Genomic DNA, 43,820 nt, shown 5'->3' on the forward strand with positions numbered 1-43,820 from the left:
ATTGTAAAAAAACTCGTTTCATCTGCCAAAAAGGACACTCCCATCAACCCCCTTGAAATATTATCAGAAAGGGAAAAGGAAATATTTGACCTGTTGGTGAAAGGGTATGGGAATATTGAAATATCCAACGAACTCAATCTTCACCTTTCTACCGTGAGTACTTATAAAGCAAGAGTTTATAAAAAACTCAACATTAAAAACACTGTTGATCTGGTACGGTTAGGAGATAAAAACCAGACCCACAAACCTAAATAAGCTCCCGATAGGTAATGATCCCAAAGAAAGATCAGCTGAAGGATATATTGAGCAGATAAAAAAAAACGGAATGTTTATTCCGTTTTTTTAATAATTGTATTTTAATAACTTACCCAATACAGGGCTAGCATTTTTTTTATATTCTTTCAGAATAGTAAAATATTAAGACAATTGCATTACTATTTCTTGGATTTACTTTTCTTTTGTAATTTTTGAGTTAAGGTAAGTAGTTCATTAATTTGTTCTCTTTGGGTGTCAATTTGTTTTTGCTGTTCTATGACATATAAATACAATTCTTCTACTTTTTCCAGCGTTTGGGTCGATAATCGGGTAATATCAAAAGAATATCCATCTTTTGTTTTCTCTAACTCTTTAATGGAAGTTACCCCAGGTAAATGCTTATTAGCCTGAATAAACTTTTCTGTATCATAAATAGTTGAGAATTTATAATTTGAATTCATATTTGAGAACCCGTTAAAATACTTATCAAATACATAATCAGGGTAGTTGGCGGTTGCTGTCGTAATACTTCCGCTTACTTTTAATTTCTCACCCGGGGCAAACGTTGTACTGGCATATCCGATACCAACATTTGCGGCAAAAAAAGAATTTCCATCCGGTGCAATACGGAGTTGTTCACTACCAGGATCTCCGCCGACAGGTGTTGTAATAAATAAAATACCACTGGGCACTGAAGTATAACCTGTTCCTATTGATAAATTGGTACTGTTTCCTGCAGCCTTGATTTGTGCTGCTGAGTTGGTATCTGTAAAAATATGCATACTTGGATCTCCTCCATTCGTTAAGGATATTGTTGCTCTTGTACCAGATCCGGAATCCTGGATAATACCAAGGCCTACACTATTATTAATGGTTGTCGTTTGTTGATTCACAAATTTCAGATCCTTTCCATTTTGGGTAATAGTTCTATTATTGGTAAGAGTACCATCTGCATTATAAATATTGTTATAGATCAGTTTTCGCCATACCGTACCATCAAAATAATAATACCCGATCCCATCAATATTCACTCTTGGCCCGCTATTATCACCCGTTGAGATATCTGTAATAAATATCAATGCTCCTTTTTGGTCTGCTCCATAAAGAGCATCTCCTTTAGCAGAAAGCTGTGCCCGCGTAAGTCGTGGTGCCTGAAGTCCGTCAGGATCAGCAGCGCCCAGTTTTCCATTAACATCCAATGTGGAGTTAGGAGTTGAAGTATTAATACCTACACCTGCCGTCTGTGCAAAAACACCAGCAGAAGTTACCAACAGGACTACTGTTAATAAAGTTGTTACATTTTTTTTCATTGTTTTTATATTAGTGTTTTAAATTTTTTCTGAAGCGCATCATACGAGATATGCCGGCACATGTGATTCTTATATCAACTTGTGCGCTATCAGTATAAAAAAGAAATATCTCTTTGCTTAAAAGATAGAATAGAAAAAGGGCTTTTTTGCTTAAGTACGAACAAAAAGAATGATTTTTTTTGCAGAGGCTTTATAACCTGGAGCTAAATGTATTGTTCTACGGCTTTTTTTTTCTACTTTCTGAAGTTTAAATATATTTTATTATTATTCCATTTGTATTTTTTATCAGCACTTACTGCACAATTCTTTTATCTTAAAATTGAACCAATTTATTTTAATGATGACACAAATTTAATATATGAGATCTAAAAATCTGAATTACTTTATGTAAAAACAAATCGTCACTTGTGTAGTATTATATCTTGTTTGTGTAGTTTAAAAATTACAAACCTCTGTAATGGTTACAATATTTAGAAATTCTCTTTCTGTAAAAAATTCTGTTATCAATAGATCACATTTAGTATTTTATAGAAAATAGAAATGAAAATTTAAAACATCTATTAAAGACTGACAATTAAAATTGCATTATATGTAGTTTTATAACTACAGGTTTAAAAAACTCTTATAGAGAACATTTATGTACTTTTGCAAAAGCTATGTAATTAATATTATATTGACAAAAATAATAGAGAGTTACTATCAAATTTTTAAAGGAATCTTCCCTTTAAATATAAAAATCAGCTAACTATTCTTCTGATATTTATTGATTTTATTTTACCAGAATATCAAAAACTATTCAACAGAATATCAAAACAGATAAGGTGCAGAACATTAAAGAATACAAAGTTTACCAAGTATTTGATAATATCTGCAGCTTACTCTGAAAGCCTTAGAAATTGATGTAATGATCATTTTAAATGTAAAAGCATCTGGTTTTAAAATGACCCTCAACATTTCTACCCGCTTTTAAAATTGCTGATTTTATAATTCTATACCATGAATACTTTATAATGACAAGTATTAAAAATGTTTTATAAACAACTTATAGTCCTGTTTTTCATTAATATACAGCTGTATTACAGCCAGCATCCAGCTTCGGTATGGTACGATACAGATAAAGGACTTCCTCAGAATAGTGTAAAGGATATTACCAGGGATAAGTATGGATTTATCTGGATCAGCACAGAAAATGGATTGGTACGTTATGACGGAAATAATTTTGTTACCTACAATCATCTTAATTTTAAAAATAACAGATTCACTTCTTTTTTTGGAAACGCAAAGAAAGATACAATTTATATTACAACAGCTTTTGATGAGAATATCGCGTTAATATCTAAAAGAAATGTGAGTATCCTGAGCCACCAGCTGGGCTGCCTTCAAAGAGTATTACGTGAAAGCAGATCGAACCTTATTTTTACCAAGAATACAATAGAAGATAAATTTGAAGACGAAGATTTCTTTATTTATTTCGGTAAGAACAACTATTATCATTTGTTGCATGACGGAACAATACAGTATAGAAATAACAAAATTACAACGCTGAAAAATCTGCGTAAAAGCTATATCTCAGATACATTTTGTTTTGACAAGACTATTTTTATCATTTGCAGATCTTTAAAAAAAATAATCAAAGTTTCTGGAACCCGGATTACTTACCTTGATGCACCTGAAGTATTTTTTAAGAATGATACAAAGGTTTACTGGAGCCAGATCAACAATCAATCTTTTATTATCCAGAATCATACATTGTACAGAATACACTATGAGTGCAATAGCTTTAGTTTAAAAAAATTAACTGATTATGACCTTAATAAAAATTCCCTATCTTCCATTTTTCATGACGAAGTAAACAATAAGCTGTACCTTGGTACATTATCTGACGGATTGAATGTCATAAAATTCAACAATTTTCATGTTTCCAACAAATCAGATAAATCTTATGAAAATATTTTTTATTCAATACTTCCTTTTGGAAAGGATAAGGTAATAAATTCTTTAGGTGATGTATACAACGAAACCGGGCTGGTAAAAAGGTATCATTTTAACACAACGAATCATTTTTTTTTACTGTATGATACTGAACAGAATATTCTTGTCCAGCGCAAAACAGGCTTGGTACGCTTTTTTAAACAGTCTGATTATTCTAAAAAAGAAAATCTTGATTTTAAAAACGAGCTCTCCCGGGTCTGGAAACTGAGAAATTATTGTATTGTAACGGTTCACAAGCCTATTTTAAAATCTACTCTTTCCTTTTATAAGGATTCCTGCTTTAAAAATCCTTTTTTGCAGTTTTCAATTCCCAATATCGTTACATCGGTTCAAGAGCTGGGTAATGATCAATGGCTGGTAGGAACCAGAGATGCTTTGTATTCGATTGAAGGTCCCTCTTTTATTCCTAAAAAAATTTCTACCAGGTCATTACATGTAAGGGAAATTACTAAAACAAAGGATGGAAATCTTTGGATCATGACTCAGGGAAATGGCTTCTTTCTATATAAAAAAGGCCAGCTCATCAAAATGCCTGAAGATAAAAACGGATATCTTTTGTTTTCGCACACCATTCTGGAAGACAAAAATGGTTTTCTCTGGATCAGCACCAACAATGGCTTGTTTAAGGTTCTGAAAAGCAGCCTTCTGCAGTATTCTAAAGATAAAAAAACGTTGCCCAGCTATTACCGGTACAGCAAAGAAGACGGCTTTAATACCAATGAATTCAATGGAGGATGCTCTCCAGGCGCTGCAGCTCTTCCCAATGGAAATTTTGTATTTCCTTCCATCAAAGGCCTTGTATTTTTTGATCCTGAAAAAATAAGAAGTTATTACCCTAACAACTTCTTTTTGGAAAGGGTTATATTTTATGATTCCAAAAGCAGCATAAACGGACAGAATATTAATCTGGAAAACAATTTTTATAAAGCGGTTATTTTAGTAGATGTGCCCTATTATGCCAACAGGGCTAATCTCGTTATCGAAGGAAAGCTGAACGGTTGTAAGAACGAAAAATGGGAAAGGGTTGGCAGTGATGGCAAATATTATATCGCAAACCTGGAGCCGGGTCAATATCAGCTTATGGTAAGGGTATTGACTTCTCCAAAAGGGAAATATATCTATAAAACCATTAATATTACTGTAAAACACCTGTTTTATCAGACTCTTATTTTTAAATTCCTTGTTGTTTTGGTAGTAGCCCTTATTGTATTTACTCTTATCAAAATAAGGATAAAAAGGCAGGAACAGAAAAAAAGAGAACTTGAAGAAATTATTACCATCAGAACCCGAAAACTATCACAAACAGTTTCAAAACTTGAATATACCAAGGAGCAGCTCCGAAAAGAGAGTATACAGCAGAAAAAACTATTGGAAACAATAAGTCATGACATCATTACGCCGATAAAGTTTTTATCCATTACAGCCCAAAAGCTGTACGAGACAGATGAGCATGACCATTACATACAAAAGAAACATTTTGAAAGTTTCTACAAATCTTCTGTAGAGTTTTACAATTTCGTGAAAACCCTGAAGGAATATGCGGAGATTTATAACGTCTGTGAAAAAAATGAGCAGTATAACGTCTACGAAGTTGTGGAAGCTAAAAAAGCTCTATTTGAAGGTGCGGCCAAAGAACAAAATACTCTTATTATCAACAATATTAAAAATCCGACTTATTCGAAAAACAATCAGAATGTGATTGCTGTTATTATTCATAACCTCATAGACAATGCCATTAAAAATACCACCAATGGAGTCATACAACTTTCTACCACTGAAGATAGCAGGACCTTTTTCCTGCAGGTGAAAGATACAGGTAAAGGAATGAGCAGCGAACAGATGAACTATTATGAAAAGCTTCAGGATAATATTGAAAATGAAAAGCTGGTTTTACAAAAATACAGTTTAGGATTACATCTTATTCTTCAGCTGCTCATGATGATCAATGGTAAAATTGAGTTCAAAAACAATGTTCCAAAAGGAACTGTTGTTTCCATTAAAATTAAAAAGAAATATGACTAGAAAAATTATTATTGCCGACGATCACTTCGTAGTAAGATTAGGCACTACTCTGATTTTGGAATCCCACTACAAAGACGTAAAAATTTCATATGCTGAATCCTACACGGAGCTCTCGGATAAGTTATACGCTGAACAATTCGACATGTTAATTCTGGATATCAATATGCCGGAAAGCAAGTATTTGAGTATGATTGGTGAAATAAAAGAAATACAGCCCAATCTTAAAATCCTGGTTTTTTCAGTATATGACCATGATATTGCCGTACAATATGTCATTGAAGGTGCTGATGGGTATATTAATAAATTATCGGATGAAAATAATATCCTGGAAGCTGTTCAGCAAATTTTTGAAACCGGAACTTATTATTCCCCGGAAATTGTAAAAAAACTCGTTTCATCTGCCAAAAAGGACACTCCCATCAACCCCCTTGAAATATTATCAGAAAGGGAAAAGGAAATATTTGACCTGTTGGTGAAAGGGTATGGGAATATTGAAATATCCAACGAACTCAATCTTCATCTTTCTACGGTGAGCACGTATAAGGCAAGAATTTACAAGAAACTGAATATAAAAAACACCGTTGATCTTGTCCGGTTGGGAGACAGAAATCAGGCCTATAAAAAATAACCAAATCATTGTATTTGTTTTAAACATGATGTAGGACTTTTAACAACCTTAAATCATTAAAAACCACAATAAAAACCGTCAAACATGTCATTAAATAACTACATCTCTCATCACTTTTTAAGCGAAATTATTGTATAGCTTTGCTTCAGGAAATGAACCTTTATGAGCGTGAGACAAAATGATAAAAATATACTAATCTATAACCTGAATGTAAGGTTTCAAATAGGCATTCATTCTATTTAGCTGCCTGTATTTTTACGATGATACAGGATTAAGATGGGCTCAATAAGCCCATCTTTTTTATTTTACCCAAAATCAAAAACTACTTGTAGGGCTATTTATAACTGCATTGATGTGGTTTAATATCTACAACTTATATTTCTTATTCCTAAGCTATTTCAATAGTTTTGTCAAACATTAAATTGTTTATGTATACTTTACTAGTAATACTCAAAGTAAATAAAAGTTAGAAGGACTTCTTTAAGTATAAAAAATATATCCACATGGTCAATTTCCGATTTTTAATACTATTGCATTATTCATAATACTAAATTTCATCATTTAAGCCTTATGGTATTGAAGTCAGAGTAAGCCAGGAAAGTTTTTAAAGGATATAGTGTATTATTAGTATTTAAGTGTACAATGAAAGATGGGCGTTTTGCCCATCTTTCTTTTTTATCCTTACTCATGAGGTTTGGATTTTTCCAGACGTGACTTTTCCGGTCTCCTTACACGATTTCTTAACCATTATTTTATTTTTGAGTTGATGTAAACAGATACAATTTTGTTGCCTCACCACCCTATTAACTTTGTCATTTTCTTTAATTTATAACTACAAAGACGTAGGTTTAAATGGACAGAAAATATATGGGCCTGTTCCCTCAAAAAAATAAATTTGTGTATACAGAAACACATAGGATAGAAATACCTATCCGGTAATTTAATTTTTTAATTATGATAGATCGAATAGTAATTTTAGGAGACAGTATGTCTGATTTCGGTATTAAAAAGAATACCATTATGGGCATGGTAGCAAGGGCTGCCGGTGCGATGCGTGTGAATGCGGTGGGACGCTTCAGCGACACAAAAAACTGGGCTGACTACATGTGGGAATGGTCTGATGGTGAGAGTTTGATAGATGGTAAGGATAAGAAACAAGCTGATGCCTTAACGGCGAAGCATATGTCTCTGAAAGAGTCAGCTCATGGAAGTCCAGATAACAAATTATCTTTCGTCAACTATGCGGTAGGTGGTGCAGTAGTCAATGAAAGGGATAAGCTGGCACATAAATTAGCACTGACCACTGTACTTGAGCAGAAAGAAAAATATTTCAAAGAATTGGACAATGAAACGTCTAAAGCTAAAAATACGTTACATATTGTCTGGATTGGTCTGAACGATACTGTTACCGACGGTAAAGACGCTTCGAAAATGAAGGCAATCGTTGATCAGATCAAAGGTATGACTGATGAAATTCGTACTCGTGTTGCTAAGGATGGTGGCAAAGCCTATTTTATGGTGGTTAATAATCCTGCTCCTGAAGAAGCTGTGCGTTACACCCATGCAAATAAAGCCCCTAAATTACGTGCAACAGTAGATAAGGCACAAGAAGCTACTTTGGAGTTTAACAAGCATCTCAAAGAAGCATTTCCCAATAAATATGATGATACGATGGTCGTTGATATGTATGAAGCACTTAAAACCAACTTGTATAATTTACGTCTCATAAAAGCAGCACAGCACCGCGGAAGAAAAGTACAATTCAACAAGCCGGAGGACAATATGGATACTTCACTTGCGAATACCCTGAAAGAATTTAAAGAAATATATAAGGATAAAGGAGGTAATGAAATATTTAATGAAATCCAGCCGCTTCTGGATAAAGCACATAAAAGTGATAATGAGATTACACTTCACAGGGAAGTTGGTGATTTAATCATTAAGAAAATGGCTGAAGGTCACAAATCTGCTGAAAAGCTTGAAAGCATAAAGGCTGTTAAAAATGCATTAATGGCGACCGGAACATATCCGAGTCAGCTCGAATTTGTAACAAAATATTACCAACAAATCAGACCCGAAAAGCATAAGGAGGATATTGCAAAACTTCAGGGAGAACTTGATAAAGTATTTTCACAAAATCTTGTGAAACAGCTGGATGATAATTTAAACATCTCCAACACCGGATTATATGATACGGTTGGTTCTATATTGAATGACGGACTCAATAAAGGGGGACAGAATAGAGATAACAGTACTTTTAGAAAATTATTAGATAATGTTACCGCTAATAATCTTGGATTTGTAGCGACATCGGATGGGGCCCACCCTACTCAGGCAGCTTATAAAGCGATTGCTTTAACCATGGCCTCTCATCTTAATCAAGGCTTTTCTGTTTTGCCAAGTCCTGATTTTATAAAGAATGCACAGGATGCACTCGTTGAGGCTGAAATTTTTGAAAAAAAGGTCAATATTCCACTTAGCCGATCAAAAGATATATCAGCTTATACCACTCCTACTGTGAAGGCAGATCCAAAGGCGGTTCTCGCTTCTGAAACGCTAAAACAGCAGCAGCAAAAAGAAATAAAACAAGAAAAGCCTAATACTAAGACGCATCATACCAGCCTTTAAAGTAAAAACGGAAGCGATCTGAGATATTAATTAACTGTTAGGTAAAGTTTACAACGCTATTATAGTACAAGTATACTTAGGATTTAGGTCTTACATGTCATGAATACGTTGTAAACTTTTACAGTTATTCAATAAAAACAACAATCAGTTTTTTACAACTTTAATATATATAACATGCCTCAAACAGAAGCCGAAGAATTACACAAACGTCTGGAAAAAGAAACCCATGCTCATGCCCAACAGAAACATTTGAATGAGAATACTGATTTAAAAAATGAAAACAAAAAAAAGGATATCCCACTAACAGAAGAGTCCCGGAAACGAAGGGGTCTCCTCAATTCTGTCTCCGAAAACGCTTCTTTCATTAAGAAAACCTTAAAAACTACTGCAATTGGACTCGCCGCGGGGTTTGCACTTGGATTACTTTTTCCACCATTAGGAATAGCTGTCATGGCCATTTCTGCAATAGCCGGCGCCATCGCTGTAGGCGCAAAAGTAAGTAACAGCTATGATAAAACAAAAGCGAAAAACACTTATTCTGAAGAAAATACTGATGCAAAGGTTGAAATACTTCGTGAAATTGTCCGCGAGTTAATGGAAGAAAAATTATCAAAAGATAAAGAGGAGATTAAACAACAGGATAAAAAGAATGGTATTGAGGATGATTCAAAACAGAATATTGAAACATTAACAGGAAACTCAAGAAGAAAAGCGGAAAATATTACTGGAAATGTTATAAAAAATGCAACGGATAATGATCCCAAATTACCTTTTGATTCCAGAACAAAGAATGCAGGGACTGATCATAGCAGAAAATCTGCAACCCATACCAATGAATCCAGGTTAGCAATGTTCACTAAGCCATTAAACAGACTTAATCCTGATATCAAACAACATGCTCAAGCTTCAAAACCCAAAGTACAGCAGGAAACGCAAAGTATCAGTAAAAATATGGGAATGAGACGAAATACATTATAATGTCTGTAATAATTTATCTTATCAAACCTCGCAGAAAATGAAAATTTAAAGACAATATCTTACAAACCGTATCATTGAAAAAGTTATTCCGGAAAAATTTGAGCTTTGACCACTCAAATTTTTCCGGAATTTTACTGCTTAAACCTTGTGAAAAACAGATAAGAATTTTATTAATCGGTATCTTTATACTTCTTTATTCCGGAAGTAATATTGTTCTCCGATATAGTTCCATAAAGTGGTATTTATAGGTCTTAATATATTATTGCACGTGTTGGAAGCACTTTCTCTGAGTACAATGATGGCTGCGTGTTTTGACAGTGGATCACCGGATTCAATTACCTTCAGCAGATCTGCGGTAATCTCTCTATTGACAAATCCTTCCATCAACCGCCAGATCTCCGGAGATACTGTTTTTCCTGCAGACCATCTTTCGTGGATATATTCAGTGGCCATGAAAGCCAGCATTTCATTTTTACGCAGATCCAGGTTGGTAATCTGATAAAGCGGGCGTTCCAACAACAATGCTTTAAGAACCAACTGATTCCAGGATTGCTGAGGCAGGTATCTGGCGGCAAAAGGATTGAAAAGAGCTATAGAATCAAAAACAGAAGGAATATTGGTCCTGATGCCCTCTTCAACGAGTGGTACAAACTCATACGCATTTTCAAGAAAGAAAATTCCTTTGTATAAACCAATCAGTTCACTGATATCTGCTGACTGCATAAGCTTTTTTACAATAGCTACATTCTGATCTTCAGGAACACAAACCATCAATAAACATTGGCAGAATTGCTGAAGGTTCCACCGGCCGGAGGTAAGGCCCGAATAAAGCTGCTCAAGGTTAATTTTTTCCGATGAGCTCCATTCTGGTGAAACGGATGGAATTACTTGGGAAATCCGTCTGAAGTTCTGAAAGAAAAGAGTCTCATTTTCAAATAGCATCACCGTTTTCATCCAATCCATCTGTTTTTTTGAAAGCCTTGTTTGGATCAGTGAATATATTATTTCGCTGGAATTATTGTTAAAAGTGTTATCTGTCATCTTAGTGGTGTTTTTTGAATTGTATAGAATGGGAGTACATTGACCTCTTCATTAAAGCTAAATACATATCATTCAGACTTATTTTGATTTTAAAGCATTAAAAGCTTTTCCAGGCAAGCCTCTCAGAACAGAACCTGCCCTATTACTAAATTTATTGCCAGATTCAGGATCTACCAGAAGATTCGCGAATTGCGGAACTTTTAATATCATAAATATCATTACAAGCTGAAGAGCAACAGAAAGGAGAACATTAGTCCATTCTGTACTTCCAATAGGTAAAAGAACAATCATCACTTTCAAAATCGTTAATATGGGCTCCCACAGCAGGATAGAAAGGAAACCAAAGAACCATGTCTTCAGAATTCTTTCATTAGATACAATAAGTGAAAAAGGTAAAACAAAGATTCCCAAAACATAATACACAAATATCATCAGTAATTGTCTCAATAATATATAGGCTCCAACACAAGAAGCAACAAGATAAACAAGGATATGGAAAAATTCTAAAAAAGGATTGACCTGCAGTATATCATATACCCCATTCCCATCTGCTCCTTTTGACTGCACATGTGATATCCCCTTTTGAAAGAGGTTTTCAAACTCAGCAGGACTACGCCCTGTTACTTTATAAGCCCCGTGTTTTACAATATCTGATAAAATATCTACGGTATCAAATAACAATAATTTGACCAGAGGAATGTATAATGTGATCGCCATAAGAGTAAGAATGGGTCTTAAAAGTGCTTCCCGTCCAATCTTTTCATCCGGATCCGACATGGCTTTCATTACTTTATACCCAACATAAACAAAGGTAAATGTAACGGCTATGAGAAGAACATAAGGTCTCGACTCAGTAATAAATTTGTCAAAGTTAGTTTGAAGAATTGTCCTGTATTGATTTAGAACTTCATTTACTGTCATTTACTTTATATTTTTAGTCGTGATTGATTTTTGCATTTCGCTCATCTTGCGATACATTATTTAATTAAGACTTTATTGATTACCGATAGAGATTGCAGATCTTTCTTTATGGACAATACGGTGGCCCTGATTTTCAAAATCCTTGTTAAAAGCTTTCCAAAAACAGTATAAACCTGCCCCAGCCCACCGGAAAGAATTCCTGACGCTAAATATCTGTAATAGTCAGACTGGGCTTCTTCCAAATATCTGTTTTCAATGGCCAGATCCTCGGATTTCTTTCCCAGTGAATGTTTAATAAATAACGGATTGTATTTTATGATATTAATAATATCTCTGATATTTCTGATATCCTTTTTGGTATCTTCAATCATAATAATAGAAGTAGAAGCAAGTAAAAGGCTATTTACACTTTTAATACTCTTTTTATCATCAATCTCCTTTTCCAGCTTTATAAGTTTTTCAAATAACTTATTTTGTTCGTCTTTCAGATAAATTTCACCTCCTAATCCTGCAATAATTAAAGCCTTGCTTCCTGCAACGGTATAATCATTAATATCAAAAGACCAGGTCTGTGCATAAAAAAAGCTAAAGCTAAAAAGCAGCAGCAATACGGATATTGATTTAATAGGTTTCATCTTCCAGTGTTACTCTTATTACTTTATCTAATGCCTGCTGAATAAGGCGCAGCCTTTCTCCTTCAGGAATATAATTCGCAGCATCCAGATAATTGGTGATGTTTTCTTTCTCAGCATCAAATTTTGTTTTGAATCTTCTTCTTACCAAAACATTGGAGAGTTTACCGCTTGAAAGCGGGGAAACAGCCACTATCGGATATTTATCCTTTATATAATCATAGCTCGTTCCGGATACAAAGTTCAGTATATCGCTTTTCTTTGAAGTTAAACCTGATGAGATACGGGTAAGCTCCTGATTAGGTTCTATATAAATATCTTTTGTTCTTTTCATAATACCTGTTTTTGTTAAGGCATATCCATTTAGTTTTCTATGCGCTGAGGCCATATCCTTGTAGTACTCCTTTGACAGAAGATCATTAGCTGACCAACTCCATGTGAAATTAATTACAGCCTGAGCTTTGAAGATTACAGAAAATAATAGCAGTCCGACGAAAAATGTCTTAATACCCAATGATTTGATATATAATTTATTCATGACTTTAAAAATTTTAGATTAACTATTTAGCAGACTGCTGCATTAATTTCCTCTTGAGGGTACTTCCTTTGATATTATCTTCTACCCTATCCAGTTTCCGGTTAATGGCAGAAAGTGAGGTTCTCAGATCTTCATACAGATTAAATTTTTCTCCCAGAATGACCGCTTTTTCACCATTTAAGAAATGGGAAGACATATTTTCAATCTGTCTGTCTGCCGATTGCAGATACACCCTGTTCTCTTTCTTTTTTGAATAATACAGGAAAGAAAGCTGCTCATTATCCTGCCTGAGTTTTCGGGATCTGTCCTGGACATTATTGATAATATTATTTACCGTAGACAGCCAAAGAAGAGATCCAGGGTAATAAATAAGCCTCTTTCTATACTCTTTTAAAAAATCCTGAGTCCTTTTCTCTGTCGTTTCTTCTCTGCTCTTCAATAAATATTTTTCTACAATAATCCCACCTGAGCCAATATTCGACGGGACGTCTGAAATTGGACCAAAAGGGTTATTAGCATAAGGTTGAGAATACGCTTTTATTGAGGTAAATACTAACAGTGCTATCAAAAACCTGTACATATAGGAATACATTTATAGGTAAGTAAAAAACTAAAATATAATTTCAAGATTCTTGATCAGTTTAATAAGCTCCGGATGGCTTTGTACCAGAAGTGCTAAAGCAGGCAAAGTCATTACCCCAATCACTTCCTTGTCATTTTTAGAATATACCCTTACCAGCTGATCCCGGATTCTGTAAATTTCCTGTCTTTCGGCTGCCTTTATTTTTGAGGCATCCACATTCTGGATGGAAAGAAGCGCCGCTTTATTTAACGCTAAAGATTGTAAATAATCCTTCTTAACTCTGGTTATATAAGGAAGTGTTTTAAACTGATTCAATAGTACAGGCCCTATCCCTAAAATCCCTGTCTTTACAGACTTAATCGTACTATTTTGTTTATCAAATTGAGCTGACTTTTTATAATTCCTCTCTAAAAATTCTTCATCATTCTTAATCATTTCTTCCAGGTAATTATTTTGCAGCTTTAGCTGTATAGCTCTTGCAGCGGTATGTCCAGCAATTTCTGTAAGCTTTTTCCTTGTATCTGAATCCGTATTATTCAAATGAATGGCAACATGTACAAACTGAGCTGAAAATAGCTGAAATGTAAAAAAACACAAGATGGTTAATGCTCTCATAATACTGTATTATTAAAACTTATTATAGATGAAAATATCGAAGTTACTTAGGTATAAGGCCTAATTTGTAGAATAGATTACTTTGTTCTGCCTCATATTTCATTTCTTCCAGTTCCTGAATCAGAAAATTTAACGTATTCATAAATCCTGCATCCAGCTTTTCTCTGTTCCCGCGGTTAATGTTTATCCCTACCCCTGCTATAAAAGCCTCTTCCAATATGCTGTTCGCAGCTTTAATATAAGCCAGTTTCTTTCTGCACTTGCTTTTCTTAATGGGATTATAATAAGGGTTGCAGACGTTGGAGTACCTGGCAAAGTTGATAAGGTCTTTTTTAGAAATGGTAGTCCTCGCCGCATTTTCAACTTCATTGATCGCCGCAATCTGACCCAGCTCATCCAGGCTTTTTTTTGTGGCTTTTTCATAGTCATCAGTGGCATTGTTCTCTAAATACCTTTCCACTAAGCCAATGGGATCAATGTAGGGTATCTGTCCCTTATACTGCAGTGAAAAAAACAGCAATAGGAAAATCAGGTATTTCATAACTGAATACGTTAAATATCTTTATATATATTCGGGAAATAAAAGTTTCTTTCTGGGAATACGGATATTGACGCTTCTGCCTCCGGCATGCTCCCCTACCTCAAGACTCAATATCTCATCTTCATTCAATGTGAATTTGTCAAAGATGAAGGTAAGAACTCTTGTTTCGCCCAGTTTAATATTTCGCTGCTCGCCACAGGTTTTTACCGGTGTCAGGATTCTTTCCTGATAGACATAATCTTTTTTGGCAGCATTATTTTTCTTAAGTTTTGATCTGAAAAGGATCTGGTCTATATCCAAGGTGATTTTAGACGTATTATAAATTTCTACGCGTAAGACAATTTTATTCTGAAAGTTCCTGTAATAGATTCCGTTTAAAGTCAGGTTCAATCCATCTTGAGTATCTTTAATCTTTACGGTAGAAGGTGCACTTTCAGATAGCATACACAATTCCTGAAGGTCCTGTGCTGTCCTTTCTTCCTTTTCAATTTTGTAAATGCTTTCTTTTGCAAAATAATCTATCGTAGTAATGGTTTCAATCGCTTTATATGTGGTGATATCCGGATTTCTGTTATACCCCATATCAATAGAATAATAGCTTCCTTTGCCATTAATTACAGTAAGGTTCGCCTGCTGGCTCTTTACATCCTCCAACTCTTCCCCCGTATGCTTTAATTTAAGCATATTCCCAATGGTATCTGCAACGAAATAAGTTGATCCCACATCCACATATTTTATTTTTTCATCAAAAATAATGTGTGTGGTTTTCACATCTGAAACGTCAATGGCCTGACGCTGAGATAAAGGTTCCAGTATTTCCTGGGCAAAAGAGACCTGAGAACATATAAAAAATAGAATAAATAATATAATGTGTTTTTTCATTTCTTTTGAGAATTTAAATCAATAAAATCATTAATTGCCACCGACATGTTTCCTTTGGCTTCGTATATTCCGCGGATTACTTTGTTTTCATCGGCATTGGAAGAATAACAGGCATATCTTTCAGGAGATACTTTTACTTTATATACATTAGACATACTTCCTACTTTAACGTACACCTCTCCTTTGTCTGTAGAATAAAGCTTTTGAAGATCGGATTCGCTGAGTGACAAATATTTGGAAAACTTATCTTTAGATGCCATTTTCTTTTTATGGGAAAGCATAATCAGGGTATCTGTATTATTCACCATCGCTGGTCCGGCAGCGGTATCCAGGATATCTTCCAGATCCTGGGTGGCAATGGCTACTTCTCCATAAAACTTACGAACGGTCTTGTACAAATACTTGATAAACTCTGCCATCTCGCCTTTGGAAATAGGCTTCCAGCACTCGTCTATAAATATTGATTTCTTTACTCCCGGAATCTTCTGGATCTTGGTCATCACCAGATTAATACACAACATGGTAACCAGAGGAAACAATGTCGGGTGATCTTTGATATTGTCCATTTCGAATACAATAAAACGCTCGTTAATCAGATTGGCAGGTTCTGCTGCATTGAGTATATCTTTATAATGTCCGTCGTAAAAATCTCTAAGTGAGAGTTTAAAGCTGACCTTGTCAAAATAACTTGACTCTTCTTCTACAGCCGAGTTTTCTGAGATAAACTCATAGAAAGTAGACATACTAGGAAAAACATCATTTTTAACGACATGCTCGTAATAAAGATCCAGATAGGTGGATAATATCTGTTTTTCTTCTCTTGAAGCTCCCTCTTCTCCTTTCCATAAGAAAAAGATTAATGAAAGCAGAAAGGTTTTCTTATCTATATTAATTTCATCTTCATCATAATAATAGAAAGGATTAAACTGTAAAGGTGAGTCTAAGTCATACGTAAAGTAAACACCTTCCACCAGTTCACATAACTTTTTATAGGAGTTTCCGATATCGATCATGACGATATGGTGACCCTGCTCATAATACTGGCTCGCAATATGATTAATTAAAAAGGATTTCCCGGTTCCGGAAGGTCCGAAAATCAATCTGTTTCGGTTCACGATAATTCCCTTTTTAACAGGTTCGTCCCATAGGTCAAGCCTTAAAGGAGATTCGTTTTTACGGTCACAGAAAAGAATTCCATCTTTATTGCTCTCGTAATAGGATTCAAAATTCAGTAATGAAGAGGTTTGCTCGGATATCCCGATGAATTTATGATTCTCTGAAATATAAGCGGACGCGCCGGGGCAATTGTTCATATATAATTCATTGAGCGCATACTTTACCTGATAAGGAGTAATTCCCAGATCTCTGAAAGCATTTTCCAGTAAGTTGACATCATGTTCCAGTTTCTTTTGCGAAACATTCCAGACGATTACACTGAAATGCTGGTAAACAAACGTCAGCTCTCTTTCCAATACATCTTCTACAAGATCTTCCACCTGAGAATAAGTAACCTGATTTTCTCTTGAAAGAATCGCCATACTTTTAAACTGATTCATTTTGGTTTTCAGGGAAGAAAAAACTTTTTCCGAATCTTCAATAAAAATCACCTGGTTGTAGATATGGTTTACATCCAGCCCTGTAGATACCGGCTGTATAAAAGGAATTCTGAAATCAGTTTTGGGTGTGGAATATTCAATGCTTTTGATGGTACTGTTAATGGTAATAGGAAGCTGATTATTGGAAGATATCGTATACAATTCTGCAAACTTATTTCCTACCTGTAAGTTCTTATCAAAAAACATATCTCTCAGATTGGTTTCCCCTTCTTTTGAAAGAGACAAATATTTTCCTAACAGCGAAATAATCTGATTATTATTCAACCTTTCTACGGCGAAAAAACCTTCCTTTGTTAAAAATGAAAGACTCGATTCCACAGCCTTGATAAAATCATCTATTCCATCTAAATATTTATTATACTGGCTGGAATTATTAAGTATGCTTACTTTACTTTTAGAGTCCTTTATTATAGTGAGATAACACTCGTGGCTCATGGTCGGCTTTTCATGGAAAAACCTGTTATCACTTGATGATAAAAAATTAGGGCTGTCCGATACCTGCTCTCTGATAGAGTCTACAAAAAAGAAATCCTGTTTCTGCAGGATGGTTCCGGCGGGTAAAGATCTGATTACTTTGTCAAAAATAACACTGATCTGCTCAATCTGATCGCTGTCAAGCGAATATATCTGAGGGAGCATCACTTTATACACTAAGCCGACATCTCCTTTTTTGCTAATTAACAAATCATTGTCAACCGCTAATATGTTAAAAACCTTTTTGATATCTATATCTTTCATAATCTTAGGAAATAATTATTAAACCATTGCGCTCTAATTAAAACCAGAGCCATTATTTGAGGATCTTATATTGATCCATAACTGGTATTTTTTAGGTAAGAACACTCTCCTTTTCTCAAATACTTCTTTGCTTATTTCTTTTCCTGCTGATAAAATGGCCAGGTTTCTCGCCTCTTTTAAATCTATCCCGGTATTGGTACTGCCACCTAAAACAGAACCGCCGGCGTTGGTACCTCTTTGAATAGCATAATCGAAAACATCTTTCGATACTGTTGAAGGGATTTTAAGCCACGAATGATTATTCACCTGAATGCCTTGTCTTCCATCATAGTCGTAAACTCTAAAGTTTAACTGGTACAGAACATTATCTTTTTTATAGCTTTCAATATCAATATTGATCCGGTCTTCCCCTAAGGATATTTTCCCATAAACAATCGAATTCTTAGGAATTACCAGTCCGCCCGGGACATCTGTAAGCCTCATATCTTCTTTTATTCTGATAGGAATGATATTTTTATCTAATATCCTTTTCTGTTCTATGGTTTCTGATGGAATCAGCTGTAAAATTTTCTTGTTATTTCCGGCTGTTGTTCCCTGGAAAAAATTCTTTTGATCCCGAACATCGTTTTTAACCAACTCCTTTTTACTTTCCCTGATTTTTGAAGTATCCGCAGAATCCTGGGAATTACGTGAGGCAGAACCCTCCGTTAAGCCTGCACGGATTTTATCCTGAAGCTCAAATATTTTGCTAAGGCTGCTTTCAGTGCCGGAACCATAATCGGAACCATATCCCGAACTATACCCGGAACCGGAAGAGTAGCTTCTTCCCGGTGAAGCGATATTGGATAAAGCTTTCATATAGCGTTCCTGCCTTTTGGCATAATCATTTTCTTCAGTTTTGCCGTCAAAACTCTGAAACTGTCCCTGCAATAATTTTTCATCTTCAGGCAGTTCTGTATCTATACCATACTTTCCATCTTTTGAAAAGTACTTTTTTAAATCCCTTTCATCCTGATTATAAATTTCTAATTTTGATTTTTCTTCAAGCTGTTTCTCATCTACATTAGGAGTTACAATCAACTTATCATCAGACTCCTTCATTTTTGGGAACAGGATCAGGCTCATGATCAAAATGAGAGTACCTAATGCAGCCACAAAAACAACCCCAATGATGATCTTTTTTTTCTTGTCAAGATTTGCAAACATATTTTTAAAAACTATTATTACACATAATATTCAGAAATAATAAAGGGTCAATTTTTTTACCTTCAATTATTATTTCGTAATGGAGATGGGGACCAGTGGAATGTCCTGTATTTCCGCTTAACCCTATCAACTGTCCGGGCTTTACAAAGTCACCTTTTGAGACAAACAGGGACATTAAATGTCCGTATCTGGTTCTAAAGCCTCCCTCATTATCAATTAAGATGGTATTGCCATATCCTCTTTCGTACATTGAACTTAAAACGATCCCGTAATAGGTAGAAAATACAGCAGTTCCGCTGGGTACAGAGAAATCAACACCCTGATGCTTTTTAACTACTCTATCAATGGGATGTTTTCTATACCCGTAATGGGATGAGACAATTTTACTATAAGATTCAACCGGCGGTATCATCTTTTGTGATTGTACGTTTTGATAAGGAAATACAATAAAAAAGATAAAACACACAGGAAGTATCCAATTCTTTTTGCTAGGTAATGTATACATAAGGTGTTATCATCATTGTATGTTTTCTCAGTTACAAAAAATCAATTCTCTTGTGTTTCCACCTGTGACGACAGTTCACTGCCCATTTCAGCATTTTCCTCCTGGGAAATTCTATATAATTCGTTTTCAATAAGAATATCAACCTCTTTTACAATTCTTTCAAAATTCCCATTGAGAACTTCATTGATCATTTCTCCTTCTATAACTGTCGGGATCTCCTTCTTGATCTGATCAGTACGTTTCTCTACTTTTATTTTTCCTCTGAAAATTTTTCTGTTAATTTCTTCTCCGAAATTATCGGCAATAACCCCTACAAATTCTCCCTGAGAAAGCTGAGATATCGCAGATACCGGAATGGCATACTCTAAATTCTCATTGATAGAATATGAGTTATTGGTATCAATGGTTACATTCTTTAATTTTTGTTTTTTCTTTCCGAATATTTCCTGAAGTTTGCTTGCCGTCTCACTTCTTACTGAACCACTGAAAATATTACCTACAATGTTGAATATGGTTTCAGCTACTTTATCGCCATAATCACGCTTCAACTGTTCAAGATCCTGCATTCCTATGGTTGTTGAAACTTTGTTGGATCTCGCAGTGGCAATCAGGTTATCCAATCCCATAAAGTACATGGTGGGAAGCTCATCCAGGATCACGGAACAAGGCTGTCTTCCCTGCTGATTAATTTCTTTCAGAAGCTGGGTAACCACAAGCCCTAAAGCAGGAGAATTTGTGGTTTGGGTACTTGGTGAGTTGGCAATAATCAATATGCACGGACTTTCCGGATTATTGATACTTAATGAAATATTCTCTTCAGGAAAAACATTATTACCCATTACCCAGAATAATTCCTTGGTTGCCAGCTGAGACAGGGGTATTCTCGCAGATGCAGTCTGACCAGAAAGCTGTTCGTAAGCCTGCTTGGCTAAAGCATCTGCAAAGGGAGTCATAAAGAATCTCAGTTCAGCATATTTCCCAAAAACCTTGAATACTTTTTCATCCGGTAAAGAAGCTAAAGAGATGGCATGAGGTAGCGTACAAAACTTCCCGTCTTCATAAATTCTCAAAAAATAGATACAGGCAGCGAAATACGAAATCGCTGATTGTGCAAAGAAGTCTTTTTCCGTAATCCATTCTTTATTCAGATTGAATAAGATGGTCTGTGATGCTTCAATGGCATCTGCAGCTTTTCTTATCAATTGAGGATCCAGAGGATTCACAAAATTGGATTTCTCCAGATCATCTAACGAAACCACACAAAAACGAGGTTCAATTTTGTATTGCTCTTTATAGTATTCATAAAAAGCAAATGTTTCTTTGGCCAGTGCCGGAAATTTGAAATCATACACCATCATCGAAAATTGCTTCTGAATATGCTGCCGTATATATTCTTCAACTACAGAGTAAGACTTTCCTGATCCCGGAGTTCCCAGAACCATAGTAGCCCTGAAAGGATTTACCACATTAATCACCCCGTTTTCTGTTTTAAAATTGACGGAATACGGATTTTTCTTCACGACTTTCTCCTGTTCAAAGATTTGATTTTTATCGTTAAATTCATCCTTCTTATCATAAAAATTGAAGTATTTTCTGAATTTTAAAAACCCAACGATATAAACAATATAAGAAACAAAAGATATGATGGTATAAGAGATTATTTCAATCTTCACAACCGATATACTTAAGAAAATGATAAGAGATGATCCTACTATGATAACATTCCTCATAAAAGAAGAATTCTCTCCTACTTCTCTTTTCACTTCAAACCCAAAGCAACAAAAAGAAACAATGGCAAGGCTTATCGTTCGTAATAACAAAGGATTCTTTATGAGCGGGAAAGTTTTAAATAGCTTTATGATGAATACATTGATATATTCGTTACCCAATCCTTTCTCAGCTACATAGCTATATTTAGAATAATAAATATCTACTAAAATAAATAGTATACTTACTAAAAAGGAAAATATAATTAATATATCTAAAGAATATTTATCGTTTTTCATTACACACAAATTATAACAGAATCCCGTTGTTGAAATTCCAGATTATCATTAATACTTAGCAATCAAAAAGGATTTTAAAATACTATACTGTATCAGCTATCCTCTGTCTTTTGGGAATCTTCTGTATTAAGAGGGTTTTCCTCTTGTAGAATATTATCAAAATCTTTAGCCGAAGCCTCTTCAAAACCATTACTTTTAAATAGATAGTTTTCAATAAGTAAAATGACAAAAGATGACCTTTCTACTATAATATTTTTCATAAAAGAAGAATCTTCCCCTACTTCTCTCTTAACTTCAAAACCAAAGCAACAACAGTAGCAATAGTAAGACTTGAAACCCTTAATAATAAAGGATTCTCAATTAATGGGAAACTTCTAAATAATTTTATTATGAATATATTGATATATTCGTTACCTAAGTTTCTCTCAGCTGCATAACTATATTTAGAATAATAAATATCTACTAAAATAAATAGTACAATTACTAAAAAGGATAGTATAATTAAAATATCTAAAGAATATTTATCGTTTTTCATTATACACAAATTATAACAGAATCCCGTTGTTGAAATTCCAGATTATCATCCAATACTTATCAATCCAAAGATTTTACAATACAATAGTGTATCAATGATCCTCTTCCTATTGGGAATCTTCTTCATTATCAGCAGCCTCTGTCTTTACCCCATTACCGCCATCGTTAACTGAAGCATTTTCAAAGCCTTTACTTTTGAATAAATAGTTTTCAATGAGTAAACCATGAGGATTATTTTCAGTTCTTGCTACATTATATAAATCGAAAGAGGAATAAAACAGATTTTTTGTACTCACATTCTGATCCACTCTGGAGACACTGAGCTTTCCATAAACAGAGGCGTGATAAGGATATTCTTTATCGTTAACTTTTATAGAATCTATCTCCAGTTTTTGAACCAGGTTCTGAGATTGTATTCTCGCAAAATGCCCGTTGGCCTTAAGAGACAAATACAATTCTTTTCCGGAGTTTCCAATGAGATAGAGCGCCTCATTGATATTCTTATCATAGCTGAACTGATCATATCCAAAAAATAATCTGTGAAACACTTTAATCTGGTTCTTGATCTCAGGCAGTCTGTAATTTTCATAATCCTGATCGTTATTCATAGAATTTGCAATCGCGGCCTGCCCCTTTTCAGTAATTATATATATCTTTTTAGTAAAAACTTTACTCACGTAAACAGCCCAGACCGAGCTGGAAATGATCGCTATAATTGTAATAGAGAAGCTAAGAAATAATGCTTTTTTAACTAAAGAGTAAGTAGAAGGAATTTCACGTAATTTTTTTAAATCCATTGGTATTTTAATATTGATAAATGATGATACAGATAACAGAGAAGCATTTTATCTGAATATTTTAACTTTAAAAGAAGCTTTTCTGCAATTTTCACATAAAGGATATTGATTTTCATCTTTGTTTTCTGATAGAGAAGCACTATTAGCCAGCTTAACATTCTGGTCACTATTACACTTTATACACAGCATTTTATTACTATTCAATAATTTAAATTTGTCATCCACTGCATTTTTTCCGTTTTCTGCTAAAGCTGACTTCACTTTTTCTTCTTCCATATTTGAAGGCTCAACAAATGATTTAAATTCCATAGTTCAATTAAAGACGTTTCTAATCAGCACGCAATAAGAATGTATGCCACAACAAAATTTCAGGGAAATTGCAAAAAGGCGGTATTGAATAATTTAAGGTTTGAAGTATTCAAATTTCTTGCAGAGATAAGTAGTGTCAATTTTAGATTTAAGCTATATAAATAGTCTATAGCTTAAATCTAAATATCTATTGAAGTGTTTTATATTCTAGATGAATACATGAGTAATAACATCAACCAGGCCAAAAATAGCTAAGCCTATCACAAAACGAACAAAATTCTTTTGAGCCTGTTCGTTACCCTGCATATACTGAACAAAGATCAGGAAAGCACCCACCACTGCAAAAGCAGCAACGCCTGCATTCAATGAAGTTTTAAGGGTATTTGTCCATCCGTTAATTTTTGCATCAATTGTTCCTGCACCGCCGCCTCCCTGGGAATATAATAAACTACTTATTGGTAATAACAATGCGATCAGGCTCCTTTTATTAAATTTCAAATTTTTCATTTCTGCTCTATTTTAAAACTAAATTTTAATTTTGTTTGTTTATTTTTATCTGTAACCGGAATATCTGCTGAAAAATAGTTCCCTGTTTTTTACCATCATCCTGCAGAATTATGTCAGTCTGTCAAAAACTCTTCTGATAGTTCAGACTGATTCAGTTACTTTTTTTAATTCTCTATTATCTTTTGAATTGATACTAATCAGATTTTCTAATTTCTCATCAAATCTGATGCATTGTACTCCCATCTTAAAATCAAAAAAAAATTCTTTGAACTCTCCTTTTCTCGGGTACTTTTTAATGATGTATAGATACAGTACAGGAACTACTAAAAAGATTAATGATAACAGTACCTTTTTAAATACAATAAAAAGAAACAACATCAGACATATAACAACGATCATAGCGGTGATAACAGGATAACCAAAGACTAAGGGAGTCCTTTCTAATGTTTTTGGGGTTTTATATTCCATATAATTTGTGTTTATTTTAATCCAATAAGATATTTATCATTACCAAAATCACTTATGGGAATTCTGTTCTGATCATAAAGGATGGCAGGCCAATTACAAACCGGATAGAATTTTTCTCAGCCTGCTCATACCCAACCTATATTGATGAATACTAAATGTCAATTATAAAATTTCAGATCAAACAGCAACATATGACGTCATCATTTCTATCCATTGGCTTTTTGCTGTCCTGCTATTATTCGTGAATAAATAACAAAGTGATTGATCATATAAACAGCTGCAATAGTTTTTTAATCCCTAACTATGTACTTATAGTAATTTTTACGTATTAAAATTCTAAGGTCTTCTTTGTGGTCTGGCAGGAACTGGAGGAGCCTGCTCAACTTTAGCTCTAGGAGGAATTGGAGGGGCTTTAGGAGATCTGGCAGGAATTGCAGGAGCAACTTCATTATCCATTCCTTTCGCCTGCGCCCCATGAGACCTACCACCCTGTTCTCTAATCATTTGTGGCTTATTCTGAGTTTCAGTAAACTTTGAAAGGTTTCCTTTCATATCCTTTTTATCATTCAAGACCACATTTTCTTTATATTTATGTTTACTTGAATGAAGCTCCCCTGCGGCATCACGATAGGCATACAATCCCTCTTCTGTATCTTGATTTTCCGTATAATCATGAGCTGGAGCTTTATCTGTTTTAGTCCTAGGAGGAACTTCCGGAGCAGACGAACTTACACCTTTGGAAACAGATTCCTGCTTACCGGAAAGCGTTTTTTCTACGGCAGTAGTAAGCTTTTTCAAATCAATCCCATTCGGTGCTAAAATCCCGGTATTATTCGGATTTCTGCTTTCGTTAAATACTTGAATATTTTCCTTACTATCATCAACAAAAATATTGTGAACCGTATGCAGCTCTTTATTTCTTAATCTTTGATTTTCTTCATATTTTTGTATTTCTGTATTCTTATCCTGAGCCATTTGAGCACGATTAGTAATTGGAACAGAAATTATTGAAATATCCTTTAAATGAGTTAAGCCATTCATTTCATATACTGCCTTAATCGCATTCGGATACATAGAGGCCGTTAATACAACAACATCAACACCCTGGTCTTTACTTTTACCAACAAATTCATTTAAACCCTTTCCATCAAAAAATTCAAAGCTGTGAGCTTTATGTTTTGGATTACCCTTAGCTCTTCCTTTATCCAACGCTAAAGAAAGTTCTAAAGCATCCTGTACCGCCTGTTTAGATCCCTTTGAAATAGGACCTGTACCCATAAGCTCGTTCATTAACTGCTTTTTTGATAATCCGGGAATATCATTATTACTATAATTACTTATAAAGCTATTCATACTATTATGAAGGTGGCCGTCAAATTGTGTGTTATCGAAGTCTAAAAAGACATTTGTTTTTGTTTTCATTTTTTGTACTGATTTTATCATACCGATTTTTTGAAAATAGCCCCAATTATTTTAAGCAGATCATCTATTGCGCAACGTGTCATTAAAATACCGTTATTGTTTAACTATTATCATTTGCAAAATTAGGCGGTGTTACAATCCACTGAAAATTAATACCGTAAGAATAAACCGTAATGTATGTAGTTTTTATTCGTGTTGATGAACTGAAAAAAAATGACATGATCTTAGCTTAAAAAGGTCTGCCATAAGAAGATTATTCCTTACACAAAATGTAATTAAAAAGACCAATTGTTTAATTATTAACAATCTGTAAAACTACTTAATTCGATAATTTACAAGAAAATAAGACCGTAAGAATAAACAGCAACGTGTGTAGTTTTTAATTGTACTGATATGTAAAAAAGCGTACACGATCTCTGATGTTATTATAGTATTCGTCAGTAGTTTAAACTATATATAAAAACACAATATATATTTTCATTACGGCAGCACAATAACTACAACTAATCACCTGTATTTCAAATATTTAATCAATATTTTTGCCCACTATATAATATGCCATTGATCTGAAATAATATAAAGATTTAAACTGGCTAAAAATAAAAGATACTATGAACGATTTACTTACTATTGCAATTGTAACTGCATCCATTGTTCTTTTTTCCTATTTAATGACGAGTCTCAGGACCAATAACAATCTGCGGGAAAAACTATTACTTCAGCCCCAACAAATGGCGGCAATCAAAACGAGAGTATTGCATATTCTTTTTAAAAGGAATCTCAGAAACGGAAAGAATCTTGTCAAAAAAGATAATAGTTACGGAAGATAAACCAACTTTGATAATGAGAAAAAATTATCGCATGGTCTTTTCAGGAAACAAAATCTAACGATGAACTGCTTACATTATACAGCCTTATTCATCATTAAGTACATGAAAAACAAACAGAAATACAATAAATAATGTCATCCATGTAGTTTTATAACTACTGGTTTTCATCTTCCAATGATAACAATTTTCCTAAATTTACATTATAAAAATCACTCATTATAAATATTTTTCTTCACACCAAATAGTGCTTTGGGTTCAAAATAATCTAAAACTAATTTTCAAAAAAATCTGTAACTGAACTAACCTTACCAGGAATGGTATATTTAGATGAAATGAACCCAGGGCCTATTTAACTGATTTTTATATTTCAATAAATATCCTTTTTTCAGAGAATTACCAACCAGTCTGGAAGCTACGCATATGCCAAAGACGGCAATAAAAAAGCAAGTGTAAGAACACCTGCTTTTTTCATTTCGTTATGATTGATTATTTCTTCTTTCGGGATCTGTGTTATTAATTTTTAATTCTGTTGAGTTTTAAAAATTGATCCAAGCTGTATTTTCCGGCACCAAAAGATAAAAGAGTAAGAAGCATCAGAATATAATACAGAGGAATTTCAAAACCGTTATCTCCTGCATCAAAACCATTTCCAAAATGTACCGTGACAATAGCAATAATCATCGTAATGATCAAAGGAATTGAAATCCATCTGTTAAGCAGGCCTAATGTTAATAGAATTACTCCCAAAATCTCTGTTCCAGTTGCTAAATAAGCATTCAATAGAGGTAAAGGAATGTTTATACTTTCAAACCACTCCGCAATACTACTGATATCTTTTAACTTCATTATTGCCGGATTAAAAAATCCATATGCCAGCACCCAACGTAAACCTAATAAAACAAAATCTTTTATTCTATAAGATCTGTTAATTATTTCCTGTATTTTTTTCATTTATATAATGTAATAATGTTAAAAAAAGACCATAACGATGATCCTTTATAAAAGTAATTCGCACTTAGATCCGGTATCCTAAAAAAATAGTATTCTGTAAGGCAAACTGTTCAAAATCCTGATATAATTTCATGATTTTTTCCCTGTCGTTATCATATCTGGCAAGTAATTCTATGAAATCTTTCCTGCTAAAACAGCCTTCATTGGCTTTTAAAATAATTTCCACAAAAGGATACGAAAGATCGTTGAAATGTATTTGTTTTGTATAAAAATCCCGATGTACAGAAACAAAATACTGACCTCTGTCTTCTTCCGTAATTTCTTTCACATTTTTTAGATGAATAGGATATTCTGTTGATAAGATCTTGATTTCAGGATTGGGGATAATTCCATCTTCCTGCAGCTTTTTTTCCGGGCTGAATTCATCCGTGGGCAAATCCTCCATCATAAAAACTTCAATCTCCAGCCATTCATACTGCAGAAGAGTAATAAGAAAAGGAAATCTTTTCTTAAAAGGGAAATCATACTGCTGATAATAGTCTGAAAATTCCTGCGGAAGCTTCCATACCTGTGGAGTCTGACATTTGTGATGTTCAAAAAAATGGGCTACCATTCTTTTCCATCTTTTCTTACCGATTAATTTCCTTGTCATAGGAAATGCACTTTTCAATGTGTCTTTTATCACATTATACACCAACCTTCTGTAATGGAATGTGTGCTCCTGAATACTGGTTTGCGGTTCATGCAAACCGGTTCTGCAATACCAAGCAATATCCGTTTGAAGAGAAAATGTTTTATTGTCCATATGCAGTATCCCACTGAAGTGTTAAGATCTCGTTTTTTAACAATTTCAAAGTGTCAATTTCATATTGTAAATTTTCCAGGTCCGGAATATTAAAATCCCTTTCCAAAAGAACAGGAATATCTTTGCCTATTTTCTCTATAGCCCATGCCAGTAAGTTATACACCGGATCAATGATATCTTCTCCATGGGTATCTATAATTAAATGATCATTTACTTTAAAATGACCTGCCATATGAATATATTTCACTTTATTCAGGGGCATGCTTTGGATAAATTTTTCTGCATCATACTTGAAATTAAAAGCATTAACATACACATTGTTTACATCCAGCAGCAGCTCGCAGCCCGTCGTGCTGACAATTTCGTTAATGAAATCTGCTTCTGACATTTCAGCTTCTAAAACAGTATAATAGCTTCCGTTTTCCAAAATCAGTGGTCTTTTCAAAATATCCTGAACCTGAAGAATATTTTCAGAAACCCGTTCTATGGCCTCCCGGGTGAAAGGGATAGGCAGCAGATCATACAAATGGGCATTATCCACCTTAGAGAAAGTAAGATGTTCGGAATACAATACAGCCTGTGTGTCTTCCAAAAACTGCTTTACCTGTTTTACAAAACCTTTATCTACTCCTTCCGGACTCCCCACAGAAAGAGACAATCCATGGCAGTACAGCGGATATTTTTCCAGTACCTTCTTCAATTCCTTCTTCCAGTATCCGCCCACTCCCAGCCAGTTTTCGGGCGCTACTTCCACAAAATCAGGTTGTAAAACATCAGTATTTAAAAATGTTTTCGAGAATTCTTTCCGATAACCTATTCCTACCATAATCTTTTATTTGCCATTAATATTTAAAAATCGACAGACCTGTTGTACAAGTCTGCCGATTCCAAAAAAAACTATTTACTTGATGCTGTTTTAGTTTTTTTAGTTTTTTTGGCTTCATTTTTAGTTTTTTTGCCTCCACATTTTCCTTCCCCGCATTTTCCTTCTCCACATTTCCCTTCTTTAGTTTGGGTTTCAGTTTTTTTACCTCCACATTTTCCTTCCCCACATTTTCCTTCTGAAGTTTTTTTACCTCCGCATTTGGCTTCACCACTTTTTCCCGTTTTACCTCCACATGCAGCCTCAGTAGAATGTGTTTCCATTGATTTTACAGTGGCGAAAGCAGTGTTGGTTCCTAATGTAAACGCTCCCAGAGTCAGAGCTCCCAATAAAATTGATGATTTTTTCATTATTTAAATTTTAAAAATTATGTTGTATTATTGATCCACGTAATGTAATTATCTTATTTATATTCAATCTCTGTTTCTGACTTACTTCAAACGTGGGAATTTATCTGTATTTATCACCGCCGGTAATCAGCATTTTTTAAACATATACAAGAATCATAAAGTGAATTGTCATTTTGTAAAAGTATATCATTCAGCATTTTCCAAAAAAAATATCCTGTAGATATAAATTGTTAAGCCAACATAATAATACTACTTAGTTGTAGTTAATGAAGGATCGCTGTGTAAATATCAAATTGTCATAAAACTGAAACTCCGGAAATAAAAAATCCGGAGATTTTTTTCTCCGGATTTGATATTGTTTAATTGTCTAACAACTATTTCAGGCCTTGTATTTTTGAGTATGGATGAATTCGAAATACATTAACAGTCTGAATTATTTTACCAACTGTAATGTTCCATCTGCAGGGCTATACAATGTCCCTACAACTTTTATCTTTCCATTATCCTCCATTTCCTTAAGGATAGGGCTTTTTTTTCGTATTTCGCTGAGTGCTAATCGTACATTATTCTCACAAACGTACTTAACAAATTCATTGTTTCTTGAGTTTTTCATTCCTGTAAAATCCAGACTTATATTGACCGCTGGTCTTATTCTGTAAAGTGTCGCTGTAATATTACCAAACCTGACATTGTCAATGGCTGCTTTTACCGCACCACAATGTTGATGCCCCATTACCATGATAAGTTTGGCACCCGCTACTGCACAGGCAAACTCAGTACTTCCCAATAGATCTTCATCTACAAAATTTCCTGCCACACTTCCAACAACAATATTTCCCAGACCCTGATCAAAAATATCATCTACGGGAACACGATTATCCGAACAGCTTATAACCACAGCCTTAGGAAAATGGCCTGTTATAAGCTTTCGTGTAGGTTTTGTATGATCTCTCACCGTTGCCATTCTATTTTGGAATCTCTTATTTCCTTCTATAAAATCTTTCAGAACTTCTTCACCATTTAATTGATCCTTTTGTTCTTTTGTCATTATATGAGAAGAAACCTTTGACTGACTCTCTCTATTTTCTGCTTTTTTACATGAAACCACCAATCCACAGAGTAACAGACTTAATAAAATATTCTTTTTCTTATTCATAATCAGATGTGTTTTTAATTTCTCTTTAAATTCAGTTACCTTAAGGAGGGCATCTTACTCACCGGGTTGAGGCGTATATCTTAAGTAAGGTTTAATTTCAATAAGACCTTTCGGATATAATCGTCTTGCATCCTCTGTAGAAATGCCGGGAGGAACAATGACATCATCACCAACTTTCCAATTAACAGGAGTTGCTACGGTATATGTATCCACTAACTGTAAGGAATCTAAAACACGTATTATTTCATCAAAATTCCGCCCTGTAGATGCAGGATAAGTAATCATTAAACGAATCGTTTTATGGGGGTCAATGATTAATAAAGAACGGACTGTTGCTGTAGTGGATGCTTTTGGGTGAATAAAATCATAAAGCTTTGAAATAGCAAGATCATCATCAGCAATGATCGGAAACTGAACACAAGTCATTTGGGTTTCATTAATGTCTTTGATCCAATTCTGATGATCTTCTACCTTATCCACACTTAATGCAAGTACTTTGGTATTGCGGTTATCAAATTCAGTTTGCAGCTTTGCTGTCATTCCCAGCTCCGTAGTACATACAGGGGTATAATCTGCAGGATGAGAAAATAAAATTCCCCATGAATTCCCAAGGTAATTATAGAAATCTATTTTGCCGGCAGACGAATCGGCCTGAAAATTTGGTGCGGTATCTCCTAATCTAAGTGACATAATTGTTTTTATTTTAATTTATCCTGTTATTTCTATCGCAAAGTAAGTTCTGCAGATATTTTATTATTGTTTTGAATTATTTGCAAAACTATCTATAAACGGATGGATTAAATAATTTGGCTTGTAGATATTACACTATAATAATGTAAATATTAATCCCTGTCTCGCTTGTATTATTAAAGACAAAAATTTAAAGGTATAATCAAAATAAACCTCATCGGAACTGGTGATTACAGCAAATTTTTATGCTTCATCAGATAGGACAAAGCTTCTCTTACGGCCTGTTCGGGATTTTTCGGATTAAAACCCAATTCATTTCTGGCTTTGGAAATATCAAAATTCTGTTGTAGTCCTGAAAACATGGCAATATCCTTTGTAGTTAATACAGGAGGTTTTCCACTAATTTTAGCTGACAGTTCCATTAATCCGGCAATGGTATAGAGGACAAATTTAGGAACAGAACCCGGCACTTTGATTTTCAGTTCAGGATAAAGCTTTTGAGCCAATCTGGTAGTGTTGGTAATAGTCATACATTTTTCATTAGCTAAGATATATCGTTCTCCTGAGCGACCTTTCTGAGTAGCAAGGTAACATCCTTCGGCAACATCTTTTACATCTACCCAATTAAGGGTTATTTGGGTATCCATTGGTATTTGTTTATTTAAAATTAACTTCAGTACACCATAGGACACATTCAAAGGAAGAAATGCTTCGCCACCTATCATTGCTCCCGGCATTACGGACACCAGTTCTATTCCTAATTCTTCAGCGAGTTGAAAAGCCAGTTTCTCACCATCGTTTTTCGAATTATAATACATATCCCGGCGGTCAGGATTATACCCATTACTTTCTTTAGCAGGAAGATGGGTGTAATCCAAAGCTGCAATGGAACTTACATAAACGATTCTTTTCACGCCCGCTTCAGCAGCAGCTTCAATCGTATTTCGGGTTCCGTTCATATTGACATCGTAGATTTCCTTTTTTGGATTTTTAGCCCACAATTTAAATGATGCACCTACAGCATAAAATGTATGAACCCCTTGAAGAGCCTTAACAAAGGAACCTTTGTCCGTAATGTCAGCCTGAACTACTTCGCAGTTCAGATCCTTGAAACATTCTTTATTTTGGATACTGCGAACGGATGCCCTTACATGAAACCCTTCTTTTATTAGTAATCTTACCAGATTATTACCCAGATGACCATTCGCACCTGATACCAATACTAAGTTTTTGCCTGTCATATCTTTTGATTTTAAATGATAATGCAAATTTCACTTATGCTCATTCAAAATCACTTCACAAATGTTACCTAATAATCTGCTTGCGGATACGGCTCAAACTTTTAGGATTCATCCCTAAAAAAGAAGCGATATACTGCATCGGGACATTGTGGAGAATTTCAGGATTTTCCGTTATCAGCTTTAAATAACGCTTTTCAGCGGTCAATGTTGCAAGATCCTTTGCCCGTTTTTCATTATAGGACAACGATTGCTGAAATACCAAAAAACTGAAATCTTTAAATGCAGGACTCTGCCGGATAAGCAGATCGAGATCAGCTTTGGTAATGCGTAAAAGCTCACATTCGGTAATACACTCGAGATTTTCTTCAGATTTATTCTGATTGACAAAGTTGGTATACGATGTAATGAAGCCGGGAGGACAGTTGATATGGGTGGTTATCTCATCTCCTTTATCATTGTAATGGAACAGCCGGACAAAACCTGAAACCACAAAATACAGGTACTGTGGTATTTTTTCTTCTTCCTCAATTATTCTGTTTTTTGGATACAATACAGGTTCAAAATAGCGATTACACAGCTCTCTTTCTGAATCTGAGAGTTTTACATTTTTTGAAATAAGTTGGTTCAGCTGATTATGCATAACATTACAAAAATATAAACTTCCGGTTTAAAATCCACTACCATCTGAAATTGCCTACTTTCCAACAAGGGGATCTGTTACCAGTTTATTTACCTCTAATGGAATTGATTCCAACATTAATTAAACGTATCTCTTAGTAATTTTTTTAAATAAATTACAGTTTAATTATAATTAATTTGTAACTTCATTTCATTATTTATGATTGTATCTTTTTGATATACAGAAGGTTTTACTGTATATCATTTTATGGGCAAAGCTTATCATTTTTTATGAGATTCTCTATTGAGTTTTAAAAATGATAAACTAAAAAATAAACCTTTAAAAACATATAATCATGAGTAATGAAAATTTTAACACGCTTGAACTGCTTCACAGAAAGTTCAGATACCCGTTTCCCACTTTAAAAAATCCTTATGCAGACCAATTGCAGGAAATAACAGAGCATCAATGGATCGATGGAGAATATCTCTGGCTCTATGAAAAAAATCCTGATGTACGCAGGAAATACAAGAAAACAAAAACGGCCCACATTGCAGCACAGTGGTTTCCTACCGCATCAGTCGAACGATTTAAACCTATTTGCAGGCTTATGCTCTGGACTTTATATAACGATGACCTATATGAGGAAAGTGAACCTGATGACATCGATTATGTGCATTTGCAATCAATTGCAATTCTGAATGGTGAACTCAGTGCGGCACAGTCTACAATTCCCTTAGGTTCAATGCTGGGCTCATTGAGGCAGGAGCTGCAGCAGTTCATTCCACAGGAATCAATTTCCCGGTTTACACAAATGATCAGCAGGTACTTTAATGGATTAAAAACAGAGGTGCAGTATAAAAAAAATAAAACATTCCCAACAATCACCGAGTGTATTGCCCTGAGAGAAGATTCTATATGTCTGTATCCTTTTCTGCAGCTTACAGAAGTTGAAACCGGAGTCATTCTGCCTCCTGAAATTCATGCCCATCCGGTTATTCGTCGTCTACAGGCATTAGCGTGCCATCTGGTAACGTTTTTCAATGAAGTACAGTCTGTAATGAAAGATGAAGCCACAGAGAGTATTTATTACAATATTGTGAAAGTGATACAGCACGAACGCCAAATGTCTTTGAAAGAAGCCTGTCTGGAGGATCTGCGTCTCCATAATGAAGACCTGAAAGAGTTTATCACCTTACAGGCTTCTCTTCCGGATTTTGGAGAATGGCAGGATGCCGTAGTCAACTGGGTGCATTATATGAGTATGATATTAAGCGGCTGGAAAAATATTTCTACCAAATTAGCCCGTTATAATGCCATGGAATTTCCGGATGCGGAAGAGATGAAAAACAAATTAAATCAGATATAAACAAGCTGTAAAAGTAAATCCATAATAACCTTAAACTTTAATAAAATGAAACCCGAAGAATATCATTCAAAAGATTACCTGCCACGCGGCTATTATCCATGGCCGGACCTTATCAGCCCGCATGCTGAGCAGATGGGAAAAGATATGGAAGGATGGATTGATAACGACTATACTTTCCTGACAGAAAAACAACGTGAAAAATACAAGAAAATGAGGTTACATATGTGTACTGCGCGTATGTGGCCAGACCTCACTTATGAGCAAAGTATCCCTTGCAATAGATTCATGCTGCAATATGTTGCGCTCGACGATCAGGTAGAACACTCATCTCCCAAGGAAATGGAAAAAATGAGGAATCGATGTACAGCAATTCTCAGAGGAGAGCAACCAAAACCAGAAGAAAATGCACTTTATCAACATATAGCATTAATAAGGGACGAATTCCGTGCATTAATGCCTGCGATATGGGTAGAACGTTTCATACATTATTTTTATCAATCGTTCCGGTATGGAATTGAGCTCGAATATCCCTACAAGAAGGCTGAGCGGCCACCATCGCTCCATCTTTTCAAAACCATCCGCGAATATTCAGTTCTTATGCGGCCGTATCTGATTTTTGGTGAGATAGAGTCAGGTCTCGTTTTACCTGAACATATATTTGAACACATTGTTTTTCAGAAAATGATATCTCATATGACCTTAACTGTGGCATGGCAGAACGATATTCATTCTCTGCCTAAAGAAATGGCGAAAGGAACTGAGGTTTTTAATCTCGTTTTTGTTTTACAGCAACAATACAATCTTTCATTGGCAGAAGCCTGTTCAGAAACTTTTCGTATTCACAACGAAGAAATGGCAGGTTTCATGACTTTACACAGCGAATACCGTGAGTTTGGAGAATATCAGGAACACGTAGACAAATTCGTTTATTATGCAGGAGTAGGACTACAGGGAGTGAATACTTTTTACCTCGAAACGGAAAGATATCTGCATGGAGGAGCAGGCTTTGCCTGGCCGGAAAAAATTGTAAATGAAAAGGATCTTCTTTAAAATCATTCAGCATATCAGAATATGATAAAATATGCTATTCTTAATGCAACAGCAGCATTGTTGTATTATTATTTAATTGTGTTAACAGGGACAAGGGAAGAAAATGAAACAGCATATCAAAAATCAACCTGAAAGACAGAATGATATGATATACCGATATATGACTCAAAGCACAGACCTTAGAGATGTCTTCTGAGGTTCCAAAACTTACGAACCGGAGCAAAAAGTGGCCCGTCTGCAACTATTTAGTCTAAAGCTTCTGTGATAGCATTTTTACTGATTATACAGCCTGAGAATCTCCACCAATTCGGGCAGAGACCGTATTTTCAGCTTCTCAAATAACCTGTTTTTGTAAGTGCTTATCGTCGATGAATGGAGATTCAGCTGATTAGAAATTTCTTTGAGGGGAAGACCTTCTGCAAGCTTATTGGCAATTTGCAATTCGCGGTCTGACAGCGCTTCAAAGGGAGACTTTTTCGTCGTGCCATTTAAGGATTCTAAAAAAATAGCTTCCTTTATATTATCACTGACATACCGCCCCTTACTGAGCATCGCCGCCAAAGCAGTCTCAATAACTTCAGTGGAGCTTAGCTTGCTTAGATAGCCGCCAGCTCCCATTTTCAGATAACGCATTCCATACAACTCTTCATCCTGTGAAGAAAATATTAGAATTTTTAATTCAGGTTGATGTAATTTTATGTAATCTATTGCTTCCTGAACAGTGCCATTGGGCATATTAACGTCCATAATGGCCAGATCGAATTCTTCTTTCAGAATTAATTTGTACAGTGATTTATAATCCTCTACTTCTGAAATTATGGCATCGGGTCTGAATCGTTTGATTGTTTGTATCAAACCCATCCGGACGATACCATGATCGTCTGCTACAACAATGCGAATGTTTACTTTTGAACCCATCATTCTATAAATTTACGTAAAAAAAGAGAAACCGTAGTGCCTTTATTTTCAGCGGAAATGATCTGGATGTTTCCATGCAGCAAGGATATAAAATTTTTTACAATTTTCAAACTTAATCCTACTCCTTTCTCTCCTGCAGTTCCCAGAAATATGGGATTATCATAATTGTAGATCCCCGATAAATACTTTTCATTTATTCCTGTTCCGGAATCAATTACAGAAAGTACAACCTGATCACCTTCTGTACCGGCCTGAAAATAAATATCCTGACCCGGCAAGGAGTATTTTACCGCGTTGTTAAAAATTTTATCCAAAACATATTCGAGCAACAGCCGATCGCTTGTAAGAAATGCATTGTGATCTCCTTTAAAATAAAATTTAATGTTTTTTTCTTTTAATTTAACAGTGTATTTTTCTTCTAAATAGTGAAAGAGGTCCATCACCATGATTGTAACAGGTTTAATCTTAAATTCCCCGTATTGTGTTTTTAGCCAGGCAATACTGTCCTGAATCGTTTGCAGGTTCTTCCGGGCATCACGTTTTATCTGCGGCAATAATTTAAAAAAATCTTCCTCACTTATGGTCTTTTGCTCCAGCTCTTCGATAAGCCACAGAAAGGTTCCAAACAGTTCTTTTGAGTCATGAGACAATATCGAAATCAGTCCGTTCTTGAAATTAATTTCGTTTTCAAGTCTTTCGATTTTTAATTGTAGTTCGTTGATCAAATCATTCATAAATTCAGTATCACGGTTAGAAGCTGTTTGAATTGTTTTTTTGAAAGAAGGCAGAAGGAATTATATTGCTTAAATACAAATAAAAACATATAGTTCAGATCTTTCTTCCAGAGCTGGCAAGTTATAAAAAATATCATATTAGTGAAAAAAAATCAAATGGGATTTACCTGAAATAATACAGGTCCTGTTTTATCTCACAAAAAAGGCTGTGTCAGATTCCATGAGAATTTTGACTCTGGCAGACTGTTTACCGGTATTATCGAAAATAGAGAAAAGGTGAAATATAGAACAGTATTAACAGATTACTGATCACAAAAAGCTGAATAATGCAGGATAAAAATGGCAGCCTGAAGTGGCAATCATTGATAGCCAGACTACCAAAATACATCTACAGGTAGTGAAAATTATAAGAAGTGAATGAAAAACTCATCAAAGGAAGAAAAAGTATCTATGGAGATACTTCAGGAAATTTTTTGGAAAGTTTTGTGGCTTCGGTCAATTGCTATCACGGAAGTACAGCTGTAAAATGCTGGGACAAAATACGCTCAGAATGAATTATCGCTATTAAATGAATCTAAAAAAACTATTTCAGAAAGTAGGGTTAGATTGCCGTAAAACTATAATACACATTGACAGAGTAAGTGGTATTTTCCTTCCCTACCAAACTTTGGGCACCCGCAGGCGAAATGGTGTATCTTACGTTTAGTCCCCGGTCCAGAACCGGAGTTCCGTTAAAGAGTATTTTTTGAGGAGTTTTGGATAAAGGTACATTTACAGAACTTCCGTCCAATCCAATTTGTAAAATGTTGGAGTTGATGTCGGTCTGCAGGCCGCCTTTCTTGAAATAATTTTCGTCCGATTTTACATAGAGCTCAAAATTTTCATTATTAGACAACATAATCTGGTTGGGAATCATTTGTGACTGGCCATCCGTGTAATGGGCAGCAGTATTAAAATTGAAGTTGACATTGCGCCCGGAACTGGGAATGGTGATCTCCGACAGAGGAAGCACCTTTACCTGAACAGCCGTATTTTGCAGGCTGTTAATGGAGTTATCTGTACTTCCGGCATTGAAGTTCAATTCAAATGTATAGGTTCCGGCTTCAAAAAAGAAATTTTTAAAATCTTCCGCAGACACATAAAGCTGGGAAGTGAAGCTGTTTCGGTTTCCCGCAGCAACACTGAAATTAGCCGCGGAAAAATTCTGAAAATCGGCAGATAAAGCTTTGGTGGTAAGTGCAGATCCGTTACTCCCCAATTTAATGCTTGTTATACTTCTGGTTCCCGGAACCCCTTTAGAAGAAGTAAACTGAATGTTTGCGGAAGCAGCTTTCGCCCAAAAATTAAAATCAACCGTATGCGCGATTTCCGTATTCCCCAAATCCCACACCCGAGTGCTTGTATTCCGATAGTCATTCAAAGAAGAAATTTCTATGTATTTTGTTAAAGAGTTTGCAACCCATCGTATAGATGAAGGAATAACTAAAATTGTTTTAAAATTACGGGGTGTGAAGTCATTATAATTCTGAGTAATATCCATAGAGTAATTCCCGGCCCGGAAGGCATTGGCCGTAAATTGTGAGGCAGGAATTTTAAATGTAAAATTGATATTTCCCCGGTTGAATCCTCCCGCGAGACTGATCGATGGCGGTTCAAACCATTTTACAGCGCTTGTACTGAACGACTGAAAACCTGGCAAATAACCTGAAATCCCGGTATATGGCAGCTGGCCGCCCATACTTTCCAACTGCCACAGAAGCGTGGAAGCGGGTAAAGCAAGTGAGGAAGAAGAGTGAGTAAAAGTTGGTCCTGAAACAGAGGTAAATGTAGGAGCGGTTGGGAGTAATCCCAAAAAGGCATAATCCCAGTTGGTTCTGTTGGCGTTCGTCATTACCCTTGTAGGTACTGAGGTAAACTCGGTCCTGTTAAAAATATTACTTTCAGGAACCGACAGGTACACATCCTGAGCTTTCGTGGCTGCAGACCCGCAGAACACGGTAAAAATTCCTATTAGAAAAGCCCTCATCTTTTTCATACTTTTAAATTTAAAACTTTTTCACCTTAATGGTGGTGTCTTTCTTCTTATATTCAAAAACCAGAGTTTTTGAGTACCCTTCTTTTGTCACCTGAATAGTTTGGCTGGGTTGTGTATAGCTGTATTTGTCATTTTCAATATAGATGTTATATTTTCCATCTTTCAGGAAAAATTCAAACTCATTTTTCTGGTTAACCACGGCAGTATAGATCGTGCCATCTTCACTTTTTGCATACACCACTATTCCGGTTACATCCGTTTCCAAAACATCGTAGGCCTGCCTGATCTCTGTTAGTTTCCCGCTTACCCTGATGTTTTTTACCAGGCCCACTTTGCGGTTAATATTGTTATGGACCATAATGGAAGGATCCATCATCAACCGGGCACCTGCATTTTCGTTCACTTTCAGTGTGTAAGTACCTTCTGGCACATTCTGAAAGACTACTTTTCCATTCTTATCCGTCATCGCTACATAATTGTCCAGTTTTACAATTTCATTAGCAAGTACCGATTCGCCGGATTCCAGAAGTCCATTGAAATTTTTATCTTCAAAGAACTGGAAAGCCACTTTATGATTTCCAAGAGCCGTAGCGGTGGTAAAATATTTTTTAATCCCCGCTCTGAACTGGTAATAACTGCCGCTGCTTGCATATTCAGCCGTAGATTTATAACCGGAAAGATTAAAATAACCTGTGGTGGACCAGGAAGGCGAAATCTTATATTCCAGATTACCAGTGATATTGCTGTTTAAATTTTGATACAGTTGCGAATAAAAGGTTCCCGCTGAAAAAGATCCGGTCAGATTATGATTAAACATCTGGAAATTATAAGAGGCGTATACATTATAGTTGGCGAAATTACGGTTTACATTATAATAAGAATTTAAATCAAAGACACTGGTTGCGTTCCATTGGGCAGTTCCGTTAAGGGAGAATGACTTATATCTGTAAGACAAGGTTGCTTTCAGACTGTTGAACCAGTCTGGTTTATCATTCTCTTTTGAATAAGAATATTCCGCCGTAAGGTTCAATCCGTGAGCACCTAAAGTAGTACTGATGTTGGCTTCCAACCTATAGGAAAAAAGTTCCTGTGATGTGTAAAAATTAGCTGTTTTTTGCTTTTCAACCTTTGGAGACAGTAGAAAATTCCATTTCTTTAAAGAAAACTGATATCCTAGTCCCAAAGCTTCTGTACTGTTGAAATAATAACGCAAATTAGCGGTGTTCCCAGGTTGGATTGGCTCGCTCTGGAAACTCAGGAACTCAGGCTCTATCTGCGAGTTCTGATATTGTATAAAAGCGCGCTGAGCAGCAGAAAATTGGCGGCCGATCCTCTGATTTGAGAAAAAGGATCCCCTTTTGATCCCTGCATAACTTTTGGTCGCAAAGGAATTGACAGATTGTATATCCCACTTCCCTATTTTCCCTTCGTAATTGGCTCCCAGTAAAGCTCCTGCATTTTCATCGTTGTTCAAAAGACCTTTTTCCTGGCTGACTCCCACCTCCGTTCGGATGGTGTGTTTATCGCTGACTAACAATGATGTTACCGCATTCGCTACCTGCGTATCTACGTTAAAGCGCGGATCATGGTCGAATATATAAGACACTTTCCCATTAAAAGATTTAGCATTCCCAAAAGCATATTTTGTACCTACCATGGTAGATCCTTCTGTTTGCTGGAAAAAAGTGCCGTACAGATTATAATTATTTTCAAGTGCAAGAACTTCAATCTGATTATTGTTACCAAACCTGGTAGAAATTTTCCCGCCCCTTCCGAAAACCGGATAATCGTAATCGCTGCTGTTAACATTTCCCAAACGTAATACCGTATTTTTTCTCTCCAGTTCCAGCCAGGTATCATACAGATTATAACGGCCGTCTTCAACATAGTAATCTGCACCGATATTGAAGCGCGATTTTACATTATCAGTAACACGAAATGCTGTGTTTCCCCTCAACTGGAGATAATTGAAACCTGAACTGTTTTCATTATAGCTCATTTCCGCAAAGTTACTTCCGCTCACCGCTTCATTTCCACGGGCAATCTGTCTGTTATGTGATAAAATGACTAAATAGAGCGTGTTGCTTCCCACGATTTTATTATCAAGAAGGTCTGTGACAATTGCATTAATATTAAATTCCGGATAAAGTGTATTCTGTTTTCTGACTGCAATTTTAATCTCAACCGTTTGCTTTTCCAAACCTTCCAGGGATACAGTCTGTTGTTTTGGCAAAATTTCCAAACCATCAGGAATGGATTGCAGATCAATTTTAACGGTGCGTTTACTATACCCCTGATTTTCTACAGTCAGCAGAATTGAGGATTGAGGTAAAGCAGGGTTAATGAAATTTTCGTAGCTGGTGGTATAAACTGCGATATTTTTGTTCTCGCCCTTAGCAACGAAGAACGAGACGCTTTCAGTTCTGGTGACCGTTGGAGTGGCGTACGAAACCTGGAATTGGATCTTATTGGATCTAAGTTTCATAAAATCCACGTTGGCAATCAGTTTCACAGGAAGATTTTTAGACTGACCAGCGCCTAAGGTAAAGTCATTTTTGGGATAGAAAAGCAACCCCGGATAGTTTTCCTGAGGAATAATATTCTGAATAATAATCTCTTCAGAACTTTTATTCTCAATGACCAGGAAATTAGTAAAGGTAGAACCTTTTTCAACAGCTAAACTGTCGTTTTCAAAATGGATTTGAATATCCTTTTTTTCCTGCGCAAAGGCCCACGAAAAGTGCAGAAGAACAAATATAAAAAATAAGATTGTTCTTCTTAGTACTGAGGTTGATATTCCATTCTGTGGTTTCAAGACTTACTATTAAAATTTAAAGTTTTTTTCTCCTACACGTAAATCATTGGATTCTGCCATTTTGACGATAACCACGCCAAGAAAGTTCCCTGAAATGTTCTCCGGTAGAGAAAACTGAACGACCTGATTGGTATCCGGAAGCATGGAGATTGAAATTGCGGGTAATTTTATTTCTTTGCCACTGTCTGTGTTGGTGAGTTCAAACTCAACGGTAGCATCATTAATGGTGTTTCCATCATTGTGAATGCTTACTGCGACTTTTCTGTTCGCTGCATTCTCATTGCTCACTTCTGCAATATTGGTAATATCCAGACTTTTTACATGGTTTCCCGGTGGAGTATAAAAGATGTGAAGTCCCACCTCAAATAAGGTGATAATACCAATACCGTTCTGAACACGTGCCTTATCTGCCTGCTGAGGAAGCTGGGTAAAAAACAACATACTGTTCGTAACGGCAGATTGTGATGCGTTTGCAGGAATCTGCATGGTTACTGCAATCTCCTTTGTACTTTTCGCAGGAACTGTTACAGTGTTTTCTAAGGTAGATACCCATGAAGCATTGGAAGTTTTTGAACTGCCTGCTTCAAGATAAACCTTATTTCCGTCTTCTTCTCTGAACCAGTCTTTAGAGTTGAGATTAAAGACATAATCCTTATCCGAGCTGTTCTGAAGCGTGACTGTCTTTGTTACTTTTTCTCCCGGATTGCCGGTAAAAAACAAACGTGTAGGCGACATAGAAATACTTTGTGCCAGAAGTGAAGAAGATCCTGTAAGGATAAAGAAAATGAAAAGGGGAATGAATTTGTGCATGGCGTAAATAGTTTAATAATAAAAGATTCCCAAAACTACTGAAAACATAGCAAAAGGAACCTTTTAAACTAAAATTTTTATTATAAAGCAGTCGCGGTATACGTTACTGTTTGTATATAAGTTCCGGCCGGTTTACCTAAAATATCTGAAGATGATGATTTTGCTGCCGGGATGGTGTAGTCCAGATTCAGTGTTAAGGCACTTCCGAGAGGAGCATTGGATACTAAAGTTCTTTCTCCTGGGGATAAAACCACGTCGTTTTTTGTTCCGCCCATACTTCCGGAAGCTTCTGCAGCTTTGATGGTCAAAACATCCACTGGGATTGAGTTTGAACCATTGAGGAAATTCGGACCGCCTGCTTTTACTTTTACATTAAAGTTCTTTGTGGAAGTAACTTTTAAAGAGTTCGCTTTGGTAATTGTCTGATCAGAATTATAGTCTGCTGCAGTAACATAATTAAAGGCAACTATACCGCCAATTGCTGTACTTCCTGCATCGATAGAGATGACATCGTTCAGGGTAATGGTTGCAGCTGTGGTTGCAGTTGTGTTCTGAGCTTGAATATTGTTAGTTCTAAATATGATTGTTCCAAAAGTTAAGGCTGTGATTGTGATTAGTTTTGTCATGGCAGTAATATTTTATTGTTATTTTTATTTAATTGTTCTTGATGAACACTGCAAATCTACAGCGGTGATAAAAGTTTTTTTATTATAAAGCTGTTGCAGTATAAGTTACTGTTTGCGTGTAAGTTCCGGCCGGTTTACCTAAAATATCAGAAGATGATGATTTTGCCGCTGGAATAGTGTAATCCAGATTCAATGTTAAGGCACTTCCAAGAGGAGCGTTGGATACCAAAGTCTGATCCGTTGCAGATAAAACTACAGCGCTTT

At 35.3% G+C, this 43,820-nt stretch carries 42 protein-coding genes and 1 pseudogene; 9 read left to right on the forward strand and 34 right to left on the reverse strand.

Annotation, left to right across the window (positions count from 1 at the left end):
• On the forward strand, positions 1-255 hold a 255-nt coding region (locus LIV57_RS20570), incomplete at its 5' end, for a response regulator transcription factor (RefSeq protein ID WP_227944092.1).
• A 179-nt stretch (positions 256-434) separates the two neighbouring features.
• Here LIV57_RS20570 and LIV57_RS20575 read toward each other — a convergent pair.
• Positions 435-1,565, reverse strand: coding sequence for a hypothetical protein (locus tag LIV57_RS20575; RefSeq protein WP_227944093.1), 1,131 nt, complete (start codon positions 1,563-1,565; stop codon positions 435-437).
• A 1,026-nt stretch (positions 1,566-2,591) separates the two neighbouring features.
• Between LIV57_RS20575 and LIV57_RS20580 the strand changes: the two genes are divergently transcribed.
• The 4 genes from LIV57_RS20580 to LIV57_RS20595 all read left to right on the forward strand — a co-directional run bounded on the left by LIV57_RS20580 (position 2,592) and on the right by LIV57_RS20595 (position 9,813).
• Positions 2,592-5,579 carry a two-component regulator propeller domain-containing protein gene (locus tag LIV57_RS20580; RefSeq protein ID WP_227944094.1) on the forward strand — a complete coding sequence of 996 codons (2,988 nt, stop codon included), beginning with the start codon at positions 2,592-2,594 and terminating at the stop codon, positions 5,577-5,579.
• Positions 5,572-6,207, forward strand: a complete 636-nt coding sequence (locus LIV57_RS20585) for a response regulator transcription factor (protein ID WP_227944095.1) — start codon at positions 5,572-5,574, stop codon at positions 6,205-6,207. The genes LIV57_RS20580 and LIV57_RS20585 overlap by 8 nt, the downstream gene beginning before the upstream one ends.
• Before the next feature lie 954 nt (positions 6,208-7,161).
• Positions 7,162-8,835 (forward strand): SGNH/GDSL hydrolase family protein, encoded by a 1,674-nt coding sequence (locus tag LIV57_RS20590; protein WP_227944096.1) that lies wholly within the window; start codon positions 7,162-7,164, stop codon positions 8,833-8,835.
• A gap of 174 nt (positions 8,836-9,009) precedes the next feature.
• Positions 9,010-9,813: a hypothetical protein gene (locus LIV57_RS20595; protein WP_227944097.1), complete on the forward strand. Its 804-nt coding sequence runs from the start codon at positions 9,010-9,012 to the stop codon at positions 9,811-9,813.
• Positions 9,814-9,996: 183 nt separating this feature from the next.
• On the opposite strand, the gene LIV57_RS20600 is transcribed toward LIV57_RS20595, so the two are convergent.
• The 18 genes from LIV57_RS20600 to LIV57_RS20685 all read right to left on the reverse strand — a co-directional run bounded on the left by LIV57_RS20600 (position 9,997) and on the right by LIV57_RS20685 (position 25,674).
• Complete coding sequence (locus LIV57_RS20600; protein ID WP_227944098.1) at positions 9,997-10,854, reverse strand: EboA domain-containing protein; 858 nt, start codon at positions 10,852-10,854, stop codon at positions 9,997-9,999.
• Positions 10,855-10,932: 78 nt separating this feature from the next.
• Positions 10,933-11,775: a hypothetical protein gene (locus tag LIV57_RS20605; RefSeq protein ID WP_227944099.1), complete on the reverse strand. Its 843-nt coding sequence runs from the start codon at positions 11,773-11,775 to the stop codon at positions 10,933-10,935.
• Between the two features lie 56 nt (positions 11,776-11,831).
• The gene (locus LIV57_RS20610; RefSeq protein WP_227944100.1) at positions 11,832-12,410 is read right to left on the reverse strand and encodes a hypothetical protein; all 579 of its coding nucleotides are present in this window, start codon (positions 12,408-12,410) and stop codon (positions 11,832-11,834) included.
• Entirely contained in the window at positions 12,397-12,945 is a 549-nt protein-coding gene (locus LIV57_RS20615) for a hypothetical protein (RefSeq protein ID WP_227944101.1), read from the reverse strand. The genes LIV57_RS20610 and LIV57_RS20615 overlap by 14 nt, the downstream gene beginning before the upstream one ends.
• A 22-nt stretch (positions 12,946-12,967) precedes the next feature.
• Positions 12,968-13,384 carry a hypothetical protein gene (locus LIV57_RS20620; protein ID WP_227944102.1) on the reverse strand — a complete coding sequence of 139 codons (417 nt, stop codon included), beginning with the start codon at positions 13,382-13,384 and terminating at the stop codon, positions 12,968-12,970.
• 171 nt (positions 13,385-13,555) lie between these two features.
• Positions 13,556-14,143, reverse strand: a complete 588-nt coding sequence (locus tag LIV57_RS20625) for a hypothetical protein (RefSeq protein ID WP_227944103.1) — start codon at positions 14,141-14,143, stop codon at positions 13,556-13,558.
• 43 nt (positions 14,144-14,186) lie between these two features.
• The gene (locus tag LIV57_RS20630) at positions 14,187-14,684 is read right to left on the reverse strand and encodes a hypothetical protein (RefSeq protein WP_227944104.1); all 498 of its coding nucleotides are present in this window, start codon (positions 14,682-14,684) and stop codon (positions 14,187-14,189) included.
• A 21-nt stretch (positions 14,685-14,705) separates the two neighbouring features.
• Complete coding sequence (locus tag LIV57_RS20635) at positions 14,706-15,566, reverse strand: DUF4138 domain-containing protein (RefSeq protein ID WP_227944105.1); 861 nt, start codon at positions 15,564-15,566, stop codon at positions 14,706-14,708.
• On the reverse strand, positions 15,563-17,920 hold the full coding sequence (locus LIV57_RS20640) for a TraG family conjugative transposon ATPase (RefSeq protein ID WP_227944106.1): 2,358 nt from the start codon (positions 17,918-17,920) through the stop codon (positions 15,563-15,565). Before LIV57_RS20640 ends, LIV57_RS20635 begins: the two co-directional genes overlap by 4 nt.
• Positions 17,921-17,953: 33 nt before the next feature.
• The gene (gene traM, locus LIV57_RS20645; protein ID WP_227944107.1) at positions 17,954-19,126 is read right to left on the reverse strand and encodes a conjugative transposon protein TraM; all 1,173 of its coding nucleotides are present in this window, start codon (positions 19,124-19,126) and stop codon (positions 17,954-17,956) included.
• A 4-nt stretch (positions 19,127-19,130) separates the two neighbouring features.
• Positions 19,131-19,538: a M23 family metallopeptidase gene (locus tag LIV57_RS20650; RefSeq protein WP_227944108.1), complete on the reverse strand. Its 408-nt coding sequence runs from the start codon at positions 19,536-19,538 to the stop codon at positions 19,131-19,133.
• A gap of 134 nt (positions 19,539-19,672) precedes the next feature.
• Positions 19,673-21,637, reverse strand: a complete 1,965-nt coding sequence (locus LIV57_RS20655; RefSeq protein ID WP_227944109.1) for a type IV secretory system conjugative DNA transfer family protein — start codon at positions 21,635-21,637, stop codon at positions 19,673-19,675.
• A 92-nt stretch (positions 21,638-21,729) separates the two neighbouring features.
• A complete protein-coding gene (locus LIV57_RS20660) occupies positions 21,730-21,897 on the reverse strand; it encodes a hypothetical protein (RefSeq protein WP_227944110.1) in 168 nt (55 codons plus the stop codon).
• A gap of 17 nt (positions 21,898-21,914) precedes the next feature.
• Positions 21,915-22,172 (reverse strand): hypothetical protein, encoded by a 258-nt coding sequence (locus LIV57_RS20665; protein ID WP_227944111.1) that lies wholly within the window; start codon positions 22,170-22,172, stop codon positions 21,915-21,917.
• A gap of 106 nt (positions 22,173-22,278) precedes the next feature.
• Positions 22,279-22,968, reverse strand: a complete 690-nt coding sequence (locus LIV57_RS20670) for a hypothetical protein (RefSeq protein WP_227944112.1) — start codon at positions 22,966-22,968, stop codon at positions 22,279-22,281.
• Between the two features lie 48 nt (positions 22,969-23,016).
• Positions 23,017-23,277 carry a hypothetical protein gene (locus LIV57_RS20675; protein WP_227944113.1) on the reverse strand — a complete coding sequence of 87 codons (261 nt, stop codon included), beginning with the start codon at positions 23,275-23,277 and terminating at the stop codon, positions 23,017-23,019.
• Positions 23,278-23,484: 207 nt separating this feature from the next.
• On the reverse strand, positions 23,485-23,784 hold the full coding sequence (locus LIV57_RS20680) for a hypothetical protein (protein ID WP_227944114.1): 300 nt from the start codon (positions 23,782-23,784) through the stop codon (positions 23,485-23,487).
• Between the two features lie 804 nt (positions 23,785-24,588).
• A complete protein-coding gene (locus LIV57_RS20685) occupies positions 24,589-25,674 on the reverse strand; it encodes a hypothetical protein (RefSeq protein WP_227944115.1) in 1,086 nt (361 codons plus the stop codon).
• Between the two features lie 611 nt (positions 25,675-26,285).
• Here LIV57_RS20685 and LIV57_RS20690 point away from each other — a divergent pair.
• The gene (locus tag LIV57_RS20690; protein WP_227944116.1) at positions 26,286-26,504 is read left to right on the forward strand and encodes a hypothetical protein; all 219 of its coding nucleotides are present in this window, start codon (positions 26,286-26,288) and stop codon (positions 26,502-26,504) included.
• Between the two features lie 513 nt (positions 26,505-27,017).
• Here LIV57_RS20690 and LIV57_RS20695 read toward each other — a convergent pair.
• The 8 genes from LIV57_RS20695 to LIV57_RS20730 all read right to left on the reverse strand — a co-directional run bounded on the left by LIV57_RS20695 (position 27,018) and on the right by LIV57_RS20730 (position 33,220).
• A complete protein-coding gene (locus tag LIV57_RS20695; protein ID WP_227944117.1) occupies positions 27,018-27,455 on the reverse strand; it encodes a DoxX family protein in 438 nt (145 codons plus the stop codon).
• Between the two features lie 64 nt (positions 27,456-27,519).
• The gene (locus LIV57_RS20700) at positions 27,520-28,260 is read right to left on the reverse strand and encodes a DUF2063 domain-containing protein (protein WP_227944118.1); all 741 of its coding nucleotides are present in this window, start codon (positions 28,258-28,260) and stop codon (positions 27,520-27,522) included.
• Entirely contained in the window at positions 28,250-29,086 is an 837-nt protein-coding gene (locus tag LIV57_RS20705) for a DUF692 domain-containing protein (RefSeq protein WP_227944119.1), read from the reverse strand. Before LIV57_RS20705 ends, LIV57_RS20700 begins: the two co-directional genes overlap by 11 nt.
• A gap of 71 nt (positions 29,087-29,157) precedes the next feature.
• The gene (locus tag LIV57_RS20710) at positions 29,158-29,493 is read right to left on the reverse strand and encodes a hypothetical protein (protein WP_227944120.1); all 336 of its coding nucleotides are present in this window, start codon (positions 29,491-29,493) and stop codon (positions 29,158-29,160) included.
• Positions 29,494-29,926: 433 nt separating this feature from the next.
• The gene (locus LIV57_RS20715) at positions 29,927-30,649 is read right to left on the reverse strand and encodes a carbonic anhydrase family protein (protein ID WP_227944121.1); all 723 of its coding nucleotides are present in this window, start codon (positions 30,647-30,649) and stop codon (positions 29,927-29,929) included.
• 54 nt (positions 30,650-30,703) lie between these two features.
• The gene (locus LIV57_RS20720; RefSeq protein WP_227944122.1) at positions 30,704-31,339 is read right to left on the reverse strand and encodes a peroxiredoxin; all 636 of its coding nucleotides are present in this window, start codon (positions 31,337-31,339) and stop codon (positions 30,704-30,706) included.
• A 230-nt stretch (positions 31,340-31,569) separates the two neighbouring features.
• Positions 31,570-32,580 carry an NAD-dependent epimerase/dehydratase family protein gene (locus LIV57_RS20725; protein ID WP_227944123.1) on the reverse strand — a complete coding sequence of 337 codons (1,011 nt, stop codon included), beginning with the start codon at positions 32,578-32,580 and terminating at the stop codon, positions 31,570-31,572.
• Between the two features lie 64 nt (positions 32,581-32,644).
• Positions 32,645-33,220, reverse strand: coding sequence for a Crp/Fnr family transcriptional regulator (locus LIV57_RS20730; RefSeq protein WP_227944124.1), 576 nt, complete (start codon positions 33,218-33,220; stop codon positions 32,645-32,647).
• 334 nt (positions 33,221-33,554) lie between these two features.
• Between LIV57_RS20730 and LIV57_RS20735 the strand changes: the two genes are divergently transcribed.
• Together LIV57_RS20735 and LIV57_RS20740 are read left to right on the forward strand one after the other, a co-directional pair.
• A complete protein-coding gene (locus LIV57_RS20735; RefSeq protein WP_227944125.1) occupies positions 33,555-34,568 on the forward strand; it encodes a terpene synthase family protein in 1,014 nt (337 codons plus the stop codon).
• A gap of 45 nt (positions 34,569-34,613) precedes the next feature.
• Positions 34,614-35,618 carry a terpene synthase family protein gene (locus LIV57_RS20740; RefSeq protein ID WP_227944126.1) on the forward strand — a complete coding sequence of 335 codons (1,005 nt, stop codon included), beginning with the start codon at positions 34,614-34,616 and terminating at the stop codon, positions 35,616-35,618.
• 273 nt (positions 35,619-35,891) lie between these two features.
• On the opposite strand, the gene LIV57_RS20745 is transcribed toward LIV57_RS20740, so the two are convergent.
• Together LIV57_RS20745 and LIV57_RS20750 are read right to left on the reverse strand one after the other, a co-directional pair.
• Positions 35,892-36,539 (reverse strand): response regulator transcription factor, encoded by a 648-nt coding sequence (locus tag LIV57_RS20745; protein ID WP_227944127.1) that lies wholly within the window; start codon positions 36,537-36,539, stop codon positions 35,892-35,894.
• Positions 36,536-37,270 (reverse strand): sensor histidine kinase, encoded by a 735-nt coding sequence (locus LIV57_RS20750; RefSeq protein WP_227944128.1) that lies wholly within the window; start codon positions 37,268-37,270, stop codon positions 36,536-36,538. Before LIV57_RS20750 ends, LIV57_RS20745 begins: the two co-directional genes overlap by 4 nt.
• Before the next feature lie 413 nt (positions 37,271-37,683).
• Between LIV57_RS20750 and LIV57_RS20755 the strand changes: the two genes are divergently transcribed.
• Positions 37,684-37,824, forward strand: a complete 141-nt coding sequence (locus LIV57_RS20755; RefSeq protein WP_227944129.1) for a hypothetical protein — start codon at positions 37,684-37,686, stop codon at positions 37,822-37,824.
• 47 nt (positions 37,825-37,871) lie between these two features.
• Here LIV57_RS20755 and LIV57_RS20760 read toward each other — a convergent pair whose 3' ends face one another.
• The 5 genes and pseudogenes from LIV57_RS20760 to LIV57_RS20780 form a co-directional block, all read right to left on the reverse strand.
• On the reverse strand, positions 37,872-39,305 hold the full coding sequence (locus LIV57_RS20760) for a hypothetical protein (RefSeq protein ID WP_227944130.1): 1,434 nt from the start codon (positions 39,303-39,305) through the stop codon (positions 37,872-37,874).
• A 10-nt stretch (positions 39,306-39,315) separates the two neighbouring features.
• Positions 39,316-42,120, reverse strand: a complete 2,805-nt coding sequence (locus LIV57_RS20765) for a hypothetical protein (RefSeq protein ID WP_227944131.1) — start codon at positions 42,118-42,120, stop codon at positions 39,316-39,318.
• Between the two features lie 9 nt (positions 42,121-42,129).
• The gene (locus LIV57_RS20770) at positions 42,130-42,930 is read right to left on the reverse strand and encodes a WxL protein peptidoglycan domain-containing protein (protein WP_227944132.1); all 801 of its coding nucleotides are present in this window, start codon (positions 42,928-42,930) and stop codon (positions 42,130-42,132) included.
• Positions 42,931-43,010: 80 nt separating this feature from the next.
• On the reverse strand, positions 43,011-43,556 hold the full coding sequence (locus tag LIV57_RS20775) for a peptidoglycan-binding protein LysM (RefSeq protein ID WP_227944133.1): 546 nt from the start codon (positions 43,554-43,556) through the stop codon (positions 43,011-43,013).
• Positions 43,557-43,638: 82 nt separating this feature from the next.
• A pseudogene (locus LIV57_RS20780) lies at positions 43,639-43,820 on the reverse strand (peptidoglycan-binding protein LysM); the annotation flags it as partial.

Source organism: Chryseobacterium sp. X308 (assembly GCF_020733145.1).
GTDB lineage: Bacteria > Bacteroidota > Bacteroidia > Flavobacteriales > Weeksellaceae > Chryseobacterium > Chryseobacterium cupriresistens.

Bases quoted from the DNA above. Each gene is read 5' to 3' on its own strand.
- LIV57_RS20685 (WP_227944115.1), bottom strand. From the start codon at position 25,674: ATGAAAACAAAAACAAATGTCTTTTTAGACTTCGATAACACACAATTT.
- LIV57_RS20760 (WP_227944130.1), bottom strand. From the start codon at position 39,305: ATGAAAAAGATGAGGGCTTTTCTAATAGGAATTTTTACCGTGTTCTGC.
- LIV57_RS20710 (WP_227944120.1), bottom strand. From the start codon at position 29,493: ATGAAAAAATCATCAATTTTATTGGGAGCTCTGACTCTGGGAGCGTTT.
- LIV57_RS20635 (WP_227944105.1), bottom strand. From the start codon at position 15,566: ATGAAAAAACACATTATATTATTTATTCTATTTTTTATATGTTCTCAG.
- LIV57_RS20580 (WP_227944094.1), top strand. From the start codon at position 2,592: ATGTTTTATAAACAACTTATAGTCCTGTTTTTCATTAATATACAGCTG.
- LIV57_RS20775 (WP_227944133.1), bottom strand. From the start codon at position 43,556: ATGACAAAACTAATCACAATCACAGCCTTAACTTTTGGAACAATCATA.
- LIV57_RS20665 (WP_227944111.1), bottom strand. From the start codon at position 22,172: ATGAAAAACGATAAATATTCTTTAGATATTTTAATTATACTATCCTTT.
- LIV57_RS20630 (WP_227944104.1), bottom strand. From the start codon at position 14,684: ATGAAATACCTGATTTTCCTATTGCTGTTTTTTTCACTGCAGTATAAG.
- LIV57_RS20730 (WP_227944124.1), bottom strand. From the start codon at position 33,220: ATGCATAATCAGCTGAACCAACTTATTTCAAAAAATGTAAAACTCTCA.
- LIV57_RS20725 (WP_227944123.1), bottom strand. From the start codon at position 32,580: ATGACAGGCAAAAACTTAGTATTGGTATCAGGTGCGAATGGTCATCTG.
- LIV57_RS20770 (WP_227944132.1), bottom strand. From the start codon at position 42,930: ATGCACAAATTCATTCCCCTTTTCATTTTCTTTATCCTTACAGGATCT.
- LIV57_RS20640 (WP_227944106.1), bottom strand. From the start codon at position 17,920: ATGAAAGATATAGATATCAAAAAGGTTTTTAACATATTAGCGGTTGAC.
- LIV57_RS20740 (WP_227944126.1), top strand. From the start codon at position 34,614: ATGAAACCCGAAGAATATCATTCAAAAGATTACCTGCCACGCGGCTAT.
- LIV57_RS20705 (WP_227944119.1), bottom strand. From the start codon at position 29,086: ATGGTAGGAATAGGTTATCGGAAAGAATTCTCGAAAACATTTTTAAAT.
- traM (WP_227944107.1), bottom strand. From the start codon at position 19,126: ATGTTTGCAAATCTTGACAAGAAAAAAAAGATCATCATTGGGGTTGTT.
- LIV57_RS20670 (WP_227944112.1), bottom strand. From the start codon at position 22,968: ATGGATTTAAAAAAATTACGTGAAATTCCTTCTACTTACTCTTTAGTT.
- LIV57_RS20690 (WP_227944116.1), top strand. From the start codon at position 26,286: ATGAACGATTTACTTACTATTGCAATTGTAACTGCATCCATTGTTCTT.
- LIV57_RS20695 (WP_227944117.1), bottom strand. From the start codon at position 27,455: ATGAAAAAAATACAGGAAATAATTAACAGATCTTATAGAATAAAAGAT.
- LIV57_RS20615 (WP_227944101.1), bottom strand. From the start codon at position 12,945: ATGAATAAATTATATATCAAATCATTGGGTATTAAGACATTTTTCGTC.
- LIV57_RS20745 (WP_227944127.1), bottom strand. From the start codon at position 36,539: ATGATGGGTTCAAAAGTAAACATTCGCATTGTTGTAGCAGACGATCAT.
- LIV57_RS20610 (WP_227944100.1), bottom strand. From the start codon at position 12,410: ATGAAACCTATTAAATCAATATCCGTATTGCTGCTGCTTTTTAGCTTT.
- LIV57_RS20595 (WP_227944097.1), top strand. From the start codon at position 9,010: ATGCCTCAAACAGAAGCCGAAGAATTACACAAACGTCTGGAAAAAGAA.
- LIV57_RS20735 (WP_227944125.1), top strand. From the start codon at position 33,555: ATGAGTAATGAAAATTTTAACACGCTTGAACTGCTTCACAGAAAGTTC.
- LIV57_RS20660 (WP_227944110.1), bottom strand. From the start codon at position 21,897: ATGAAAAATATTATAGTAGAAAGGTCATCTTTTGTCATTTTACTTATT.
- LIV57_RS20720 (WP_227944122.1), bottom strand. From the start codon at position 31,339: ATGTCACTTAGATTAGGAGATACCGCACCAAATTTTCAGGCCGATTCG.
- LIV57_RS20575 (WP_227944093.1), bottom strand. From the start codon at position 1,565: ATGAAAAAAAATGTAACAACTTTATTAACAGTAGTCCTGTTGGTAACT.
- LIV57_RS20605 (WP_227944099.1), bottom strand. From the start codon at position 11,775: ATGACAGTAAATGAAGTTCTAAATCAATACAGGACAATTCTTCAAACT.
- LIV57_RS20590 (WP_227944096.1), top strand. From the start codon at position 7,162: ATGATAGATCGAATAGTAATTTTAGGAGACAGTATGTCTGATTTCGGT.
- LIV57_RS20680 (WP_227944114.1), bottom strand. From the start codon at position 23,784: ATGAAAAATTTGAAATTTAATAAAAGGAGCCTGATCGCATTGTTATTA.
- LIV57_RS20715 (WP_227944121.1), bottom strand. From the start codon at position 30,649: ATGAATAAGAAAAAGAATATTTTATTAAGTCTGTTACTCTGTGGATTG.
- LIV57_RS20600 (WP_227944098.1), bottom strand. From the start codon at position 10,854: ATGACAGATAACACTTTTAACAATAATTCCAGCGAAATAATATATTCA.
- LIV57_RS20700 (WP_227944118.1), bottom strand. From the start codon at position 28,260: ATGGACAATAAAACATTTTCTCTTCAAACGGATATTGCTTGGTATTGC.
- LIV57_RS20655 (WP_227944109.1), bottom strand. From the start codon at position 21,637: ATGAAAAACGATAAATATTCTTTAGATATATTAATTATATTTTCCTTT.
- LIV57_RS20625 (WP_227944103.1), bottom strand. From the start codon at position 14,143: ATGAGAGCATTAACCATCTTGTGTTTTTTTACATTTCAGCTATTTTCA.
- LIV57_RS20750 (WP_227944128.1), bottom strand. From the start codon at position 37,270: ATGAATGATTTGATCAACGAACTACAATTAAAAATCGAAAGACTTGAA.
- LIV57_RS20585 (WP_227944095.1), top strand. From the start codon at position 5,572: ATGACTAGAAAAATTATTATTGCCGACGATCACTTCGTAGTAAGATTA.
- LIV57_RS20675 (WP_227944113.1), bottom strand. From the start codon at position 23,277: ATGGAATTTAAATCATTTGTTGAGCCTTCAAATATGGAAGAAGAAAAA.
- LIV57_RS20650 (WP_227944108.1), bottom strand. From the start codon at position 19,538: ATGATACCGCCGGTTGAATCTTATAGTAAAATTGTCTCATCCCATTAC.